Origin of the sequence: [Clostridium] clostridioforme AGR2157 (assembly GCF_000424325.1) — a bacterium.
In the GTDB taxonomy this organism is placed as follows: domain Bacteria; phylum Bacillota; class Clostridia; order Lachnospirales; family Lachnospiraceae; genus Enterocloster; species Enterocloster clostridioformis_A.
This window is the reverse complement of record NZ_AUJR01000040.1, coordinates 1-45,489: the sequence shown is the minus strand read 5'-3', so window position 1 is coordinate 45,489 and position 45,489 is coordinate 1. Positions and strand designations below refer to the sequence as shown.

Genomic DNA, 45,489 nt, shown 5'->3' with positions numbered 1-45,489 from the left:
CTGCTCATCCTTGACGAATGGGGCTATGTTCCAGTTGATAAGGATGGTTCACAGCTGCTATTCAGGGTTATATCCGACAGTTACGAAAGTAAAAGCTTGATTCTTACCACAAATCTGGAGTTCTCGAAATGGGGCGGTATCTTTACGGATGACCAGATGGCCGCAGCCATGATCGACCGCCTTGTCCATCATGGACATCTCCTGATATTTGAAGGAAAGAGCTACCGGATGGAACATGCCCTCATGCGCCGGGACGCATAATCAATGCCCGCCGAAAGCAGGGAAATTCCCTTGCTGAAAAAAGGGAATTCTGACGCTTTTTTTAGGGAAAAGTGCTTGACAAAAAACAGATAGGAATAGGTGTAGAACCGTTTTAACTCTGTTCCGGATAATGTTTCCTTTAGGAGGCGGTCATTTTTATCATATTCGTACTGGAACACCGGACCCAAATAATCGTTGGCATGGATAACCCTGTCTTTTAAATCATAATCATAGCTGATTTCCCATAGCTGCCCATTCCTGCCCTGGCGGGCCAGCTTCGTGATGTTCCCCGCATGGTCATAACTCACCCTAACGGAACGGTCAATACCATTGTGATTATCTTCAATTCATTTCAAAAGCAGACAGCATAAAGCATTGTATTCACGTCTGATAGAGATTGTTTATAAATTCAGCTTTATCCAATTATAACTTTCATGCAACTCTTGATTTAATATATATTTGTCAACAATTTCAAAAACCTGATATATAGATAAAACCTGACGTACTTGTAACTCCATATAATTCGATCCATATAAAATCTTTTTCATTCTATCGTCATAATCATATTTTTCTGCCCGATAATGATTATCCCCAGTATCATCATATATTCTAATTTCAACTACAAACTCTCCTGGTCCCCCTGCAATTTGTAAATATCCATTTGAGGTATTTTCTAAAATGAGATAATATACATTCAATCCATCCAACATCAATATATTTTTTTTAATTTTCTCCATCGTAGGATTTATTCTAATTTTATTATTGATTAATAAATAAAAAGAATTACTTTGTTTTTTATCCCTGCAAAGATATTCTAAGTTTTTCTTTACATTTTGCACATCCTTGTCCAAGTCATAAAAGGTAGGAATGTTTTCTAGAATTTTCAAAGTTTCTCGAATATATCCATTTATCACACATAATGATATCCACCTTAGATAGAAATTAATATCAGCATGACCTCCGGAAAAATAATTTTTTCTCCAAGATGTATCTTCGCACTCGAACTTTTTAATAATATATTTATCATCTTCATATTTACTTATTTTTAAGAATATATTCCTAAATAATATTTCTTTTATTACGTTACCTATATATTCCATGTTACTATCATCAAAAAAATTGAAAGCATGATACGAATTTTCACCGCAAAATAAATCTATATCCTGGCAAAAAATATTACTTCCATTCTTATATGGTTCTTGTTTAAGTGCTGAAACCAGCTTTTCTATTTCGGGATATTCGAGAGCTACAAAAACTCTGACTTCTCCTAGCGTACCTCCTCTCATAGTTGCACCAAGAACAATTTTTATCTTAATGATTTTATTTGCTACATGTCTACAATACTCTCCCTTTTTTCGTTGTTTTTGGTATCCTTCCTGAGAAAAAAATGGTTCCATAAAATTCAATAAATCCTCATATTTCTTCTTTAACATACATTTTCCTCATTCATCTTGTCTTAAAAATTCATTTGCTTGATATAGACACATTATATTGATAGCTATGCTGTTACAGTCAACCAAGTGGATAAATTTCCCCGCCGCTTACGGCGGGGAATAAACCCGCTAAGGATTCTAACTATCTGATTCACCTTTACAACTCTTTTTCTTTTTATTTCCATCCGTATCATATTGTGACACTTCATTTGGATCAGGCGGCTTAACTTGCCCATCTTGAACATGCACTACTTCCACAGAATCTATTCGCCTTACATTTGTTCTGTCATATGATCCTTGAGTTGTATCAAATCCTCCACTATCCATCAGCTGGCTATCTTTTGCTCTTTGACGTTTATCTCTTGCAGCACTATCCCCTTTAACCTCCACACCAATAACCGGAGCATATGGCTCATTTTTTTGAACTGCCAAATCATATCGTCTAAGTTCTCCATCTGCTGTTCGAACAGAAACTTCTTTTCCAAGTACATTATAACCATTATCCTGGTAATATTTGGATGCTTTCTCAACTGCCATATCACCCGGTTTGGTTCCTGAGTTACCCATAAAATGGCCCGATCCATCTCTTACGCTTCCATCTGGATAATTATAATTTCCGTCGTCTCTTAGCTCAGCATTAGGGTTACGAACAACACAACCACTTGGATCATAATAAAGCACAGGATTATTTTTACAGTAGGCATATAAGTTTAACCCGTCACCCCGGTACACATCTTCCTGCAAGAACCTTCCCACAACCGGGTTATAATACCTGGCTCTTAGATAATACTGCCCTGTCGCTTGGTCATACTGCTGCCCTGTATATAAGATCCGATTATTGATATTTTCATTTTTACCACGGATTACGCCAAAAGCATCATACTGATAACTGTTTTCTATCCTCTGACCTAAATCTGTAATATATGCCGTGCTGTTCTGCTCGTCCAGATGATAAGAATGATATCCCTCCCTTCCATTCTGCCAGCCTGCCGCCACACCATAACCCAGGATATAACGGCTTGTCACTGTTTCATCTGGTTCGGACTCCGCCAGTAACTCCCCATTATAATACAGTAACCTGGATCTGTGGCCGTTCTCAGACACTTCGGCACGCAGGTACTCTGCATCATACCGGTTTTCCTGGATACCACCATCCTTCATCAGTACCGCCGTTTGTTGGTTAAAGGTATTGTAATGGTATTCCGTCTTTTCAAGGAAACCAACCTCTTCCAGTACATTCCCTTGTAAATCATACCGGTAATCTATGGTTTCTGTGTTATTTTTGCTGCTGGTTAACTGATTTTTACAATTATAATTATACGCTACTTTTCCAGTTATATCTACCTTTTCCAGTCGGTTTCCACAACGATCATATCTGTACCTGACAGGCGCATTGTCATACCGCTCTTCAACCAGACGGTTCATGCTGTCATACTGGTAGCAGGTCATCTGCTCCTTCAGACTTTCTTCTCCCGGCAGGATACAGTTTCCTGATTTTAATGTCCGGTTCCCATTCAGGTCGTACTCATACCGGAAATCAGAGAAAATAGTACCCTCCTGGTTCTTGAGCGTCAACCTTATGATATTATCATCCGTATCATACTCATAGAACGTATGCATCCCATTTCCATGGAGGATTTCTTTCAGCTTTCCGCCAGCTGTATGGCTGTAACGGGCGATTTCAGTCCCTTCCTCATCACAGATCTGCTCCAAGTGTCCCAGAGTATCATAACTATAATATACCGTCTTTCCTGACACATCTGTTAACGACTTCAACTTCTTATCCGCCTGATAGGTGCAGGAAACAAGCGTCCGTCCAGAAGATGATTTTCTCACCAGCTTCCCGTCCGGCCGGTATTCATACGTGTAGCAGAATCCACCAGCTATCGCTTTCTTTACGTTCCCGATGTCATCATATTCCCAGGAGCGGGTCACTTCATTTTCTCCCAGATAATCGCAGGCGTGTTCCAGTACCGGGTTCCCATCCACATTGTAAGTGGTACGCACCTGGTTCCCGTTCCGGTCTACATGGAACACCATGCGTCCTTCCCGGTCATAGCGGAATGTCTCGCTGTTGCCCTCCTGATCGATGATCTCGCAGACCTTCCCCTGGCTGTTGTAACGGTACGTGATGACGCCGCCATTGGCATCTGTGGTGCTGGTGACATGCCCGGCATAATCATAGGTGTATTTCTCCTCCCCGCCCTCTGCCGTGTCAATCTGATGCACCCTGCCCCAGGAATCCATGCGATAGCCGGTCCGGTTCTGGTTCCCGTCCCGAATCCCGGTAATCCTTCCCCTGGCGTCGTAGGTATATTCCTGGGCTGCCTGGTTCTTCTGACGGCTCCTGGCGGTTTGGATTTCACGTTCTTGTCCATTCACGCCGTAAGAATATATAAGCTCATTCCCGTCTGCGAACTGGCTCTCTGTCAGCTTTCCATCTGCCCGGTAGCTGTGCTTCTCCTGCAGGGTCCCGGTACTGTCAGTCTCCGTCACCAGGTTTCCCTTGCAGTCATAAGTATAGGCGTAGAACCGGTTTAGTTCTGTCCCGGATAATGTTTCCTTCAAGAGGCGGTCATTTTTATCATATTCGTACTGGAACACCGGACCCAAATAATCGTTGGAATGGATAACCCTGTCTTTTAAATCGTAATCATAGCTGATTTCCCATGGCTGCCCGTTCCTGCCCTGGCGGGCCAGCTTCGTGATGTTCCCCGCATGGTCATAACTCACCCTAACGGAACGGTCAATACCATTATGCTTATCCTCTACCCGCTCCAAGACCAACCGGTCCAGGGTGTCATATTCCCGGGTGATGCGGTACCCTTCCGGGGTCTGGGTCAGGATACGGTTTCCATTCTCATCATATCCATAGGTTGTGACAGCGATTTTATGTTCTCCTGCCATGGGCTCCAGGCCGCTGTTCAGTTCCTCACGCCGCTCTATCAGGCGCCCTGCTTTATTATATACAAAATGAACAACCTGGCACACCTCTGCATTTATGGCTTTTTCTTCATAGATCCGGTTCCCCCGCACATCATACCTATATTTTATGACAGCGCCAAGCCCATCTTCTACCCGTATCAGACGGCTCCGGCAGTCATAGGTAAACGTAAGGCATAACCCGGTTCCGTCCTCACGCAGCAGGTTCCCGTCTTTATCCCAGTATCCGCTGCGCCTGTGCTCCTTTATCTTATTCCCATTCCCGTCATAGGAGTATGTAATCTTCTGGTAGAGAGTGTCTCCGTCCTCCTCTTTTGACGGACTCAGGCTCTGAATCAGATTACCACGTAAGTCATAATCGTAATAGCTGGTATTCCCAAGGGGATCCGTCCTGGAAATCATATTGCCGATTGGATCATAGGTATATTCAGCCTCTATATTTCCATCTGGCAGTATGATTTTTGTGAGTCGGCCGGCTGAATCATATTCATAAGCAGTCCCTTTACCATCGTCCATGGCTGGATCATAGTATTCTGGAAGGACATGCTTCACCCGACTCCCCTCTGCGTCATAAAAAATCCTCTCGCAGCCCCCATCCGGATAACGGATGCGGATATTGTTGCCATCGCTGTCATACTCATACCGGATTCCTTCGCCATCATCCCCAAGAGCATCATACGCATTGGGATGGACTTTCTTTAAAATATTGCCTTCCCCATCCCGCATCTGCCGCTCGTGGCTTCCATCCGGTTTAATCGTATCAATGAGACGGTCCAGAAAATCATATTTGTAGATGTACTCATTTTTGCGTACCTTCCATGCCTTCGGCATATACATGGCAAGAAGACGCCCCATTCCATCATACATATAATGGGACTCATTTCCTTCTCCATCCCGTACCATAGTGCGGTAATTCTTTGCATTATACGCATACTCAACCCGGCCACAGTCATCCTCCAGAGCCATCTGACGCCCAAGGGCATCATATTCGTAACGTACTTCTTGTCCATCTGCAAATCTCACTACAGATGGTTTCCCACATTTATCCTCATAGGTATATGTTATAGCAGCGTCACAGGCATCTGTTTTTTGAATCAGGCGCCCTTTCCTGTCATACTGATATATCTGTTGTATTGTGGTTCCATTACGGGACACTTTTTCATTTGTTTCAATCAGGTTGTGATTTTCATCGTAAAAATATCGTATATACCTGCCGGAATTGTCTTTTTCTTCTTTTAAATCATCCTTTTCATCATAAACGTATTCGTTAATAAGACCACTGGCAGACTCCTCCGAAGTCATACGGCCAATTTCATCATAACTCCATCTGGTTTTCTGTCCCAAACGGTTGATTTCCTGTATCCTGTATCCGGCTTCATTGTAATCAAAGAGTGTTTCCGTACCGTCTTGATAACTCATAGAAAGAATCTGACACTCTTTCCCATAGCAATAAAGCACTGTTTTATCACCAATGCTGCTGTATACCCTCACCTGGCGTTCTTCATCAATGTACTCAGCCTCATAAGTATCCCCATTAGCCAAGGTCTGGAGGACAACACGCCCTCTATCGTCATACTGGTTTTCCAGGTATGTCACTTTTGCCTGGTCTACCGCTTTAATCAAATAACCATTCCCATCATACTCATAGTGGGTAATGCCCTGATCCATATGTATTACATCAGATAAAAGGCCATTTTCATACCGGTATTGCATCGTCCGCCCAAGACCGTCTGTTACCTGGATAAGATGTCCGTCACGCAAGATAAGCTTCAATTCATAGCCAAGAGCGGTTGTAATCTTGTCCAAAACGTCATTATAATATTCAAACTGAATCACCTGGCTGTTTTGGTCTGTGATTGAGAGCAATAGTCCTGTCTGACTATAGCGGTACACCCGCTTTTTCTTACGGTCCCTAATTCGCCACTCATCACCATACTCTTCCAGTTCATACCAGCTGCAGCCGGGCGTAATGTTTTTCGCCTTTCCATCCTCCCATGCAAAAATAACATGGTACCCCGTATCAAGATCCACATGAATTTTATCCTCATGACGATATAAACGGCCCTCAAACATGAACTTCCATCCACGCCCCATAAGACCTGAATGTTTACTGGTCGAGCTGTATTTTCTCGTAATCTTGAGAGGTTCACGAATATCTGAAAGTATAAAATCAGTAGCGGTAATTAAAAATGCTCCGGACACTACATCAATCGGCTCTCCAAAAAGCTGCCCAACACCACTGGTTATCAAATTTTGAGTGAGTACATCCATTGGATCATATTCAACACCAAGGATATTATTTGTTTTAATATCAATTGCTGTACCAACAGTTGTATTTACCCCTAAACCAATAGCCTTATTTAAAAGTTTACTGTCAGAACCCACAACAGCCTGGACCTTATCTGTGAGGTAATTACCTGCTACGCCTTTCACAATACCTGCACCAGTATAAACAAGCAGGTTTTTCCAGTTCACAGAACCATTTACCATATACTCATTGACGGCTCCAAAAATAACTGTACCGCCGACTTGGGCAACCATATTAGAAGCTTCAGAACCTGAGCACAATACCTTGGTAAGTCCCTTGGCTGAGGCACCGTTTTTAATAGCCTTGCCAGATACAACATCAAACAGGATATCGGCCACCATGGAACTGGCATCGTACAATGCCTGATTCCCGCCCATCAGGTTATCGCGAATAAAATTGGAAGGTGCCGAGGCATCCAGCGCATTCACTTTGCTGTAGCCGTCCAGCCCTTCGGCTATATCTGCCGCTGCAAATGCTGCTTTTGGCGCAGCAGCAAGCAGCACCGGGCCAACTACGGCAAGTGCAGTACCTCCAGTGGCAATAGTCAGGGCAACTCCACCTATAATCGTAGCAATGCTGACAACCCCACTAAAAAATTTTTGTTTACTTGCTTTTTTATTTGAAACTAACTGTTGTGTTACCGCATTATTGATGTTATTTCTATTTTCCTCATCATTTCCTGCAATCTCCTGCACCTGATTAAGCAACTCGTCAGCAGAGGGCTGGGCCGCGGGCTTTAAATCTGCCGTATGTTCTATCATTGCAGAGGTTATGTCAGTACCCGCCTCCATTGTTATAACATCGTCAGCCCCATCTCCTATTTGAAGAGTTACCTTTTGCCCACCGGAAAGAAAAGCGTTTTTAGGTGGATTTTCACCGCCTGCCATTAATCCTTTCTGTGTCTTAATATTAATATCAAAGCCGGTTAGAGAGATCTGTCCTTCATTTGACATGAATAACTTACTGCTTGCATCAGAATTTGGAACATAGCAAAGAGTATCTGGCGTCATATCCATGGCACTTCCACTTGGATCTGAAAATCTCTTATTGTCGGGATTTTGACCTCCCCCCGAACCGCTTCCACTCCCTATCGCGTGTACAGCAATCGCACTCTGCTCATCGTGTTCCGGGAAATAAACATGAACCCTGCTTTCAACTTCTGGCATACAATAAAAACTGCTGCTTTCTATTGCATATGTAAAAAACTTGCCATTAGGGTCATATGCTTTATCAATGTCAAATTGTACACGTACCCGGTTACCCGACCTTTCCTTTACAGTTGCCGGTATACTCATCCCAAAAATTCTTGGATTTTTCTCTTTTTCCTTGCGTATACCCTCTCTCCTGGAAAGTGTATAACGGTATACCAATTCTCCCTTTTCCAGCTCGATATTAAGTTTCGTAACTACTGCTGAAATCTGATTTATCTTCAGTTCTTCCCCCATAAAAAGGAATTTACGCGTTTTAATATTCCACTGCGATGCTTCCTGCGGAAGTATTCCCTCGGGCATAAGCACTTTGGAGTAATGTAAAAAATCCTTCTCCAACGAATAATCCTGATTATTTAGCACCGTTCCATAGTTGATATGAGGTATTCCAAAATATACTTTTCCAAAGGTATCTCTGCAATCAGCAATCAGATAGGTTCCAAAATGGCTTGCCAAACGCCGAAGAAATACCCAATCACTTTCCTCATACTGTAAAAGCATCTCCGGTATCAGGGCATCTTGTGTAATTTCGTCTTTTATATCGGCCTGACTATAATCAGATAGTACCTTTCTCGCCACATCCATGTAGGACATGCTTCCATCTAAAAAACTTCTGCTTTTTTCAATTCGATCCCATTCCTTAGAGTAAGAATAGGCATCAAAATAGAGATATGAAAGCCCTTTTTCTACTTTTGTATAAACATTCTCCGCTTTGCCCTGGAATATAATCTGCCCTTTGGTATAAGCGTTTTCTCTAATGACAACTGGAAACACAGAGGCCAGATTGACAAATTCCTCGGATGTGTCTTCTTCAATAAGGAACTTTATAGAAAGAAATGCATGGTCATTAAGTCCCTGCACCAGATGGAAAGCTTCGACCTGAATAAGCCCATCTAATCCTAATTCAATTTCTAACTCTTTAAATTCCAGCTTCATGTAATCCTCCTATCCTTAACCGCCAGCTTCCTGCTGCCCCGAATGGACAATCTCTATTTCACCGCCATATTTACATCGTAGCTTTGCTCCGCCAAGGAGCGGGGTTTTACCATCTGTTTTTACGCCGTCTTTTCCATTATCCCATTCCTGATTACCTATGATAATCGGTGTGCATTTTCCTACTACCTGAGGAACATCCTCAGATACCTCTTGTTGCTTTTTTTTCTTCTTACTGCAAAACAATCCCATCACGCTGTCCAGAAACGTATCAGGACACTGTTCCTCAACCGCCTCCCGGACTTTCTCCGCTTCTCTTTGAGTATCTGGATTCTCCATGCTATAGCAACCACCAAAATTAAGGACATGATAATTGCCAATGCAATCCTCGACTGTCATCTGAGGCTGCAGCCTCAGGAATACTCCGTAAGTGCGGTGAAGAGCAATATAACTAAAGCGCATTCCCATAGTGCAAGTTGCTGGCGCACCATGTACTACATATGTATCAGTCAATTCGGCCATCCTTCCACCTCCACTTCTTTCCAGATGATGCCGATCACACCTCTCCTAAGCAAACTTTCTACAACCTCCAGGCTCACATAAGGATTTGTAAATCTTTTATCATTGAGCATAAACACTTTATGCTCTCCGATTTTTTTTGCATCTAATACCAATCGCTTGATACTCCCATTTGGATAGAACTCCGTCTGTTCTGAGAACACATCCAGACGTTCCAACAGCAGATGATGGTAAACTCTAAGAGTATCATTTTCTTTGCTGGTAAGAACAATCGTGCGGAAAACCATATCATCTTCATACATATCTAATACCTTTTTCACTGTATCAGAGACCATATGCACGGGGAACTGAATATAATCTGGAGCTGTCTCACCTGTTTTAGGTGCCAGATACAGCGTTGCAGAAGTATCGATATCCTCTGCATCCTCTTTATAAAAGATATGTCTTGGCCCAGCAATATCAAAATCACGGAATTGAATGATATCCTGTATGGCTCTGTCCTGTTCCATTGTGAAAAATCTCATTCCTGTGCCCTCCTGTCAATCAAGATTACCTGCAGTTGTTCTGCATCAAGATGTAAAAAAGGAATATCGTCCTCATAAAAAATGCATTCGGTAAGGTCTGCCCCCTGGAAATCGCATTTTTCCCATTTACATCCTTCAAAAATCGTCTGCCGTAGAGATGCTCCCTTAAAATTACAGGTAGAAAGGGTACAATTTCTGAACCGGGCACCGATCAGGTTTGCATTCTCAAAATTTATATTCTGTAATCTACATTTTTCAAGCTGAAGAAAGCACAGTGGTAATCCCTTACAGTCAGAATCCTGTAATTCTGCCTCATACCAAAACGAGGAAACCAACCGTCCCGGATTGTCTTTTGTTTCTCTGAGGGCTCTGTTCCAATCTTTTTGGTTCTTTTTCTCCCTGTCAGCACATGCAATCAGCTCGCTTGTATCACGGTATTCTCCCCAGCGGATTCCCCATGTATTCAATTTGGACAGTGCTTTAAAGTCCTGGTTTTCTTCAATATCCCGAAATACAAAACGGAGCAAATTAGCCAACATGATATTACATTCCATCCCCGCTTCCATTAGAAGATTATTGATGTCGTAACGGTTGATTTTACCCATGTACTTTTTACTGTCCAGTTCCATCCGCTCACCAGCCTCAGTAAATACAGAAAAATAATCCTCTAATGAAAAGGTTACTTCTACTGGTTCCATATCCATATACCATTTTGCATTCATAATCTGTGCCAGAAATCTGTATGTATGATTCAAGAAATCAAAACGTAACATTGAAAAATGGATAAACATAATATCCTTTTTTCCCGCCTTCTCTACTGTCCTTCTAATCTCTGCAAAAACCTTCTGAAGGCAGTCCGCAATGTCATTTGCATTTTCCTGAATATTGCTAAGGAAACGGGCCTTAACTTCATTTATATAATCACATTCTTCCTCTCGGAATTTACATAATGCTTCTTCTCTTTTCATAAGGCCTCCTAGTCCAGCTTTACTTCGCTTCCCTGTATGATCAGATTTCCATCTGAAGGCATCTGCACTGTGCCTCCTTTGGAACAGGAAATTACCGCATTTTCTGTTGCTTGGATAGTCACAGCTTCCTCAGCTTCGATACTGACATTATTTTTCGCCGAAATCTCCACTGTGTTCTGTGACGATATATCGATTGCCCCATCATTTCCTATCTTTACAATAGCCGACCCACCACTACACGCCAGATAAACACCGTCTTCCCCCAGTTTCATCTGTTGTCCGCCTGGATTACTTAAATATTTAGTAGAGGGATTTCCCATTCGGTCCGGTACACCCCCACTTTTCCCGTCATAATTGCTTACTGCACTGACGGCAATAACATCCCTGGTGAATTTAGATGGAAAGTATACTCTGATATTGTCACCTTTTTCCGGCATATAGTACCAACCGCTTCCATCTGGAGAAGCAGACAGGGTTGAAAAAGGAAACCAATACACGTCGCCAAGACTATTTCCTTCATCAATCTTTAGATGAAGCTTTATTTTTGTCCCAGATATCTCCAAGACATTTCCTTCCAGAGCAACGCCGATAAGGTGCATTGGGTAGACTGGTGAAGCCAGTATACCTTCCTTTTTCTGAAGATCACAAAAGCAATAAAGCATCCCTTTTATCATTGAATATGAGTAACGTTGTACAATTAGGGGGCTGCCAGAATATGCAACCTCCTCAAATAATTCTGGAATATGATTTGTTACTATACTCATAATGAAAAAATCAGTATCACTGATGTTCTTTCCCTGCTGGAGCCAGTAACTATACTTCCCAAGTTCTTTTCGATACCCCGCTATCTCGTAATTCCATGGTTCTTTGATTACTTCTGGTACACCGCCATATAGTTGCAGTGTATCTGAAGCTACCCTGCACGAAAAAACGGCATGTAGTTGTGAAAGCATACGCTTAAGGAATTCCCAGTCTGTCTCTTTGTATTGAACAGCAATTTCACCAATAGGATGGTCCGTAATAGAAAGCATAATATCGCTTCCCGGATATTCTGCCAAAATAAACCTGACCAATTGACTGTAAGTCATGGATGTATCTTGAAATGAACGGGATTTTTTCTTCCGGTCCATCAGGATACTTCTACTTTTAGCTTTTATCTCAATCTTTATGATTCCACCGAAACCATATATCTTGACTTTTGTTATAATTCCTGAAAAAAGTAATGACTGGGTTGCATAGACAGATATACTATCATCTTCAGTGAAGCCATATAGAGTTTCCACCCCATTTTCTCCATCCAGATAGCCACAAAGACTCAATTCCCCATGCATTCCTGCTTCACTTTTTATATCCAGCATTTCAATCATTTTCAGCTGAATCCCATTCACTATTATCTGGTCTGCCGCATATGCCATAATTCCGCCTCCTAATTCTCATTAATCAGCTTTCCATGTAAGGTTACTGTCCCCTTTTTCATTTCTATGTCTCCGCCCGCACTGTTGGCAACCTTGATTGATTCCTGGGATTTGATTATGAGTTCATTTATTGCTGTTACATTAAGGTTTTCCACTGCAGATATGCTAATATCCATCAGTCCATCTAAAACAAGTTCTCCGCTCTTTTTTATAAGGATGCTCCCATTACTTTCGCCAGCTGCAATGACCACACCAATATCCGTAAACTGAACCTGATTACCTTGAGCAGTCTGTATATTGCGTACATTTGGGTTTCCCATAGGATCGTTCGCATTTCCTGAATCTGGCGCATGCGACTTTATAGCTGTTACCACGTATGCTTCTTTTTCATCATCTATTGGGAAATATACGCGGACACTTTCTCCTGTTTCCGGCATACAATACCAGCCACTTCCATCGGACGACGCTGCAACAGTAGAATATGGAAACCAATATTTTTCAGCACCACTATCACCAGCAGCAATTTCCATATCAACCTGAACCCGATCCCTTTGAACACCGGCAATAAGACCATCAATAGAAACTCCCGCAATCTTTTGATTGAAATATGGCAGTACTTTTAAACTTTCTCGTTGGCGTAACTGGTATTTACACTTAAGAAGACCGTTTTCCATAAAGCGATCCGTTGATTCTATAAACCATGGTGAGCCTTTATATACAATCTGGCTTCCTATTGTGGCAATATCATATGAAGCAACTTCAAATACTGTGTTCTGAGAACCAGTCAATTGATTCATACCGTTTACCTTCAATTCAACAAGCCTGCTTAAATCCTGTGATAAGGAAAACGGCAGGTCATCCCAGGAAAAAGCTTCTGGATGTGGATTCAAGCCAGCTTCAAAACGAATATCTGGATAAGTAGTATCCGAATATAACATTTCGTTGTATTTTGATAAAAAGCGTTTAAGGAACTCCCAATCGGTCTCCTCATACTGAACAACTAACTGTCCAATAGGCTCATCAGGTATATGAATTTTGTAGTCAGAGCCGCTATAGGTTTTCATTATCTCCGCTACTAACTGATGCACACCCATCTCAGGATTCTGGAATATTCTCTTTTTCCGTTCAATATCCATCTGCATCGTTGCATCCCACGCGGTAAAGACCAAAACCTTTCCATCCCCATCTCTATCCAGGTATAAGTTTTCAACGATTCCATAAAACAGAACATGTGCTTTCTCATTCTTCCAGTATTGTAATGATACATTATCACTAATGCCGTGGAAGTCATTTTCATCTATGTCGCTGTCTAAAACCGCCTTTACGTATAATCTGGCATGTTCTCCTGGAACCTGTGTAATATTCACATCGACAAAATAGGATATCTCCATTGTTGACAGAAAAAGGTCCTTGTACGTAATGGCACCCTCTTCCTCCTGAAGCATCATCTTTTCCATGTCGAGCATGTCCATGGAATCCTGCCTGGACAGGTAACCAGGGTTTTCTTCCTGGTCATACATCTCTCCATATCCAGATGTATTTATATTACTCCCTATTTCCACTTTCTTTATTTTTTCCATCTTGTGACTCCCGTATACTTGCATCAGTCCATTGGTCTAGCGCGGCCATCATGGCTTCAAATATAATACCGAATGTATCTTGATCCTCTCCCATACAGTTATAATTTCCAAATGCTGTATAACCTTTATCCCTAAAACGGAACATGACATTATAGACCGGTCCTTTTCCACTTGGAACCTCATAACAGATATATTCGATATGATTAAGCTGTTTCTTTTTTTTGATTTCTGCACTCATACGATTGGCTGCCATGCCGTTAACCAAAAGATTCCCCCACTGTTCAAAAGTGGTAGGTTTCAATATCGTTTTAGGCCAACTAATAATCTGACTTATTTCCTTGGCACGCTTCAAAAAAATAACGCCTTCTTCATCCTCCTGCTTTGCATCATAAAAATTTTTGAAAGTAACAAAAGGAATATTCTGTGTAGGCATAATATATGTGTCAAATTCTAATAATGGAATTCCCTCCAATTGCAACTTTCCTGCACAAATACCTGCTAATGCATCTTCTACTAAAAGTGGTTTTTTATCGACCCCTTTTGAGGTTAATCTTTCACGTTCCTCTCTCATATTATTTCTACGTAAACGGTCCATAGCTGCTATTTTTTCATCAATAAACATATTCCTATCCTTTCTTTCTAGAGAAGCATTACACCTTTTGTTGATTGAGCATTATTTGACTTTACACTTCTACCCGATTGCTGTGATTTCAAAATATCCAAAAGCCCGCGATATATGCTGTAATTCTCATCTGCCCTTTCACTCGTTCTGTTAAATACATATTCTTGGATAAAATCTCTTGAGACATGTCCACTATTTGCGAGAACGCTCATAGAAAAAACACAATCCATGAGATTACTGCTATCCTTGGAAATCATTTCTTTTGCAAAAGTCATTAAAAGACGTGGATTCAGTGTGCTATTACCATCTGCGGCATAAGGTACATGAATTATATTTATTGTGTCATACATGGTCGAATAATCTTCAAAGCTTTCGTGCTCATCTCTAAGCTTTGCACCTTCCTGCAGGCGGAACCGGCATAATTCTATTTCGCAAGCTTCATTTGGCTTTTCTGTGTCCAGGGATATTCGAGTATTACCTACAACACTGCTGTTTCCCCGCTCTTCCGCCAAAAACTGTACTTTGAGATACCGTATTCTGTCTAGTGCTGCACATTCAATCTCATATGGCATTTCCATAGTATAAAGATTATCCTTGTATAATATTATCCCAGGTGCAATCGTAAGCCGTTCATTGTCCCATGTAATTTCACATCCGGTAACAATCCCATTCCCATATCCTCTAAAAGACATTTTTAGATAATTTTTCGGATAATCCCGTAACTGTTCCAGCATTTCACCTCTCAAAAGGCGCTTTTTCTCAAATTGAGGATATACATATTTGAACATTCTTTTCCCCCATCATCAGCATATTGCAATTTCATCGATTTTCAGAGTCTCATCAACCCCAATGATTCCAAAATGATACTCATAATAGATATCAACAGTGTACGGTATCTCCACAAACATCTGGATTAAAAGTTCCATTTTTGCCGCAATTGTTTTATCATGTTTTTGACCTATAAATACCATTATTTCATGGAAATTTTCATTATTTCGATATATGATATTCCTTGGTATTAATTCTTCCACCATATCCTTGAAAATGTCCAATGAGCTTCCTGTTTCATATTGCCTCAATACCCCGCTCAGGATGATTTCCTGTTCGTTCCTATTGAAAAGTTGCATTGCTGTCATTGCTGCCGTACCATATAAATTGTTAATAAAATCTTCGAAAAGCTTTTTTTTATAATATATTTCTTTTGTCATTCCAGAAAGTACATCATTTTCTGCCAATTGATGAAAGATTAAATTGGTAAGACTTTTTCTCGCCTGGAAATACTCTGTCAGTTCTGGATGGTATAATTCTTTGAATATATTATAAAATCGATAGTACGGATTCACCTCAATTACCGGCAGTTCATCCAGTGTATCCTGATTCAAATACGGACACGAGACTTCCATATATGCGCTAAAATTGGTGGACATCTGAAATCTTATTTTACCTTCAGAAATACCATCTTCCTTAGCTTTCAACATGACTTCCCATAGGTAGTTCAAACCAACACACCCCCGCAATCATATTCTGGATACAATTCCTGAATCTCAGAAGATATAAAACTGGCGAGATCCCTTAAAATCCAAGTGTCTTTGCTCTGCGGCTTAAAATAAAGAACCAGCAGTTTCCTACCGCCTTTTTCACGTATCTCATCCCGCATGAAAAAATTCATAGAATAAGTTTCAATTGTTACCATTCCCGGTTCAATCAATGCACAATCCTGATATTCAATATAGTTCTCCAAGCCAAACCCAAGAATAATCCGCCGAAGCTCTCCTTTTGTTTTTACCGGCTGGCCCGAACGTCGCTGGAATCGTTCTGCAAATCCATCTTTTTTAAAATTCTCCATGATTGGGTATGTATATCTGTCAATTTTATGGTCAGATCCCTTTCGTATCATGTACACATCCCATTTTTTTGCATTTGCGATTTGCCCCGTTATCATGAGTTTATCTCCGCTCTGTCTGATGTTACGAATTCCCTTTTTCTCCTCCACCAGATAAGCGTGTTCTGCTCCATACTCTCTAATGGATATCGTATGCTCATAATTTGCATAATCCCCACACGCGACTGGAAATCCTACGCTATCCAGCTTCAATTTCTGGATATTCCAGACCGGAATCATGTCATAATGGATATACTGATTGTATTCACCAAAATCTGTACCTAATTTCATGATTGGGGCATTATCCGGAATTTCTTCAGGTATGTCAGTAATATATACATCTGCCATTTTAAACAGGTATGGAGCATTAACCGTTTTCCACGGAATTCCATTCTTCATAAACAGATGATATAAATGTTCAATTTTAGCTAGATACCGTTTATTCAGCTCTATCTTAATCGATACAGGATATGATTTTTCCGAATATAGGAGCCCTGTAAAAGAACCTTGATTCTCATAAAAGGATTTTAGTTCCATACAGTCACACTGGACAAACACAGTGGCGAGACGGACCTTTCCTGCAGCTTTTATCTCTTCCCGCAACTCACTTGCAATAAACTTAGGCGAGTTTAAATCATCTTCACAGATTGCTGACATCAGGTGATGAGATTGATCTAAATAATTACGCTCAATTAAACCTGTTTTTATCTGATACCGGTTAATATCATAAGCCAACTCGTTGACCACCCGTGATTCCAGTTGCTTATACATGAGTTCATTTGTTTCATATAACGCAAGGAATACTCCTTCCATCAATTCTTTAAAGGCAACTCGCTCTTTTAGATTTTCAATTGACTGGATTTCGTTGCGGATCATCTCTTTAATTTGTTCTGTGTGCTCCATAGATATTCTTATTTCCTCCCATCAAAGAAATTCAATTCCCACGTATCATCTTCAAAATCAAAGAATGTCTCTTTGCCTTTATAAAGCAATTCTCCCTCTCTCAAGATAGGAAGTACCACAAATCCCCATCGTTCTCTTGATACCCATACAAAAAATTTCATTTCTCCTTCCAGAATAATGTCTGTTTCTTCTTGAATAACAGTATTCTGGTAGCTACGATTAATCTCGTCCTGGGTTGTTTTTTCAAATTTCGAAGTATCATATTCGAAATAGTATGTTTTTAACCGTTCACCACGTTCATTGTTTAAATATAAGTCCAGCTGATTTCCTATCATGAAGCGTGAAATATACCCTATATGGTTCTCACGGTCTAAGCTCTTAATCAAGATTTTTTCCTTATTTTCGTGAGTAAATGCCATAATTTCATATGGCAGGGTTCCCACCTGATATTGTTGATTCACTTTCATATATCCACGTTTACAGTTTAAGAAATATGCTAATGCACCTTCCAGACAGCACATCTTCAGTTCAACTCCGCTACTATCCTGTTTCGTATTTTGTATCAGTTTCCCAGGTACATATTGTTTAAGGGCCTCTGTAAACAATCTGGACTTACAGGATTGTCCTGTAAGCTTAATCATCTCGTATTCCTGCAATTCACCTTGAACAAATTTCTCACCCAAAAAGCGTTCCATAAGCTGATAGATGTCTGGTCTTAAAAGTTCCTCTATTTCGTTTAAATATATTGAAAACTCAACAGAATCACGAATATGTTCAAAATTACCTTCTGTACAAATGGATAGTTTCCATCTGTCAAGAAATACCCTTCCTTCTACAGCACTTTTATCCGTTCCTACAAGCAGTTCATATCGGAACTGAGACTGAAAAAATTGTTTTTTGATGGTCTCAGCCACCTCAAACAGGTAGTAATAATTATTTTTCACATAGAAATAGTGTTCTCTACTACGCTCCTGGTATTCTTTAAAACGGGTAGGAATATACTGCTCTGCCTGTTGGTATAGTCCGTCTAAATCCTCATAAGAAAATGTGCTTTCTGAACGGAAAAGACTTTCCTGTTTAATAAATCCTAATTCATACGCAATCCGAATTTTTAACAACTGCATAATCCGGTAAGTCAGATTATTTCCGCCAAAATTTGTATCTCCATTTTCATATCTTGTTTCCAGATCAACGATATAGGAAACTCTATTGTTCTCAATTCGGAACAACCCCGATGTCAAGTCTGTAGTGCCACCTCCACAATCAATAATTAGTGCATGGTACCATCGACCTTTTTCATACTGGCTGTTATTTATCAGATTGTTAATACTATTGAATAACACAGCCATACCTTCATCCAGTTCACAGTTGACATTATATTCTGGAAGGAGCTGCGTAAAAAGCTCCTCAAACTTCTTCTTTTGACGTATTGGGGCAAGGAGCTGTATGCCGCTGAATGTGCATTTAAATTGCTGCCGGGCCAGGTCAATCAGATAGTCAAGATACGCTCTAAGCATTTCTTTTCTATCAATCTGATACTTATATCCGTTTTTCAGAGTGACGCTCTGTTTCCTGTCCGCATCGCTAATCCAGCGTTTTATATCGTAAAACACAGTGACGTCCTCGTCCTGGTAATTTTCCCCAGTCAGTGCCAGTGCGTCATACCCGAACACGAACTCCGTCTTATCTTCCAAAACCCCCTTTACACCAATAATACTGGGAATGATGGTTTGTCCCTTATCCAATGCAATTTTCGATGTTCCATCCGGAAGGCAGATTCCCATGGTGGTATTGGAACTTCCAAAGTCGATAACCAGTGGCAATTCTGCTTTTACAATTTCTTTTTCCTGTATATCCAGCAGCGGTATTTTAATTCCCTCTATATATCCAGGAGCAGACACTCGATTTCCATAATAACAATCATAGAAAAATTCAGAGTCTCTTTCATTTGGAAGGTAGAGGATAAAATACTGATGTTTTTCCAGTGGTCGTACAGGGACATCCTTACCTTTGAAAAGATAATAGATGCCTTTTACCTCTTGTATATAGAAACAGGTGTAAATCTGAAACATCTCATCAATCAGGATCAAGTTTCCATCATAAAGTTTGTTATCCGACCGCACCTTGTAACCGTCTAATTCATTCATCCCGGTTTCCTGATACAATGTAATCGTCCCAGGAATCCAAATTTGTTGCTTATCCGTAATATGAATCTTATTATTTTGCACAAATTCCTGCAAACGCATCAGACCAGTTTCCTGGGCTGTATTAATATGCCGATATTCCTTCTGTCCCCTGAACCGCATAATCAAACGGATCAGACCTTCCCTGTCTGCAGACTGGGCAGATGGCACCACCACCTGTTCTTTCCTACAGATTTCCCTTAAGTGAAACAAAGTCATTTTCTCCAGGTCCTTACGCTTATACGTAGCATGCTCTTCTATTTTCTGTTCCCGGTTCAGGGTATATGTAAATCGGCTCATTTTAATCCCTCGCTTTACCTTTTATTGCATAGCTGTCCCAGGTCCATACTCCTTCGTTTCGGTCTCTGCACTTTCCTGTTCCTGGGCAAGTTTCTGTGCTTCTTCTGCCTGTTTTGCCGCTTCTATCCCAGCTCTTGCCGCTGCAATCTTTCCATTGATACCATTTGCCAGTTCTGCCAATTCCAAACGTATATAAATAGCCTGGGCTGTCTGATAAAATGTAATGGCATTCTCATACTTTCCTTCTGCCACCAGTTCGTTTCCTTTATTTTCAAGCTCAATGGCATTCTGCTGATCATTCGCTTTCTGCTGGTTCTCCAGTTCCTTTTTTGCCGCTTCCTCCTGCTGCTGTTTTGCAACCTCAGCCGCTACAGCTTCTTCGCTTTCTTTTTGTGCATTTTTTTCCTGCTGATCTGCCTTATCTAACTTTTCCTCTGCCGCTGCCTGCTTTGCTAAAGCCTCCTCTTTTCCCGCTGAATAGTAAAGGGCCGCCGCTTTATCCCTGGCCTCTTTGTAAGATTCAATAGCACCTTCAAGATTATCGTTGGCTTCCTTCTTCTCACCCAGTTCAATCAAATCAAATACATCTATATAATCCTTGGTCAGTTTCAACTGGTTATCAATGTAAGTTCTTCCAACATTTCCTGCCTCTATGGACATATCCCGGGCTGTCAAATATAAGCCCTGCGCTTTTTGGTATTCACCGGCTGTCAACGCTTCATCTGAAAGGATAATCTGCTCTGCCAGCTTTTTATACTGGTCTGCTTCCTCGGAATCTTCCTCCCGTTTTAAGTTCTTTGCTAATTTAAGAGCCTCACCATACTCCTCAGCGGCCTTTTGATAATTGTCATATCTTAAGTATGTTTCTCCGCTGTCCATGTACTGTGCCAGGTTTTCCTTTTTAATCCGTATGCTACGGTGACGCAGATAAAAGCCGAGACTGATTCCTCCCACAATCAACAAAACCGGAATAGCTATCATAAGTATTTTTTTAACGGTCCATTTTTTCTTTGGGGATTGATAGGTCTTGTTAACAAAAGTAACTGCCAGTGTATAGTTGTCAACATGCCGCTCTTCCTGGTCTTTTAATATCAGGTCTTCTGCCTGGTCCAGTATTTCCTGAGGTTCCTTTGCCTCATTTGTAAAATCAAGGAGTTCCTGATCGCTGCATCGTTCCCATACCCCACGCGATAGAATTGCAAAAATATCTCCGTTTTCCAGCCTTATCTTTCTGGAAATCCGGATTTGTGGTGTTCCGCGCTCTCCTAAAAACGAGTACAGGTTATTCCTGGCTTCATGGGCTGCTGCCTGATCCAGTGGAATTTTCTCCTCTTCCAGCAAATTCTGGGTCAGCGACTGGTCAATTGACCGTTCCAGTATTCTTGCATTACGAATAAGGTAAAAACGGCTGTTTCCTGCATAGCAGTACCGGACTTTTTTATAGTCTGTCACAACCATAACCACTGATGCTTTCAGGTGCATCCCCCCATGCTGTTTCAACAATTCTTTATGGGCCTGTTCCAGATATCTTTTCAGTCTCCGCTTTCCTATTACAGGGCGTTCCGTAAAGCTCCGGATCAAACTCTCAACGACCAGCTGTGCACTATTAACAGATGGCTCTACATCTAAGCTGTCCGCCAGGACATAGCAGGCAAAATCATCCATCTCCACATATCCGAAATAATCCCTGTTGGAAAGTTCCTGCCCTTCCTCCGATATATTGGCGGTCTTAAATTCAGAGTTTATTCTTCTCATCTGCTGCCTCCGTTTGTATATTCAGAAGCAGTACGCTTCCGTTATCCATCTCCGGGTTCAATTTTGATTCTGCTCCCCGAACCATTGCCTCCGCTTGTTCCTGAACAGATGCCCCGCTTAACAGAATATCTTCCATCTCGCCCCAGGACAGTTCTTCAAATATACCCTTGCTGGCAATTAAAACTACATCATCCTGTTTTAATTCGATGGGATGCTCACAGAGCTCAATGTCCCGAAAGCCATCCATCCCCACATAATTCCATACACGTTTTTCGTCCATACTCCAGATAGCTTCTTGCCTGGATATGGAACCATTTTCATAAGCCTCTGCAGCAAGCACATCCATTGTCTGTCCCCGATTTAATGGAATCAGCTCCTCGCCGCGTTTCAAGGCTATGCGTACATTGCCTGCTACCGCATAGTATAAATGGCTTCTATCTACAAAAACTGCTGCAAGGCTTGCTCCGCCTCTGCGCTCCCCTATAGTCATCTGAATTCGTCTATTTGCTTCAGCAAATGTGCTTTTAAAGAAATAGTCTGGATTGTTCAAGGTATGATAAGGTTCATAACGGTCCATAATCGTATCAGCTGCCAGCTGCGCACACATTTTGCCCGTGTTTTCATTTCCAATACCATCCGCCAGAACAGCCATTATTCCAGCTTCATTTTCAAATGCCATCACAACATCCGCCTGGATTTCTTTCCGCCCGTTTGTCTGACTGATTCCTGTCATCGATATTTTTTCCTGCTTCTCTCGCTGGCAGCAAAGGACGACTCGCACTACAACTGCAGCTATCAAAAGCACAACAGCAACGTTTTGAATCATTATGGTTTCTATCATTTCACATCATCCCAACTAAAGTTCGTTCCACACAAAGGCACAAATAAAAACCGACTTTTCCCCAGACTAATCGTATCATAGGGTTTTAATTCTGTAGGCACATAAACCGCTTCTTCATTTAAATAGGCCAATCCGGCTGCATCACCCGGAAGGATAACCGTATTCATTTTTTTTGAATCATAGACAATTATTGTATGGTTTTTTCGATTGATTGTATTGTCACCAAGGATCTGAATATCCATCCCATCCCCGCGGCCCACAAAATTTTTTCCGTCATGAATTTTATAATCCATCCCTATCCGCGCTCCTTCAATACAGACAAGCCATCCGCATACTGGCCGTACTTCTTCCTGAAGCAGTTCCACCGGCGGTTCAAATCCCAATGGCTTTGTTGCCGCGCTCTCATCCTGAACCTTCATGTTACAATAGGGGCATATCTTCCCGTAACGCCTTGCATTATACACATGTCCGATCGGACATCTCGTTAAACTCATCCTGCTCTTATCTCCCCTCTTTGATGATATAAATGTATCACTATGTCAGCAAAAGTTTTGTATTTGCAATATAAATAATGTCACCTGGCATCACTCTGCACGGACGGTTCAATACTTTATAGCAAACACCATCTTCCACTTTCTTGACTTGTACACCATTTTGTGAATTCAAATCTTCAACAAACCAGGAATTCTGACAAAAATTCAATGCCGCATGCTGAGGATCAATAAATGTGCTGTATTCGCAATCCTCCAAATCCACATCGACTTCTTCGTCTTCATTCTTTTTTCCAATTACAATCGATATTTTCCCTGATAATTCCCAGGATTTGATTGGTTTATTTTGCTCATCCAAAAGAATCAACTGCCGTATAGCTGTATCATCGGTAGGTTGACCCATTTCATATTTTGTATGTTTATTACGAATTTGAACCGTCAAATCTATCACAGCTCCAATCATGCACACGAACAAAATACACAGAAAAGCCCAGAACCATCTTCTATCCACTTCTGTAGTGTAAATGCTAAGCAGCAACACGCCGCTGCATAACAAGATGATAATATCTGCTGCTATTTTTATAGTTTTTCTTGTTTTCATCTTCTAACGCCCGTCCCCTTTATGGTTTTGTCTGCCAAAAAAGGCTGCAAACATTTCCTCCGGTTTGATTGGTCCATCCGGCTTCCTGGCTGCATTGTTGTTACCCTGATATGTTTCCATCCCTTTTCCCGGTTGAAAACCGAAAAACCGTTCAAACTGACTCATGTCAGGCGCCGGTTGGCCGTTCTCCTGTTCATGCTGATTACTGTCTTTTGAACAGGTCTTTACGCGAGCTTTATCGTATTCCTTCCGGCTTGCTTCATCTCCAAGGCACTGATATGCCTCCTGAATCTCATACATACGCTGTGTCTTATCCGCATCATCCTTAACTACATCTGGATGATAAAGCTTTGCCAGTTTTCGATATGCAGCTTTTATATCCTTTTCCGCAGCTTGTTCCGATACCCCAAGTATCTTATAATAATCTTTCATTTCAACCTCTGTCCGTCCTACAGGAATGTTCTTTTTATAGAAAGAGGGCTGCCCAAGTGAATAGGCAGCCCTTCGAAAATGGTCCGCGGAAGCTGCTTGCGGAGCTCCTGCAATATTTATGCGCTGTATCCGCCTTCTACAGTAACCTGCGCCATTTTATCCTTTTTCTGCTTGATGATCAGCGTAAAAGTTCCCACGCCTTCCGTATCCCCGTAGTTTTCTTTATAGTCAACTACGAAAGCGTTCGGATATGTATACTTACGCACCACCTGTGATGCCGCAATCACCTCAATGCTGGCCTTGCGGTAGCAGTCGGACTTCTCCGCCGGTACAAGCGCCCACAGTCCCAACTGTCTTGTACTGTCAAAGGGATCCCCGTCCACAGCCGTCAAAATCTTTCCTGTAATCTCTACGGTACTCCCCATATCAGTAGAGCGGGCGTTGCTGTCATGGGGAATATCTGTTCTGAATTTCACTCCTGTAACAATGGTGGTTCCCAGGTCAATGGTAGATGGTCCTTCTACTTTTAATTTAAATCCCATAATCATACTCCTTTTCTAAATAGATTTACTTGCATTTAAGGCTTAGTAACCGATTCCAGGTATATACTCAATCCCTGTCATAACAACTACACAGGCAATCAGCGCTATAATAGCTACACAGATTGCAATGTATATCTTTCCCTGCTTACGCATATTTTTAACGGCAGTCTGACGATCCTGTCCCGGTTTCAATTTAACTTTATCATCTGGTGTGATTACCATTCCAATTCCCATAATCAGCAGCCCGACAATGCCCAAAAGCACAGAGCCATACATGATTATATAGTACATACCTGTGATCCTCCCCCATTATTCTCCGCTAAAGCCGCCCTCGAATTTCAGATTGGCCATCTTATCCTTCTTCTGTTTAAGCAAAAGGGTAAAAACGCCTGCGCCGGTGTCATCCGTAAAGTCCTCCTCGTAATCAACAACAAATGCATTGGGAATCGATATCTGACGGACAATCTGGGACGCATTGACCACATCAATCTGTACTTTCCGGTAGCAGTCCGAATTCTCTGCGGGAACCAGGGACCATCTTGCGATCTTGCTGGTATCATCTGCTGCTTCCCCATCAACCGCCGCCAGTATTTTTCCCTTAATCAGCACGGTGGAGCCCAAATCGGTAGACCTGGCATTGGAATCATGCGGAATATCCGCACCAAATTTTACCGTCATAATGCTGGTCTCCGGCAGATTGATTGATTCATTTCCTTCGATTTTTAAACGTAATCCCATTCCTTTTACCTCCTATTGATCTTATTTGTCCTTTTGGTCCTTTTTCTTCTTTAATCCCTTAAATATGGCAATTCCCGCCACCACGAAAAATGCTGCTGTTACGATCATTTCTACCAATTCATACATCGTCTTTATTTTCCCCCTGCTTTCCGCGTCAGCTGCACTTTCAGGTTCTTCGTTACATTGGCAAAGGTTACCTGAACATTGCAGATTCCATTTTTCTCATCAATCTCAAAGTCCAGCTCGTCCCCATCCTGCAGGATCGAATTTACATGCTGACGGTCCGCATCCCAGCGGCTCTTTTGGCTGTTTGGATTGCTGCTGAAGAATTTAAGGATCTTATCCTGTTTGAAATCCCCACTGTAGAAACGAAGCATCCGTTCAATATAGGTTACCACCAGCGTCTTGTAAATTGGCTCAAATTCATTGCCATTGCTCAACAGGTTTCTCGCCTTATAGACAGTAATGTTCTTAATCTCCCTGCCTTTATACTGAGCATTATCTGAAGAGAAAACAAATCCAAAGCCGGTATGATTAATGGAATTTTTAATGGCATTGGTAAACCCAGAAATCTCCTTTGTCATGCTTGTTGCTGCCAATAGAGCATTATCATCTGCCTCTACGTCAAACCGGACTCCGGGATATTCCATGTTCGTGTTGTTAAAACGCTCCTTTAAGTACTCCGGACACTGCCATGCTGCCACAATACCTGCTGCCTCATAAGCCGCATTGACATAAATACCTTCCAGCCACATCTTCATGATGTCTTCTTTTTCTTCAGATAACGCAACATTTCCGTCCTCGTCCATCACCATGCGTTTATCCAAAATTAAACCGGATTTGTCTTTCGGAATGATAGTTGCGTTTGGAATGCACGGGACAACAAACTCGCTGTATTCCTGCTTCATCAGCGGCGTACACTTATCTTTAAAGATGCCGATTCCCTCTGTTGCGATATAGTTAAACGTAGTCTCCTCGCCGGTACGAAAACTAAAGAAAGTAGTGATTTTATAAGGAACCAGGGCATTCATCAGGGTCGCAAGGCTTTCCATGGAATTCGTTCCCTGTTTCTCCACTTTCTGATTTCCTGCAAATCGTAATCTCTGCAGCTTTCCGCCGCCGCTTTGATTCAGTTCCACATCCGGAACAATACTAAACCAAATCGTATTCTCAAACTCGTTTTTGTCATTGGTCGTATTTAAGTATGTCAAAAGCCTTGGAAGATTACTGGATTTTACAAGCATGTCCAATGATGTATTGGAAATCAGGAGTTTAGGCTGCATTCCCTTTTCCTTGACCTGATACTGATCAAAGAAGGTTTTAACTCCAAGGATTTTTTCGATCAACGGTTTTACCGCCTTCACAAAATCATCCTTACTCTTTTTATAGAACTCCAGATATCCATTGTAGTTTTTTACCTCTACCTCTTTATCCACAGTACTTTCCATCGTGGAACCAAGCGGACAGAACGTACGGACCACCAAGTCTCTGACATAATCAGACGGGTCTTCATTCAATGCATCGTAATCCTCTTTGAATGTCTCAATCAGGCTGGTGTTAATATGATCATCTACTACGGCCAGTTGGGTGCTCGTCTCCTGTTTCATTTCCAGGATTTTCAATTCACCATCATCGCCCATACTAAGAAGTCCGGCTTTAAAATCTCCGCCGCCCTGTTTTGTCTCCCCATCGCCCAATAACAACCGGGTTTTAATGTCTTCAATCGCAAGAGGAAGCATTGCAAGCACATTATTGTAGTTCTGGCTGGCCTGTTCAAACTGATAATTCAGTTTATCCCCTAAATCCAGACGTTTGGGGTCCCCTTCGTCCAGTTCCATATATTTGCCATAAGTATACTGGATTTCTCTTCTGACCTGGCGGATATCTTCCATGATTTTCTTGGGAGAAATCATATCCAAAACGTTGCTGAACTTAAAGTCTACGTTGGCCACTCCCTGTGCGCCTTTCGCATCCAATAAGGTAATCAACATATTCAGCAGGTCATTTGACTCATTTAACGGAATTTCCGTAATGCAATTATCCGGAATGTTTTCCGGCTTCACAAGGCTGTACTGGATACTTGATGACGTAGCATCACACCAGGAATATACAACCGGTGAGAATTTTTCCAGAAACTCTTCAAAACTGGAAACCACTAATTCCTCATTAATTTCCTTTACCTTGTCATCATCCAGGCTGTTCTTCCCCCGCACATCTCCAATTAGAGTAAGCAGGTTCAAACGCTCCGGATTGATTTCAGCAAACAAAAGTGTTCTGTTTGTCTGTGTGATTGTTTCCATAGGCATACTTCCTTTTTAGTTATTTTATGCTAGCAGAGCACCATCCTGATTCATATCCGTCCAGTAGGCGCCCTTCACATCTGTGATATTTTATTGAATGACTGCAATATAGTGGAGTTCCAGTTCATATGCCCCGTCCGGTGATGTAATATAGATGACATCGCCAAACTGCACACTATACTGAAGCTGTCTGCATACAATGCTTCCACCCAACATAACTGTGGAGCATGTTGAATGGTAGAGTATCATCCTGCGTTCTTCATCCGCAATCAAAAAAATATTTTCCAATCCCAGATGGTCCGACAGCTCCTGATACTCTTTCATCAGACTTCCCAAACAAATCCTGGAGTCCTTGATTTTATACATAGGAAACGTGAGCGGTGTAATTTCTTCCGTATCCTCCGGCTGCACCGTTACATAAGCATCAAGTTTCCCAGCGAAACGATTTCCTGCCTTTCGCTCCGCTATCTGCTGAAGCTCCGGCTTTGGCTTATAGAATATCTTCCAGAGTGCTGCTATAGCCGCTGCGCAAAGTAACAGAACAGCCCACCAGTATGTACGCCATAGTGGCGGAACGGTAACATTCCACGAATACAGCATCTCATCCTCGCCATCAGAAACCAGCAGCTGCAACACCTGCCTCCCCGATTTCCTCGCTTTGACAGAAAGCACGCTATCTGATATCTCCGCTGTCACACAGAGACTGTCCGATTCTGGTAAAGTGTAAGTGAGAGAATCTCCATTTGGGTCTTTAAAGTATTCATCCAGCACATACTTTTTTTCTTTACTGAAAATTGCAAACGATTCCTGCTCCGGCAATCCACCCACCGGTTTCCCATTATGGGACTCTACCGCAACCGGTCCAAATATGCAGCTTCCCATGCTGTCATCCAGGCGTCCATTAATATAATAAGTCCCGGATTCAGTCAGCACTGTCTCCCCGGCAATCACGCCATCACGGACAACTACAGGAAGCGCCTGCTGTCTTTCAGCCTGTGTGCCATCGTATTTCAGGTTTAATTCGCAGTCAAAGTTGTCATAAAAGTTTTCATCTGAAATAATTGTGTTATTCTTGTCCTTAAAATAGACTTCATATGATAGTGGAGAATTTTTCTCCACAGCCGGAACAACGCTCAGAACAGGAGTCAGATCACGATAACTGATTAAATACATCTTCAGTTCCTGGTCTTTAAGCGTTTCGGTCTGGATAGTCAGTTCATTTACATGGCTGTCCACATCTGTTATTTTAGCTACCGCGTAATTGTTTAAGTTCACCGGCTCAATCTGCCGGTCACCATACAGTACCATAGTGTTTCCTATCTTCTGTGGAGAAATCATCAACACATCCAGTTCGTCCAGATATGACCCATCCAGCCTCACCCGTATATTCTGCATTCCCTGTGAATATATACCCGTTGTTATTTCCTGTATACTATAGTTCATGTTCGTAGTGAAAATACCATACAGGATTTCAATAAGGTTTTCAGGTGTTTTCACCGTATAGTTTTGCGCTCCGGTTTGTTCTGACAGCTCCGACAGGCTCTGTACGTCTCCATCATAAGTTCCAAAGGCGATTGTATAGATTGGTATATTCTGCTCCCTGCATTGATCCAACACGTAATCAATATCCATTTCTGAGTTCTGCAAAGACCGTCCGGTCTCTGACCCCTGCAAATCAGATTCGCCATCGGAAATCAGAACAATTGCTTTCTTCCGCTCCTTTTCCTGTCCAATCAGTTCCTCCGCGTAACGCAGGCCCAGTCCTATATCGGTATTACCGGAATATCCCACCCCGTCAATTAACTGTTTCAGTCTTTCACGTTGTTCGACCGTTTGTACCTCCACAGGTGAAGCAGAAGAGAGAATACGGTCATTATAGGATACAAATCCTATCCGTATGTCGGCACTATGTACGGTATCAATAAATGCCTTTACCATAGCCTGAGCAATATGTTCCGAGTCATTTGATTTCATGGAGCCGCTGTAATCCATAACAAAAATCACATCCAGCCCGTTTTTTTCACTGGCGTATTCCTCCGCGTGAGCTATTATGGAAATTGGCGTTATAAGTAGGATACTGCATATGGCCACCACAAGAGATTTAATTATTTTTTGCATTTTTCACCTTACCCAGTATCATAAGCACATAGACAACACTTATTGTAATGGCGATTAGGAATGTGTACTTCCTGTTCTGCATAAACGCGCAAAATAGATAGACTACTGCAATTGCAAAAAGGGACTGCCGCAGTTTTTTCCTGAAGTATGCATCTTCCTCTTCATCAACCTTCCGATTCCTGTCACTCTCCGGATCCGTAAGCATAAAGGCACCGACTCCCCCAATAAACAAAAGGTGGGAGAACCATAAAGGAACGTAACTGTATTTCACAAGTGCCATTGTCCCCGCTATCACAAGTGCAGAGAAAATAAAGCAATGGCTGAACTTGTCCAGATGTATTCCGCCGGCATAAGAGCGCAAAACCCAGAATATCAAAAGGAATGCGGCGGTTTCCCACCGCATATTGAATCCAACGGCTATGATAGCGCTTGCAAGGATGCCAGCCGCCATTTCAAGAGCAAACTCTATAACATACTTAAAAGCCTCGTATGACACAGCGGGAAAGCTGCTTTCTTCATATAACCGATCTGCCAGCATAGCTGCCATTTTTTCCATATGTTACATCCTCTTGAAATTCCTTACATCTTCCGGCATCTTAGGCTGATGTCCAATCCAGGCACAGCGGGTGTTCGCGGCATAAACCATAATAGCCATAACAAAAAGGTTCATTACTGATGGATTCATTTTGATCTTTTTTAACAGCTTCATTGTTGAAACCTCCTTATTTTTTTACAATATACCACAAAAATTGACAATTATTTCTAACATGTAATTAATGATGGTATATATGTAACTTCTGTGCGGACTCTTATGAGACATATATAAGACTTTAAAATTCCTGCGTGCAAAAAAAAAATCTTAAAAATCTGCAATAGGGTCACTGCAAATTTTTAAGATTTTTACCTCCACGTAACCATGTGTCCTCAACTAAATAAGCTTTTCATCATCTATCTTTTCCATCTTGCTCGTCATAACATCCATTAAATCCCATACAATTTCCTGATAATCCTGCTTTAATGCATCGAAAACCTGTATCAGATTATACTTTTCCTGTAATTTATCAAGCAGCACTCTTTGCTCTTCTAAATTCCGTTTTGCTTTTGAACGCCCTAAAATATAATCAGACGTGACGTTGAAAAAGTCAGCATATAGTTCTAAATGTTCCCGTGTCATGGTGCTGCTGTCACGTTCTATTCTGCTTACTACCTGCTGGGATATTCCAAGTAAATTGCCCAGACTCTTCTGGCTTAAATGGGCACTCTTTCTCAATTCCTTTATTCTGTCATGCATAAACAACACCTCTACCTAAGTTTATCATTAATGCATGGCCCTTTTACCCTAATTACATTTTTCAATTACTCTAATCTAGGGTTTTATTCGTTTTCAATCTGCCTATTAAAACAAATCTGCCGCCGCTTATTATACCCATTGTCTAAAACAGTGGATACCAGATTCTGGTTCCGGGAGGCAGACGGGTTATGTGCTGTACGATACCGATGTACGGTATTTAATCGATCCGCTTTCTTCTGAATACCGGCATAGTATCAAGCGTCACCGGTACGGTAATCCACTGTCCGCCTTCATATATCATATCGTTATCTGTCAAAATCCACGAATTACCCAACGGCAGATAGACATTCCGGGTTACAGCCCGGGCCTCCAGGATTGGCGCGACTAAAAGCTCGCTGCCGTAGCAGTATTCATCCTCCACCGTCCAGGCAGTCTTATCCTCCGGGAATTCATAGAACAGTGTCCGCATGACCGGCGTGCCCTTCTCGTGAGCTTCCGCCATCAGTTTCCGGGTATATGGGCGCATCTTTTCTCTCAGCTCCAGATATTTTTTACAGATTTCATAGACGCCATCGCCATAGCTCCACACCTCATTGGCCGCGCCGGAGCGGCAGTGGGCACCTCCGGTTGTTCCGTACTGGGGCTGTCGCGGCTCACGGTCGCCATGGAGACGCATGACAGGGCAAAAGGCTCCCCATTGGAACCAGCGTACAAACAGTTCGCGAAATTTCGGGTCATTGGGATCGCCTCCGTGAAAGCCTCCGATATCGGTTGTCCACCATGGAATGCCTGCCAGCCCCATATTCAGGCCGGCCGCCAGTTGGTTACGCATGCTGTCAAAGCTGGAGGCGATATCACCGGACCACACAAGCGCCCCGTACCGCTGGCTTCCGGCCCAGGCGCAGCGCAGCAGATTGACGATGTTACCCTGGCCCGCGGCTTCCATCCCTTCATAAAAGGTCCGGGCATAATCCACCGGATATATATTTCCAATCTCCAGATCCGTACCTGCATAGTAGCGGTAATTATCATAATCATAAGCTGTATATTCCGGCTCCGCCTCATCCAGCCAGAAGACGCGGATTCCCTTATCATAATAATTTTTCTTTACACGGTTCCACAAAAATTTCCGGGCCTCTGGATTTGTCACATCACAATGGATGGTGGCGCCTTCAAAATCAAGCCCCACGCGCACCCCGCGTTCTGTTCGGATCAGATACCCTTTTTCCAGCATTTCGCCGAAATTTTCAGATTCCTTATCTACGGTGGGCCAGATGGATACCATCAACTCCACTCCCATCTCCTTCAGTTCCCGCACCATGTTGTCCGGGGCGGGCCAGTAGACCGGGTCAAATTTCCATTCTCCCTGCTTCGGCCAATGGAAAAAGTCGATGACGATCAGATCCAGCGGCAGCCCCCGGCGTTTATATTCCCGAGCAACGGAAAGAAGCTCCTCCTGGGTCTGATAACGCAGCTTGCACTGCCAAAAGCCCAGTCCGTACTCCGGCATCATGGGTACGGTTCCGGTCACGGCGGCATACTGCTCCTCGATTTCCGCCGGCGTATCCCCACAGGTGAACCAATAATCCAGAACCTTTGTGCCATAGGCTTCAAAGCTCGTAATATTTTTGCCGAAGACCGCACGGCCTACGCCCGGATTGTTCCACAGCAGGCCATAGCCCAGAGATGAAATGGCAAATGGCACACTGGCCTGTGAGTTGCGGTGGGCCAGTTCCAGATCCGCGCCTTTCAGATTCAGATAGGGCTGCTGATACTGCCCCATGCCGTAAATCCTTTCGTTTGTATCCACAGATTCAAGACGCATGGTTACGTGGTAATCACCACCTGTATTGGGCCGGAATTCCCGGGCTTCCACCTCGATGGCGCTGCACTTTGGGTCGGTCAGATCCCGACGGTTGCGCCAGTATTCTTCCAAAAGCAGCTCGCCCTTTTGATTAAACATCATCAGCTTACCGCCGTCAGTCACCCGTACCGCCAGCTTGCCGTTAATCATGGACATGCCGCTGCCTTCCTTTCTAATTTCCACCTTCACCTGAGGTTTCTCCATCTGAAGCGCCCAGTCCTCCTGGGGCGGCTTTGCCATTTTTGCGGCCCGGACACGAACTGAATTCATTCCCCACGGTTCAATCACCATCGTCTCCGCATCATAGTGATACATTAATTTTCCATCCTGTTCCCATAACATAAATATCCGCCTCCGTCGATTATTTATATAGTTTAGCAGCTGCCGTACTTAACCTTTTACAGCTCCGTTGGTCATACCGCTGATAATATATTTCTGCATAAATATAAATATCAGAGCTACCGGAATAATGGAAACTACCGCAAACGCCGTTAAGTAGCTCCATTTTGTCCCGTACTGCCCCATAAAGTTGAAAATTCCAGCGGTCATAGGCCGTTTCTGCTGGTCCATAATAAACGTCATACCATATGCCAGGTCGCCCCAGGCGTACAGGAAGGAGAAAATGGTACAGACCGTAACGCCGGACTTTGCAATGGGTATGATCACCCGGATAAATGCCGTAAACCGGTTGCAGCCGTCAATATAGGCAGCTTCCTCCAAATCATTTGGAATGGAGGCAAAATAATTTTTAAGGATCAGTACCGAGAACGGTATGCCGATGGTGGCATCCGCTAAAATGGCTGCCATCGGCGTATTATATACATGCATGCCCTTTAACAGAATAAACATGGGCGTCAGCAATACGGATACCGGAAGCATCTGTGTTACCAGAAAACCGAGTATCATCATCTTTTTGCCTCTGAAATGGTATTTGGCAATACCATAGGAGGCCGGGACCGCCAGAACAACGGCAATCACTGTGGCGCCAACGGAAATCAGGAGACTGTTACCAAAAGAACGGAACATATTAAAATCGCCGGTTTCCACCTGGGCGGCATAGGACTTTATATTAATGACCTCGGGGAATATCGTCGGCGGAATCCTGAAAATTTCCTGCTCGGTTTTTAAGCTGGTCACGACGATCCAAAACAGAGGAAACATCAGGATGCACAGAATAATGACAGATACGATACATAATACCGTATTTTTCCTGCCGGTAATCTTTTTTTCCATAGAATCTCCCTCCTTATGCTTCTTCGTCCGAGGACGTGGATTTCAGATAGAAGAAGCCTACAATCAACAGTATCACAAGCAATACATTCGCCACCGCAGAGCCTTTGCTGTATTTGAACATCTCAAAGGACAATTTGTAGGAGTAGGTGGAGAGCATATGGGTGGAGTTTACCGGTCCGCCCCCGGTCATGACGTAAACCAGATCGAATACCTTAAACGTGTAAATAAATCCAAGAATCAGCACGGATTCAATGGCAGGTCTTAACAACGGCAGAGTAATCCGGAAAAAGGACTGGACCTTATTGGCTCCATCAATGGACGCGGCCTCATAAAGCTCCTGGGAAATGGTAGTCAGGCCCGTGGAAATAAGAATCATGTTAAATGGAATGCCAATCCACACATTGGTCACGATAATAGCGATCATGGCCGTACCGGCGGAAGTGAGCCAGTCGATATTCCGGGTGATGAGCCCAAGGCTTCGCAGCGCATAGTTAAGAATCCCCACATCCGTTCCGAACACAAATTTGAACATCAGCGCCGTCACCGTAATGGGAATCATCCACGGCATCATCAAAAGACCACGGACCGGTTTGGCAATCCTGAAGTTCTGATTAAAAAATACGGCCAGTGCAAAGCCGATAATAAACTGGATTACAAGGCAGCTGACGGTAAACAGCAGCGTGTTGAACAGCGCTTTTATAAAAACAGAGTCGTTAAATATCTGTATATAATTATCCAGCCCGGCAAACGGCTTATGCGCCGCCGTCAGCGTAGTGGTCGTCACATCCTGAAAACTCAGGATTATATTATCCATAATAGGGTAACCCACGAAAATCAGCATATAGATAAACGCAGGCAATACGAACAGCAGGCCGATATTGTCGTATCTGATCAGCTTTTTTAATTTTTTCAATTCCATTACTCCTTTTTTTCACGGTTATCCTTCAGAAAAACGTGCTTCAGGGTCCAAAAAAAATAAGCGGCCGCTTATCTGATTTTGTTCTGTTATTTCAAAACTTATTTGGAAACAATACTGTCGATGGTTGCCTGTGCATCCGCGGCAGCCCCTTCCGGTTCGGCGGCTCCGGTCATCACCTGATTGAAGGCCAGGGAGATAGCGTCGGATACGGATGGCCAGTCGGCTAACGGCCCTCTTGCCTTTGTATAGTCCATTTCCTCAATGAATTTCCGGTATACCTTTTCCTCATCGGAGGTGAACTGTGTTTTGGCAATTTCTTTATCGGCAGAGATATAGCCCATAACATTCATCATATAAGATACCTGTTCCGGCTGCGTGGCAAAACTCAGAAAGTCCAGAGCCCCGGCCTCATTGCCTCCGGCAATGACAGCATAGTTTTCACCGCCAAGGTCCGAAGCGTATTCTTTATCCCTGGGAATCAGGGTCACATCCCATTTTAAATCAGGAGCTTCCTGCTTCATGGTTGGAATCTGCCACGGTCCGTTAATCATCATGGCCACGTTGCCGGAAATAAACTGATTCATTACATCACCCTGAGTCCAGTTAATACATTCCTTGCTCATAACGCCGTCATCCACAAGGCTTTTCACGTATTTCAGAGCCTTTATGCCGCCCTCGGAATTAATTTCATAGGAGCCAGTACCGGTGGACCAAACCCACGGCATAAAATTAAAGGTTCCCTCTTCATTCTGTAAGCTGCAAAATGCAAAGCCGCTCACAGTACCGGAAGTCAGCTTCTCAGCCGCATCCTTCAGTTCATCCCAGGTCGCAGGCGGATTCTCAATCCCGGCTTTCTTAAACATATCCGTATTGTAATATAAAGCCAGACAGTTACTTCCAAATGGTACGCCGTACAGCTTTCCGTCAATACTGCAGGAAGCCGCGGGCCCGTCATAGTATGTAGAGATGTCAAATTTTCCGGTTAAGTCTGAAAAAATTCCCATGGACGCGTAGCTTGCATGATCAGGGGAATCCAGCAACACCAGATCGGGAAGTTCGCTGGCCGAGGCGCCGATGGACAACTGTTTTTTGAAATCGGCAAAGGGAACGTATTTAGCCGTCATCTTGTAGCTGCTTTGAGATGTATTGTACTTATCAAGCATCTCATTGAGCGCCTTCTGATGGCCTTCATTTTCCCAGTAATACCACATAACTACATCCTGGGCCTTGTCTCCGCCTGCTTCCGAAACGCTCTCAGACTTAGCTGGGCTGCCGCAGGCCGCCAGACCGACCGCCATTGACGAAGTTAATAACAGAACCAGTAATTTTTTTAATTTCATAGTTATAATCCGCCTTTCTGCGAAAGGCACCGATGGGGTTATGAAACATTTCAAACTCCATCTTCCTTTCGTCTTTTTTTGTGTTATTCTCCTCTTGCAGGCTGCTGGCAAACTACAGAATCTGAGGAGGTGAGATGAACTACATGCTCGACCATCCCGGTGAAGCCTTGGATGTCACTCCATATCATCATTGATTGATAGTATCATTATAATCAAATTCTTTCCTTCACAACATGGGAGATAACTATAAAAGGATAAATATTCTAAGATGAGTACCGAAATTTACTTAAGGGACTTCCGGTACTCCTCCGGTAATTGGCCGGTACATTCCCGAAACACCCGGCTGAAGTACTTCGGATCCGTGTAACCCACCTGCTCTGCGATTTTATATAGCTTTAACTGCGTTCCAATGAGCAGTTCCTTGGCCTTGCTGATACGGAAATCCCGTATATAAGTGCTGAAATTGACACCTACCTCCTTATGAAACTGGCTTCCTAAATATTCCGGCGTAATATTTAATTTGTCTGCAATTTCATTGAGAGTAATGCCGGACTGGTAAAATTCATGAATCATGCTCCTGGCGCGTTTTACAGTCAGATGAACGACCTCATCCTTTGTACCCTGATTAAATTTCAGCTTTTCCAGAAGCCCGTCTGCCGCCTCTTTTAATTCCCGCCGGGTACGGGCGTTCATAACAGCTTCCAAAAGCTTTTGCTGTTCCAGCTTCTGATAATCCAGACTCCCGACCTCCTTGGCTATATTGATCAATGACCACAAAAAACGGACATAATTTTCTTTTATCTCCTTAGGAGCATAAATATTACCGCAAAGAAAGCTCTCATGAAATTGCTCTATATACCGGCCGATCTTTTCCGGTTCCATGGTACATATGGCCACCTTCAACTGATTTTCCAGTTCTATGGGATAGATGCATGGTATATTCTGCACCTTTGTAATCTTGGGATACGAAATTATCACATCATCACCCAGGGAAATATTCCATTCCATATAGGGGGCTAACGTCTCAAAGGCTTCCCTGATACCAACAATGCCCCGGCTCTGGATACAACCTACTCCGATTCTGTCCCCGCTGTTGAAGCTGCCGTTCAGTATCTCATGCTGGAACCACCGCTCCACACGGTTAATCTCTGCCGGGCCATAAATAACAATATAAACAGATTTCTCATAGGATACATCCAGAAGGCACCATGAGATGTCTCTGCGATTCGCAAGCAGAAGCTCCAACTGCCGCCGCACCCGATGCAGATGCTGTTCATAGCCAGACCCCAGATAAACGCAGATCTGCAGCATGGCAGTCTCAGGCCCGATCTTATACTTCTGTTCCACATAGGTCTGCACCGATGCATCGGCCGTCAGGCCGCCCCATAGGAAACCGCTGATAATCTGCTCCAGCGAACCTATTTCCTCCGGCTGGTGCATCCGTTCCTTTTCCACCTGCCTCCGGGCATTAGAAATCGCTTTAGAAAAATCATTGAGATTGATTGGTTTGAGCAGATATTCCGTCACACCCAGCTTTAATGCCTGCCGGGCATACTCAAATTCCGAATAAGCGCTCAGAACAATGGCTTTGGGCGTATCCCCGCCGCCATATATTTTTTCCAGCATGTTAAGGCCGTCCATGACCGGCATGCGGATATCTGTAATAATAATATCCGGCCGGAGCTGGACCGCCATTTCGCAGCCCTGCAACCCATTTTCAGCCTCTCCAACCATTTCATAATCGCCGCCCAGGCGGGTTAGAAGCCGGCTGATGCCCTCACGGATGTAAATTTCATCCTCCACAACCATTACCTTCATAATCAGCACTATCCCCTCATGATTTCTAAATAACTACTCCGTCTCATTTACAGGAATTTTTATCGTTACCCGTGTAAACTCTCCCTCTTCACTTTCAATCTTAATAATGGCATTTTCATAGTACATATGGATTCTGGTTATGGCATTTTCCATGCCGATATGATTCTTTTCCATAGTTTTTACGAAGATGCCGCGATTCACAGCCTCCACCATCGCCGCCTTCATTCCGCGCCCGTTATCGTAAATGGAAATATCCAGCGCCGCCTCCTCCACCCCTATGTCCACCTTCAGGCAATGGGTCCGTGTCACACCGTCAAAGCCATGAATAATTGAGTTTTCTATAAATGGCTGTAAAAGCAGCTTATGTATATGACAGCCCATGGCTTCCGGATCCACGTGGATCTCGCATTCAAAGGTATTTTTCAGCCGGGTCTGCTGCAAAAAAAGATATTGCTTGAGCCAGTCACACTCCTGGCGTACCGTCACGATACTGTTGCTGTTATCAATACCGTACCGAAGAATGGCGGCCAGGGCGCCAATGGAATTGCTGATCTCGTATTCATCACGGTCAATGGCCATCCAGTTAATGGTATCCAGCGTATTATAAAGAAAGTGCGGATTAATCTGGGCCTCTAAGGCGGCGATTTCCGCATCCTTCTGACGCCTTGTGGCTTTCAATTCCTTTTCCATGGAAGCATCCAACTGGCCAAGCATTGCGTTAAATTTATTGGCAATCGTCTCTACCTCGGCGGGCATCTTTTTATTGATTTCCACCCGCGCCGACAGATTGCCTTTTCCGGCCTGTTTCATAACCGCCGCCAGATTTTGCAGGGAGCCGGTAAGGCTTCGTATCAGTATGACAATAAGGATGATCAGCGCTCCCAGCGACAATCCCAGTGCGAGAAGCGTAATCTTCTGCTGGTTCTTCAGTCTGGACACCACCTCATTTTGGTTCGTCACATTGACCACATCCCAGTTCAGCTTATCGTCATGGACTACGATCACCGAGCTGTATTCACCCGAAAATACGCTGTTTTCTGTAATAAATGCGCCGTATGCCGCCTGCCGCTCCATCACATCGGGGTTCCATTCAATAATCCGTTCGCCAACCAGCGTATTATTCTGGTAAGACACCAGCTTTCCCTGGCTGTCAACAATAAAATTAAAACCATTGGAGTCCTTTTCGCTGCTTCTGCACACATCCTTCAAAAGCTGCTCATCGATACTGACTATGACAATCCCTAACTGCTCATCCACATTTTTATAGTCAATAATGCGATGGCCCAGATGAAACAGATAGTTTTCCCGGGCATTAATTGTTTTTGCTCTTTCCGTAGAGAGCACATGGGTATTATTGTCCTGTGAAATACTGTCATAAAGCGTCTGCCGGTCCTGACTGAAGTCGTCCATCCAGGATGTCTGGGTCATGGAACCTGTGAGCAGATCATAGAAAACCATATCGCCGTTCTCCGTCAGCACGGTTATACATTTTACATACTCTTTTGTGTAAAACAGCCCCCTGAGCGTCCGGCGCAGTTGATTCCGGCTCACCGGCAAATCCTCCTGCCGGTTGATTTTTTTCAGCAGTCCTACGATATCGTCATCCATATAAATCTGAAACAGAATATCCTCATAAGAATCCAGCCAGACATCCAGGCTGGCCCGGGTCTGCTGTACATTCATCTGAGTCAGCTCGTTCACATTATCGCGTACAATGCGGGACATGTTGTAATAGGAAAATAAATTCAATACAATAATCGGCAGAATAGAAGTGATGACAAATGCCAGAATCAGCCGGGTTTTCAGACTTGTCTTTCCTCTGTTTCTATTGTTCCTCATAGACGGGCGCGCTCCTGTTTTTTTAAATCGTAACACAAAAAAAGGCGTTGTACAATATGGTTCAAAAACATAAAAGCGGAAAGTGAAAGGGGCTGAAAATCCTGTACAGTTGTAGGACCATGTACCCTCTGATAAATTGATGGTTTTGGTATCATTATGACCACCTATTATAATGCGCTGCTCCTGATTGGATTTTAATCGCCTCTCTCAAACGCTGGAACTTCTTTGCCCCATAGCTAAATCCCGCAATCGGCTGAAATCCTTTCAGGAAACCAAATACCACTAAAGTTCCCATAGATGTAACCCTTGTGACTGCTCCCATTCCGGCAATGGCAGCATCGCCATATCCATTTGCCGCCCGGTTAATCAATGCTATGGAAAGGCTGTCGTATAGATCTGCTTAGAGGGTTTAAATTCCTTTATGCTGAATGAAAACGCACTCTTTTTGCGGAGCGCATAGGTTAAGTACACCAGTGTGGAAACAAATTGAGAAATGGCAGTGGCAATCGCAGCTCCCGCAACCCCCATATCAAGCCCAAAAATGAAAACCGGATCTAAACCAATATTTAATACGGCTCCCAACAATAAGGCACACATGGTTGTTTTCGCTGCTCCTTCGCTCGCCACAATGTTATTCATAGTCACATTAAACACATTGAAGATACAGGAAACCACATAGATCCTTGCGTAAGTCAGGGCATAAGGCATAATGGTATCTGTTGCCCCAAGCATGGTTAAAATCGGTTTCAGAAAAACATTAGCCGAAACAATGATAACTGCACCAATCGCAACGCTGCTGTATACCGCCGTACTTGCCACCTTATTCGCAGTATCTCTATCCCCACGTCCTAACAGCCTTGAAAGATATGATGCCGCACCGTTGCCAAACATCAATCCCAATCCTACTACTACCTGCCCTAACGGAAACACAATAGAAATCGCACCCATAGGGCTTTCTCCCAGACCTCCCACCAAATACGCATCTGCCAGATTATAAAGGGCATTGATCAGCATACCAATCATAATCGGGACACCAAGAGCCACAAGAGCTGTGGGGCTTTCTTTCCACAAGATAATTCCCTTAAAGGACTTCATCTTTAGAAAGTAGGTGGTAGGATATTAAAATCTATTGAAATAAAGAAAGCAACTCCAAAAACCTGATAATGGAACTGCGGACGGAAAGAAAGCTGTCACAGAAAGCTCTTACAGAACAGCTCCAGCTTGCTGGATTTGAAAAAGGGACAAGGTTCGTCCCGGATTATGAGGTGGTGGCTCTGGCAGAGTTCTTCCATGTATCCTGTGAATATCTCTTAGGCGTATAAGACAAAAAATAAGCAGCAATCTGTTTTCATATCACAGACTGCTGCTTAAATTTTTATTAAACCGATAACCAATGCCCCATACGGTCTGTATGTAAAGTGGCTTGCCCGGATTATCCTCTATCTTTCCAGAATACGGTTCCTGCCAAATAAGATCATATATCTGCTCCTTGCTAAAGATTCTTCCTGGACTTCTCGCTAATAAATATAATATATCAAATTCTCTGTTAGTAAGTGCAATTCTTGTTCCTTACACTCCTTTCAATTAAATCTATTGTCAACTCTCCCAACTGAATATTTTCTGGCTTCGGTATAGTATTACACCATTCAAAACTTTTATGATTACTCACTGCCTGTAACATACTCTGATATATATCTTCTTCACCATCAGAAAATGATAAGACAATTACTTTGCTCAAATCAATCACCTTACCTATTTAGCAACCATTCCATAAAATGGAAAACCGAAACAAGTATATAATGTTTTATTTGCTATGACTGCTTTCTGAATATGTCAATCGCATGACTTGTAATACCTGCTAGATCGATGCGTTCACAGGTAGCAAAATGATATTTCAAATACAAGTCAAAAGTATCCCCATCCATTTTGTCTACTGCTTCACGCATAAGCAACGCAGAACCGTCCGCCGCCACATAATGCAATCGGGTGACAGCAGGAAATACAGACATTAAATTGTCAATATCTTCTTTGCGGACAAGTTCAAACAAATCTTTAGGTTCCGATTTTGCAGCAAATGTTTCGGAATCAATCAGCCCATTTTTTATATATTCAGCAACATTGATATTACCATGCATGAATCCTTCATCAAGAAGGCATCCATCTGATATTACATATGCAGCGAAAATTATACCGCCTGGTTTGGTTACACGGATTGCTTCATGCAAAGCCTTTTGTTTATCTTCTATTGTGTATAAGTGATACAGGGGACCTAAGATCAAAGTAATATCATATTTGTTGTCGGAAAAAGCGGATAGTTCCAGAGCATTTCCCTGTCTAATCGTTATATTTTCTTTTGGTCGTGTGTTTTTACGGAACACCTCTATATTATGTTCTACCAATTCTACCGCATCTACAGTATATCCCTGCTCTGCCAGTGCATGTGAATACCGACCTGTACCGGCTCCAATTTCAAGGATACAATCACCAGGTCTTATATACTTTTCAATGTAATGCATAGTAGTAAGGAACTCAACAGAACCATGCTTTACGATCAACCGATCATCTTCATCATAATGATTGTAGAAGTCAATTAAATATTGATTGGTTTGCATATCACGATCCTCCCTACGCTGTGCTCTGCCGCTGATACCAGGGTCTTTGCCCTCTTCATTCCAGCGCCTCTCAGCTTTGCGTCTCTCCATATCTGGTTCACACCTTCCGTTCCCAGTTTCACGATATCTTCCGGCAGCGGGGCTGCTTTCAACACCATCCTGCCGCTGACTGCCTTTAAATCCTTGTAAACGTCTTTGTATTCAGGAAAGTAGATGGCAAACCATCTGGCAATCCGGTTCTTAACCCTCGTGAGTTCCTCCTGCGTTTGGAAGCGCAGATTCGACAAGCTCCTGACCTCTGCATAAATCCCGGTCGGGATGTAAGGGTAGGAAAACCGCCCTTCATTGACCAGCGCAGCGATTGTCTTTGGATCCTTGCGGTCATTCTTGTTGGGATTGTTGTCATCCAGCTCTTTCGACTTTTTCACATGATGGGGATTCACATGCACCGGCTTCATCCCAATGTCCTGCAGGAATTTCCCAAGGGCAAACCAGTAGTGGCCGGTCGGCTCCATGCCGGGAATTACAGCGGTTTTACCGTGCTTCTCTGCGATATCCTCCATCCATGCCTTAAAGGTCAGGAACCCTGCTTCCGTGTTGCTGAACTCCAACGGTTTTCTGGTGTACTCGAAGTTGCGCCAGTCAAATGCCCTGGCATAATGGGTCTCACTGCCGACATCAATACCAACAATCAAAGTTTTTTCAGTAATGGATGCAATTTTTGCATTCTGCGTGTTATAATTCATTTCAGATACCTCTCTGTTCAATAAGATTTTTTCTAACCTGCGAAGTCAGTAATCTTATTTTACTCTGAGGTATCTTTTTCTCAACCACCTTTCTCGGAATTCCCTATGTTTGAATTATACAGGCAGCTCCTTTTACTTTGTAAATATTATACAGAGATTTTCCAATCCGGTTTTTCCTGTTTTATAAAAGCGGATAATACATTGATTACCATCTTTCTAGCATTATCTGTATCTAATATTATTTTCTTTGTTGCTGTAAGGACTGCAATACCATGGGAATAAAGGAACAAATCTAAAAAAATTACCTTTGCCTGTTCCAGTTCTATTCCTGTTTCTTCAGAAAAAATTTTTGCCCGTTTTTCGTTATCAACCTCTTTATAAAAATCTGCTGCATCTGCCATATTCAAATCCATGTTATCTATAAACAAAAACTTAAATAAACAGGTTTCCTTCTGAGCAAATTCAATATATGAAAGAGGAAGAACTAAATAAGAATTGACTTTTGCTGAATCACAGTAATTAATCACATACTGTTCGTAGTATTCATACGCAAAAGCAAAAAATGCACTTTTTAGCTCGTCCATATTTTCATAGCAAGTAAAAATCGGTCTGGTGGAACACTGTAATTTGTTTGCAATGCTCCTTGCGTTGACCGTATCAAACCCCGTTTCCCTTGTGATCTTCAGAACTGTATCCAAAATCATTCTTTTTGTTATTTTTGCTTTCGGTGGCATATTACTCCATTCCTTCCTATACCTAAATCGGTTTCATTTGTTGTATAACCATTATTGCATAACATTTGTAATTTGTCAATCTATATTTGCAACAAATATCAGGAATGATTTTTAATCATTATAAAACTATTTCCATACCATCGTAGTCCAAAGATATACCATCCTCAATAAGCATTATCAAGAATTATTGAAGAATAGCAATTTCTAATGAAAGAACCGGAGGTGGGTTGAATAAGAGGGCAATCTTTTCTGCCCCCTTATTCAGCACACTTTCGGTTTTTCCGAATTGAACAAAGTCGTCGGCTGTTTTTCAATAAGATTTCAAAAAAATTCACTGGTTTAAAGCGCACTTCCCCCTTACCCCCAAAGCTTATGTCCCATATCCGGTTGCTTTGGGGTCAGGCGCTGCTTCTTTTGGGAGCCCATCTGGGGCATACTTCATAGGACATGGCCCCGCCGCAGCATGGGCATACAGTGACATCTTTCTTGTACAGTATCCTGATTGCCTGTGCCTTGTCATCTTTCTTAAACCGTCTCAAAAACTCACGGCAGCTGATCAGGTTCCTGCATATGGGGATCAGCTTCCGCTTGTTCTGATTGCTTAAGATCCCATAGTGCCGTATCCTGACAAACCCTTTCGGAGGGACATGCATCAGAAAACGGCGGACGAACTCAACGCCATCCAGGGTCAGCTCTTTCCACTGGCCGCCGCTTTTGTAATCCTTTACCTTTATGGTTACTGTGTTTTCGTCCATGCGCAGGATGCGGCTGTTGCTGACCGCTATCCGGTGTGTGTAACGCCCAAGGTAATGCATCACGGTTTCCGCTCCGGCAAAAGACTCCCTGATATCCGTGACCCAGTTTTTCCCATAGCAGATATCCAGCAGTTCCTGGTATTCATACTGGTTACGGTATTTGGCGGCTGCTCCCTCATAACTAAGATTCCCCGCCTCATGCAGCACCTTGAGCCCGGACAGAAATTTCCCCTTGAAAAGTGTGGCCATTGCCTTTCCGGGCAGGAAGAAACCTCCCTTTTTCTGATGCCAGTTCCGGTCTGCGTCAAGCCCTCCGCCTGTACAGAGTACATGGATATAATGTAAAGCTTTACATTACATCCATGCCCTGATTTCCCAAGGCGGGGCTGGTAACTTCACTGCCTGGCGCCCTCATACTCATTTTGATTATCGCTTCCTGCGCCTGGCTTTCCGTAAAGTCCTTTTGGAGCAGCTCTCCCTTAAACTTGGACCGTCTTTTAAGAAACTTAAAAACCAGATTTACAAAGACCATCCCGAT

At 42.9% G+C, this 45,489-nt stretch carries 37 protein-coding genes and 4 pseudogenes; 3 read left to right on the top strand and 38 right to left on the bottom strand.

Translation table 11 applies throughout. From position 1 onward, the window contains the following. A partial coding sequence (locus G614_RS30180) for an ATP-binding protein (protein WP_027643811.1) occupies window positions 1-261 on the top strand: 261 nt, incomplete at its 5' end. Here G614_RS30180 and G614_RS0116775 read toward each other — a convergent pair. From G614_RS0116775 to G614_RS27750, 33 genes and pseudogenes are all read right to left on the bottom strand, one after another. Next, complete coding sequence (locus G614_RS0116775; RefSeq protein ID WP_027642881.1) at window positions 222-569, bottom strand: RHS repeat domain-containing protein; 348 nt, start codon at window positions 567-569, stop codon at window positions 222-224. The genes G614_RS30180 and G614_RS0116775 overlap by 40 nt on opposite strands. A gap of 93 nt (window positions 570-662) precedes the next feature. Continuing rightward, window positions 663-1,694: a hypothetical protein gene (locus G614_RS0116770; RefSeq protein ID WP_027642880.1), complete on the bottom strand. Its 1,032-nt coding sequence runs from the start codon at window positions 1,692-1,694 to the stop codon at window positions 663-665. Window positions 1,695-1,832: 138 nt separating this feature from the next. Next, entirely contained in the window at window positions 1,833-9,089 is a 7,257-nt protein-coding gene (locus tag G614_RS0116765) for an RHS repeat-associated core domain-containing protein (RefSeq protein ID WP_027642879.1), read from the bottom strand. A 15-nt stretch (window positions 9,090-9,104) separates the two neighbouring features. Next, complete coding sequence (locus G614_RS29320) at window positions 9,105-9,608, bottom strand: DUF4280 domain-containing protein (protein ID WP_027642878.1); 504 nt, start codon at window positions 9,606-9,608, stop codon at window positions 9,105-9,107. Continuing rightward, window positions 9,596-10,129, bottom strand: coding sequence for a hypothetical protein (locus tag G614_RS0116755; RefSeq protein ID WP_027642877.1), 534 nt, complete (start codon window positions 10,127-10,129; stop codon window positions 9,596-9,598). The genes G614_RS29320 and G614_RS0116755 overlap by 13 nt, the downstream gene beginning before the upstream one ends. Continuing rightward, window positions 10,126-11,097, bottom strand: a complete 972-nt coding sequence (locus tag G614_RS0116750) for a pentapeptide repeat-containing protein (protein WP_027642876.1) — start codon at window positions 11,095-11,097, stop codon at window positions 10,126-10,128. The genes G614_RS0116755 and G614_RS0116750 overlap by 4 nt, the downstream gene beginning before the upstream one ends. Before the next feature lie 8 nt (window positions 11,098-11,105). Beyond that, window positions 11,106-12,512 carry a contractile injection system protein, VgrG/Pvc8 family gene (locus tag G614_RS0116745; RefSeq protein ID WP_027642875.1) on the bottom strand — a complete coding sequence of 469 codons (1,407 nt, stop codon included), beginning with the start codon at window positions 12,510-12,512 and terminating at the stop codon, window positions 11,106-11,108. An 11-nt stretch (window positions 12,513-12,523) separates the two neighbouring features. After that, window positions 12,524-14,092: a contractile injection system protein, VgrG/Pvc8 family gene (locus tag G614_RS0116740; RefSeq protein ID WP_027642874.1), complete on the bottom strand. Its 1,569-nt coding sequence runs from the start codon at window positions 14,090-14,092 to the stop codon at window positions 12,524-12,526. After that, the gene (locus G614_RS0116735; protein ID WP_027642873.1) at window positions 14,058-14,714 is read right to left on the bottom strand and encodes a hypothetical protein; all 657 of its coding nucleotides are present in this window, start codon (window positions 14,712-14,714) and stop codon (window positions 14,058-14,060) included. The genes G614_RS0116740 and G614_RS0116735 overlap by 35 nt, the downstream gene beginning before the upstream one ends. Before the next feature lie 17 nt (window positions 14,715-14,731). Beyond that, the gene (locus G614_RS0116730) at window positions 14,732-15,502 is read right to left on the bottom strand and encodes a hypothetical protein (protein WP_027642872.1); all 771 of its coding nucleotides are present in this window, start codon (window positions 15,500-15,502) and stop codon (window positions 14,732-14,734) included. Window positions 15,503-15,517: 15 nt separating this feature from the next. After that, window positions 15,518-16,213 (bottom strand): hypothetical protein, encoded by a 696-nt coding sequence (locus tag G614_RS0116725; RefSeq protein ID WP_027642871.1) that lies wholly within the window; start codon window positions 16,211-16,213, stop codon window positions 15,518-15,520. Beyond that, window positions 16,210-17,499 carry a hypothetical protein gene (locus tag G614_RS0116720; RefSeq protein WP_027642870.1) on the bottom strand — a complete coding sequence of 430 codons (1,290 nt, stop codon included), beginning with the start codon at window positions 17,497-17,499 and terminating at the stop codon, window positions 16,210-16,212. The genes G614_RS0116725 and G614_RS0116720 overlap by 4 nt, the downstream gene beginning before the upstream one ends. A gap of 8 nt (window positions 17,500-17,507) precedes the next feature. Beyond that, the gene (locus G614_RS0116715; RefSeq protein ID WP_027642869.1) at window positions 17,508-19,982 is read right to left on the bottom strand and encodes a hypothetical protein; all 2,475 of its coding nucleotides are present in this window, start codon (window positions 19,980-19,982) and stop codon (window positions 17,508-17,510) included. Between the two features lie 21 nt (window positions 19,983-20,003). Further along, entirely contained in the window at window positions 20,004-21,737 is a 1,734-nt protein-coding gene (locus tag G614_RS0116710) for a PP2C family protein-serine/threonine phosphatase (protein ID WP_027642868.1), read from the bottom strand. Next, entirely contained in the window at window positions 21,718-22,470 is a 753-nt protein-coding gene (locus tag G614_RS27765; protein WP_242828113.1) for a PP2C family protein-serine/threonine phosphatase, read from the bottom strand. Before G614_RS27765 ends, G614_RS0116710 begins: the two co-directional genes overlap by 20 nt. Window positions 22,471-22,574: 104 nt before the next feature. Further along, the gene (locus G614_RS33775) at window positions 22,575-22,871 is read right to left on the bottom strand and encodes an FHA domain-containing protein (RefSeq protein ID WP_330366942.1); all 297 of its coding nucleotides are present in this window, start codon (window positions 22,869-22,871) and stop codon (window positions 22,575-22,577) included. 241 nt (window positions 22,872-23,112) lie between these two features. Continuing rightward, window positions 23,113-23,670: an FHA domain-containing protein gene (locus tag G614_RS29315; RefSeq protein WP_027642866.1), complete on the bottom strand. Its 558-nt coding sequence runs from the start codon at window positions 23,668-23,670 to the stop codon at window positions 23,113-23,115. Between the two features lie 3 nt (window positions 23,671-23,673). Beyond that, window positions 23,674-24,102: a DnaJ domain-containing protein gene (locus tag G614_RS0116690; protein WP_027642865.1), complete on the bottom strand. Its 429-nt coding sequence runs from the start codon at window positions 24,100-24,102 to the stop codon at window positions 23,674-23,676. Between the two features lie 116 nt (window positions 24,103-24,218). Continuing rightward, window positions 24,219-24,644 carry a hypothetical protein gene (locus G614_RS0116685; protein ID WP_027642864.1) on the bottom strand — a complete coding sequence of 142 codons (426 nt, stop codon included), beginning with the start codon at window positions 24,642-24,644 and terminating at the stop codon, window positions 24,219-24,221. A 42-nt stretch (window positions 24,645-24,686) separates the two neighbouring features. Further along, window positions 24,687-24,935 (bottom strand): hypothetical protein, encoded by a 249-nt coding sequence (locus tag G614_RS0116680; protein ID WP_027642863.1) that lies wholly within the window; start codon window positions 24,933-24,935, stop codon window positions 24,687-24,689. 18 nt (window positions 24,936-24,953) lie between these two features. Continuing rightward, window positions 24,954-25,382: a hypothetical protein gene (locus tag G614_RS0116675; RefSeq protein ID WP_027642862.1), complete on the bottom strand. Its 429-nt coding sequence runs from the start codon at window positions 25,380-25,382 to the stop codon at window positions 24,954-24,956. Window positions 25,383-25,513: 131 nt separating this feature from the next. Then, entirely contained in the window at window positions 25,514-27,682 is a 2,169-nt protein-coding gene (locus G614_RS0116665) for a hypothetical protein (protein ID WP_027642861.1), read from the bottom strand. 90 nt (window positions 27,683-27,772) lie between these two features. Further along, window positions 27,773-29,800, bottom strand: a complete 2,028-nt coding sequence (locus G614_RS0116660) for a vWA domain-containing protein (protein ID WP_027642860.1) — start codon at window positions 29,798-29,800, stop codon at window positions 27,773-27,775. Continuing rightward, a complete protein-coding gene (locus G614_RS0116655) occupies window positions 29,784-30,356 on the bottom strand; it encodes an accessory gene regulator B family protein (RefSeq protein ID WP_027642859.1) in 573 nt (190 codons plus the stop codon). The genes G614_RS0116660 and G614_RS0116655 overlap by 17 nt, the downstream gene beginning before the upstream one ends. A 3-nt stretch (window positions 30,357-30,359) precedes the next feature. Continuing rightward, window positions 30,360-30,509 carry a cyclic lactone autoinducer peptide gene (locus G614_RS30175; protein ID WP_007858411.1) on the bottom strand — a complete coding sequence of 50 codons (150 nt, stop codon included), beginning with the start codon at window positions 30,507-30,509 and terminating at the stop codon, window positions 30,360-30,362. A gap of 219 nt (window positions 30,510-30,728) precedes the next feature. Next, window positions 30,729-31,091: a helix-turn-helix domain-containing protein gene (locus G614_RS27755; RefSeq protein ID WP_044918036.1), complete on the bottom strand. Its 363-nt coding sequence runs from the start codon at window positions 31,089-31,091 to the stop codon at window positions 30,729-30,731. Window positions 31,092-31,308: 217 nt separating this feature from the next. Next, the gene (locus tag G614_RS0116640) at window positions 31,309-33,297 is read right to left on the bottom strand and encodes a TIM-barrel domain-containing protein (protein WP_027642858.1); all 1,989 of its coding nucleotides are present in this window, start codon (window positions 33,295-33,297) and stop codon (window positions 31,309-31,311) included. A gap of 48 nt (window positions 33,298-33,345) precedes the next feature. Then, entirely contained in the window at window positions 33,346-34,188 is an 843-nt protein-coding gene (locus tag G614_RS0116635; protein ID WP_027642857.1) for a carbohydrate ABC transporter permease, read from the bottom strand. A gap of 13 nt (window positions 34,189-34,201) precedes the next feature. Further along, window positions 34,202-35,101, bottom strand: coding sequence for a carbohydrate ABC transporter permease (locus tag G614_RS0116630; protein WP_027642856.1), 900 nt, complete (start codon window positions 35,099-35,101; stop codon window positions 34,202-34,204). Between the two features lie 104 nt (window positions 35,102-35,205). After that, complete coding sequence (locus G614_RS0116625) at window positions 35,206-36,447, bottom strand: sugar ABC transporter substrate-binding protein (RefSeq protein ID WP_027642855.1); 1,242 nt, start codon at window positions 36,445-36,447, stop codon at window positions 35,206-35,208. A 282-nt stretch (window positions 36,448-36,729) separates the two neighbouring features. Continuing rightward, entirely contained in the window at window positions 36,730-38,265 is a 1,536-nt protein-coding gene (locus tag G614_RS0116620; protein WP_027642854.1) for a response regulator transcription factor, read from the bottom strand. 33 nt (window positions 38,266-38,298) lie between these two features. Continuing rightward, complete coding sequence (locus G614_RS0116615; RefSeq protein ID WP_027642853.1) at window positions 38,299-40,104, bottom strand: cache domain-containing sensor histidine kinase; 1,806 nt, start codon at window positions 40,102-40,104, stop codon at window positions 38,299-38,301. A 193-nt stretch (window positions 40,105-40,297) separates the two neighbouring features. After that, window positions 40,298-41,199 (bottom strand): annotated as a pseudogene (locus G614_RS27750) (MATE family efflux transporter); the annotation flags it as partial. Window positions 41,200-41,267: 68 nt separating this feature from the next. On the opposite strand from G614_RS27750, the gene G614_RS27745 reads away from it, so the two are divergent. Then, window positions 41,268-41,426 carry a helix-turn-helix domain-containing protein gene (locus tag G614_RS27745; RefSeq protein WP_242828112.1) on the top strand — a complete coding sequence of 53 codons (159 nt, stop codon included), beginning with the start codon at window positions 41,268-41,270 and terminating at the stop codon, window positions 41,424-41,426. A 31-nt stretch (window positions 41,427-41,457) separates the two neighbouring features. Here G614_RS27745 and G614_RS30170 read toward each other — a convergent pair whose 3' ends face one another. The 5 genes and pseudogenes from G614_RS30170 to G614_RS27735 form a co-directional block, all read right to left on the bottom strand. Beyond that, on the bottom strand, window positions 41,458-41,637 hold the full coding sequence (locus G614_RS30170) for a winged helix-turn-helix domain-containing protein (protein ID WP_242828115.1): 180 nt from the start codon (window positions 41,635-41,637) through the stop codon (window positions 41,458-41,460). Between the two features lie 278 nt (window positions 41,638-41,915). Then, a complete protein-coding gene (locus G614_RS0116595; protein WP_027642852.1) occupies window positions 41,916-42,716 on the bottom strand; it encodes a class I SAM-dependent methyltransferase in 801 nt (266 codons plus the stop codon). A gap of 11 nt (window positions 42,717-42,727) precedes the next feature. Continuing rightward, window positions 42,728-43,462: pseudogene (locus tag G614_RS27740) on the bottom strand (IS110 family transposase); the annotation flags it as partial. Between the two features lie 146 nt (window positions 43,463-43,608). Beyond that, the gene (locus G614_RS0116585) at window positions 43,609-44,196 is read right to left on the bottom strand and encodes a TetR/AcrR family transcriptional regulator (RefSeq protein WP_027642851.1); all 588 of its coding nucleotides are present in this window, start codon (window positions 44,194-44,196) and stop codon (window positions 43,609-43,611) included. A 398-nt stretch (window positions 44,197-44,594) separates the two neighbouring features. After that, a pseudogene (locus G614_RS27735) lies at window positions 44,595-45,290 on the bottom strand (IS91 family transposase); the annotation flags it as partial. A gap of 16 nt (window positions 45,291-45,306) precedes the next feature. On the opposite strand from G614_RS27735, the pseudogene G614_RS35060 reads away from it, so the two are divergent. Beyond that, window positions 45,307-45,489, top strand: a pseudogene (locus G614_RS35060) (IS91 family transposase); the annotation flags it as partial.

What these genes read in the sequence shown, in the direction of transcription:
- G614_RS0116770 (WP_027642880.1), bottom strand. Translation starts at nt 1,694, where the DNA reads ATGTTAAAGAAGAAATATGAGGATTTATTGAATTTTATGGAACCATTT.
- G614_RS0116765 (WP_027642879.1), bottom strand. Translation starts at nt 9,089, where the DNA reads ATGAAGCTGGAATTTAAAGAGTTAGAAATTGAATTAGGATTAGATGGG.
- G614_RS29320 (WP_027642878.1), bottom strand. Translation starts at nt 9,608, where the DNA reads ATGGCCGAATTGACTGATACATATGTAGTACATGGTGCGCCAGCAACT.
- G614_RS0116755 (WP_027642877.1), bottom strand. Translation starts at nt 10,129, where the DNA reads ATGAGATTTTTCACAATGGAACAGGACAGAGCCATACAGGATATCATT.
- G614_RS0116750 (WP_027642876.1), bottom strand. Translation starts at nt 11,097, where the DNA reads ATGAAAAGAGAAGAAGCATTATGTAAATTCCGAGAGGAAGAATGTGAT.
- G614_RS0116745 (WP_027642875.1), bottom strand. Translation starts at nt 12,512, where the DNA reads ATGGCATATGCGGCAGACCAGATAATAGTGAATGGGATTCAGCTGAAA.
- G614_RS0116740 (WP_027642874.1), bottom strand. Translation starts at nt 14,092, where the DNA reads ATGGAAAAAATAAAGAAAGTGGAAATAGGGAGTAATATAAATACATCT.
- G614_RS0116735 (WP_027642873.1), bottom strand. Translation starts at nt 14,714, where the DNA reads ATGTTTATTGATGAAAAAATAGCAGCTATGGACCGTTTACGTAGAAAT.
- G614_RS0116730 (WP_027642872.1), bottom strand. Translation starts at nt 15,502, where the DNA reads ATGTTCAAATATGTATATCCTCAATTTGAGAAAAAGCGCCTTTTGAGA.
- G614_RS0116720 (WP_027642870.1), bottom strand. Translation starts at nt 17,499, where the DNA reads ATGGAGCACACAGAACAAATTAAAGAGATGATCCGCAACGAAATCCAG.
- G614_RS0116715 (WP_027642869.1), bottom strand. Translation starts at nt 19,982, where the DNA reads ATGAGCCGATTTACATATACCCTGAACCGGGAACAGAAAATAGAAGAG.
- G614_RS0116710 (WP_027642868.1), bottom strand. Translation starts at nt 21,737, where the DNA reads ATGAGAAGAATAAACTCTGAATTTAAGACCGCCAATATATCGGAGGAA.
- G614_RS27765 (WP_242828113.1), bottom strand. Translation starts at nt 22,470, where the DNA reads ATGACAGGAATCAGTCAGACAAACGGGCGGAAAGAAATCCAGGCGGAT.
- G614_RS33775 (WP_330366942.1), bottom strand. Translation starts at nt 22,871, where the DNA reads ATGGATTATAAAATTCATGACGGAAAAAATTTTGTGGGCCGCGGGGAT.
- G614_RS29315 (WP_027642866.1), bottom strand. Translation starts at nt 23,670, where the DNA reads ATGAAAACAAGAAAAACTATAAAAATAGCAGCAGATATTATCATCTTG.
- G614_RS0116690 (WP_027642865.1), bottom strand. Translation starts at nt 24,102, where the DNA reads ATGAAAGATTATTATAAGATACTTGGGGTATCGGAACAAGCTGCGGAA.
- G614_RS0116685 (WP_027642864.1), bottom strand. Translation starts at nt 24,644, where the DNA reads ATGGGATTTAAATTAAAAGTAGAAGGACCATCTACCATTGACCTGGGA.
- G614_RS0116680 (WP_027642863.1), bottom strand. Translation starts at nt 24,935, where the DNA reads ATGTACTATATAATCATGTATGGCTCTGTGCTTTTGGGCATTGTCGGG.
- G614_RS0116675 (WP_027642862.1), bottom strand. Translation starts at nt 25,382, where the DNA reads ATGGGATTACGTTTAAAAATCGAAGGAAATGAATCAATCAATCTGCCG.
- G614_RS0116665 (WP_027642861.1), bottom strand. Translation starts at nt 27,682, where the DNA reads ATGGAAACAATCACACAGACAAACAGAACACTTTTGTTTGCTGAAATC.
- G614_RS0116660 (WP_027642860.1), bottom strand. Translation starts at nt 29,800, where the DNA reads ATGCAAAAAATAATTAAATCTCTTGTGGTGGCCATATGCAGTATCCTA.
- G614_RS0116655 (WP_027642859.1), bottom strand. Translation starts at nt 30,356, where the DNA reads ATGGAAAAAATGGCAGCTATGCTGGCAGATCGGTTATATGAAGAAAGC.
- G614_RS30175 (WP_007858411.1), bottom strand. Translation starts at nt 30,509, where the DNA reads ATGAAGCTGTTAAAAAAGATCAAAATGAATCCATCAGTAATGAACCTT.
- G614_RS27755 (WP_044918036.1), bottom strand. Translation starts at nt 31,091, where the DNA reads ATGCATGACAGAATAAAGGAATTGAGAAAGAGTGCCCATTTAAGCCAG.
- G614_RS0116640 (WP_027642858.1), bottom strand. Translation starts at nt 33,297, where the DNA reads ATGTTATGGGAACAGGATGGAAAATTAATGTATCACTATGATGCGGAG.
- G614_RS0116635 (WP_027642857.1), bottom strand. Translation starts at nt 34,188, where the DNA reads ATGGAAAAAAAGATTACCGGCAGGAAAAATACGGTATTATGTATCGTA.
- G614_RS0116625 (WP_027642855.1), bottom strand. Translation starts at nt 36,447, where the DNA reads ATGAAATTAAAAAAATTACTGGTTCTGTTATTAACTTCGTCAATGGCG.
- G614_RS0116620 (WP_027642854.1), bottom strand. Translation starts at nt 38,265, where the DNA reads ATGAAGGTAATGGTTGTGGAGGATGAAATTTACATCCGTGAGGGCATC.
- G614_RS0116615 (WP_027642853.1), bottom strand. Translation starts at nt 40,104, where the DNA reads ATGAGGAACAATAGAAACAGAGGAAAGACAAGTCTGAAAACCCGGCTG.
- G614_RS27745 (WP_242828112.1), top strand. Translation starts at nt 41,268, where the DNA reads ATGGAACTGCGGACGGAAAGAAAGCTGTCACAGAAAGCTCTTACAGAA.
- G614_RS0116595 (WP_027642852.1), bottom strand. Translation starts at nt 42,716, where the DNA reads ATGCAAACCAATCAATATTTAATTGACTTCTACAATCATTATGATGAA.
- G614_RS0116585 (WP_027642851.1), bottom strand. Translation starts at nt 44,196, where the DNA reads ATGCCACCGAAAGCAAAAATAACAAAAAGAATGATTTTGGATACAGTT.